45 protein-coding genes, 2 pseudogenes and 1 riboswitch (2 of these 48 only partly in view) are annotated in these 57,671 nt (G+C 69.1%); of the genes and pseudogenes, 33 read left to right on the forward strand and 14 right to left on the reverse strand.

Annotated features, from left to right (window positions below; translation table 11 throughout):
• The 3 genes from dprA to ACFYO0_RS33060 form a co-directional block, all read left to right on the forward strand.
• Positions 1–697, forward strand: partial view of a DNA-processing protein DprA gene (dprA, locus tag ACFYO0_RS33050; RefSeq protein WP_388683471.1) — the 3' portion only. 605 nt of this gene lie to the left of the window's left edge; 697 of the gene's 1,302 nt are visible here — the last part of the coding sequence; the start codon falls outside the window, past its left edge; it ends in the stop codon at positions 695–697.
• Between the two features lie 319 nt (positions 698–1,016).
• Entirely contained in the window at positions 1,017–1,853 is an 837-nt protein-coding gene (whiG, locus tag ACFYO0_RS33055; RefSeq protein WP_388683473.1) for an RNA polymerase sigma factor WhiG, read from the forward strand.
• 199 nt (positions 1,854–2,052) lie between these two features.
• A complete protein-coding gene (locus ACFYO0_RS33060; protein WP_388683600.1) occupies positions 2,053–2,610 on the forward strand; it encodes a TetR/AcrR family transcriptional regulator in 558 nt (185 codons plus the stop codon).
• A 147-nt stretch (positions 2,611–2,757) separates the two neighbouring features.
• Here ACFYO0_RS33060 and ACFYO0_RS33065 read toward each other — a convergent pair whose 3' ends face one another.
• On the reverse strand, positions 2,758–3,399 hold the full coding sequence (locus ACFYO0_RS33065; protein ID WP_388683475.1) for a M23 family metallopeptidase: 642 nt from the start codon (positions 3,397–3,399) through the stop codon (positions 2,758–2,760).
• Positions 3,400–3,678: 279 nt separating this feature from the next.
• Between ACFYO0_RS33065 and rpsB the strand changes: the two genes are divergently transcribed.
• From rpsB to ACFYO0_RS33115, 10 genes are all read left to right on the forward strand, one after another.
• The gene (rpsB, locus tag ACFYO0_RS33070) at positions 3,679–4,599 is read left to right on the forward strand and encodes a 30S ribosomal protein S2 (protein WP_388683477.1); all 921 of its coding nucleotides are present in this window, start codon (positions 3,679–3,681) and stop codon (positions 4,597–4,599) included.
• Positions 4,600–4,790: 191 nt separating this feature from the next.
• Positions 4,791–5,627, forward strand: coding sequence for a translation elongation factor Ts (gene tsf / locus ACFYO0_RS33075; protein ID WP_388683478.1), 837 nt, complete (start codon positions 4,791–4,793; stop codon positions 5,625–5,627).
• Between the two features lie 187 nt (positions 5,628–5,814).
• On the forward strand, positions 5,815–6,585 hold the full coding sequence (gene pyrH / locus ACFYO0_RS33080; protein ID WP_388683480.1) for a UMP kinase: 771 nt from the start codon (positions 5,815–5,817) through the stop codon (positions 6,583–6,585).
• Between the two features lie 155 nt (positions 6,586–6,740).
• Complete coding sequence (gene frr, locus ACFYO0_RS33085; protein WP_033321128.1) at positions 6,741–7,298, forward strand: ribosome recycling factor; 558 nt, start codon at positions 6,741–6,743, stop codon at positions 7,296–7,298.
• On the forward strand, positions 7,298–8,431 hold the full coding sequence (locus ACFYO0_RS33090) for a phosphatidate cytidylyltransferase (RefSeq protein ID WP_388683482.1): 1,134 nt from the start codon (positions 7,298–7,300) through the stop codon (positions 8,429–8,431). The genes frr and ACFYO0_RS33090 overlap by 1 nt, the downstream gene beginning before the upstream one ends.
• 99 nt (positions 8,432–8,530) lie before the next feature.
• On the forward strand, positions 8,531–9,676 hold the full coding sequence (gene rlmN / locus ACFYO0_RS33095; RefSeq protein WP_388683484.1) for a 23S rRNA (adenine(2503)-C(2))-methyltransferase RlmN: 1,146 nt from the start codon (positions 8,531–8,533) through the stop codon (positions 9,674–9,676).
• Positions 9,677–9,773: 97 nt separating this feature from the next.
• Positions 9,774–9,878: riboswitch (TPP riboswitch) on the forward strand.
• Positions 9,879–9,970: 92 nt separating this feature from the next.
• On the forward strand, positions 9,971–11,056 hold the full coding sequence (locus ACFYO0_RS33100; RefSeq protein WP_388683487.1) for a thiamine ABC transporter substrate binding subunit: 1,086 nt from the start codon (positions 9,971–9,973) through the stop codon (positions 11,054–11,056).
• Complete coding sequence (locus ACFYO0_RS33105) at positions 11,032–12,750, forward strand: ABC transporter permease (protein WP_388683489.1); 1,719 nt, start codon at positions 11,032–11,034, stop codon at positions 12,748–12,750. Before ACFYO0_RS33100 ends, ACFYO0_RS33105 begins: the two co-directional genes overlap by 25 nt.
• A gap of 56 nt (positions 12,751–12,806) precedes the next feature.
• The gene (locus ACFYO0_RS33110) at positions 12,807–13,838 is read left to right on the forward strand and encodes an ABC transporter ATP-binding protein (RefSeq protein ID WP_388683602.1); all 1,032 of its coding nucleotides are present in this window, start codon (positions 12,807–12,809) and stop codon (positions 13,836–13,838) included.
• A 10-nt stretch (positions 13,839–13,848) separates the two neighbouring features.
• A complete protein-coding gene (locus ACFYO0_RS33115; protein WP_388683491.1) occupies positions 13,849–14,652 on the forward strand; it encodes a maleylpyruvate isomerase family mycothiol-dependent enzyme in 804 nt (267 codons plus the stop codon).
• 32 nt (positions 14,653–14,684) lie between these two features.
• Here ACFYO0_RS33115 and ACFYO0_RS33120 read toward each other — a convergent pair whose 3' ends face one another.
• From ACFYO0_RS33120 to ACFYO0_RS33145, 6 genes are all read right to left on the reverse strand, one after another.
• The gene (locus ACFYO0_RS33120; protein ID WP_388683493.1) at positions 14,685–15,818 is read right to left on the reverse strand and encodes an LOG family protein; all 1,134 of its coding nucleotides are present in this window, start codon (positions 15,816–15,818) and stop codon (positions 14,685–14,687) included.
• A 49-nt stretch (positions 15,819–15,867) separates the two neighbouring features.
• Complete coding sequence (locus tag ACFYO0_RS33125; RefSeq protein WP_388683496.1) at positions 15,868–16,275, reverse strand: VOC family protein; 408 nt, start codon at positions 16,273–16,275, stop codon at positions 15,868–15,870.
• A gap of 103 nt (positions 16,276–16,378) precedes the next feature.
• Entirely contained in the window at positions 16,379–17,629 is a 1,251-nt protein-coding gene (locus ACFYO0_RS33130; RefSeq protein WP_388683499.1) for a hypothetical protein, read from the reverse strand.
• A complete protein-coding gene (locus ACFYO0_RS33135) occupies positions 17,611–18,354 on the reverse strand; it encodes an ABC transporter ATP-binding protein (protein ID WP_388683501.1) in 744 nt (247 codons plus the stop codon). Before ACFYO0_RS33135 ends, ACFYO0_RS33130 begins: the two co-directional genes overlap by 19 nt.
• Positions 18,355–18,737: 383 nt before the next feature.
• On the reverse strand, positions 18,738–20,117 hold the full coding sequence (locus tag ACFYO0_RS33140; protein WP_388683504.1) for an aspartate aminotransferase family protein: 1,380 nt from the start codon (positions 20,115–20,117) through the stop codon (positions 18,738–18,740).
• Positions 20,102–20,623 carry an Lrp/AsnC family transcriptional regulator gene (locus ACFYO0_RS33145; protein WP_386346524.1) on the reverse strand — a complete coding sequence of 174 codons (522 nt, stop codon included), beginning with the start codon at positions 20,621–20,623 and terminating at the stop codon, positions 20,102–20,104. Before ACFYO0_RS33145 ends, ACFYO0_RS33140 begins: the two co-directional genes overlap by 16 nt.
• 163 nt (positions 20,624–20,786) lie before the next feature.
• Between ACFYO0_RS33145 and ACFYO0_RS33150 the strand changes: the two genes are divergently transcribed.
• Entirely contained in the window at positions 20,787–22,223 is a 1,437-nt protein-coding gene (locus ACFYO0_RS33150) for a gamma-aminobutyraldehyde dehydrogenase (RefSeq protein ID WP_388683505.1), read from the forward strand.
• 61 nt (positions 22,224–22,284) lie between these two features.
• Here ACFYO0_RS33150 and ACFYO0_RS33155 read toward each other — a convergent pair whose 3' ends face one another.
• The gene (locus tag ACFYO0_RS33155) at positions 22,285–23,166 is read right to left on the reverse strand and encodes a serine hydrolase domain-containing protein (protein WP_388683506.1); all 882 of its coding nucleotides are present in this window, start codon (positions 23,164–23,166) and stop codon (positions 22,285–22,287) included.
• A 141-nt stretch (positions 23,167–23,307) separates the two neighbouring features.
• Between ACFYO0_RS33155 and ACFYO0_RS33160 the strand changes: the two genes are divergently transcribed.
• Positions 23,308–24,591: an alginate lyase family protein gene (locus ACFYO0_RS33160; protein ID WP_388683508.1), complete on the forward strand. Its 1,284-nt coding sequence runs from the start codon at positions 23,308–23,310 to the stop codon at positions 24,589–24,591.
• A gap of 23 nt (positions 24,592–24,614) precedes the next feature.
• Positions 24,615–26,261 (forward strand): RNA polymerase sigma factor, encoded by a 1,647-nt coding sequence (locus ACFYO0_RS33165; RefSeq protein WP_388683510.1) that lies wholly within the window; start codon positions 24,615–24,617, stop codon positions 26,259–26,261.
• Here the strand turns inward: ACFYO0_RS33165 and ACFYO0_RS33170 are convergent.
• Positions 26,258–26,956: a glycerophosphodiester phosphodiesterase gene (locus tag ACFYO0_RS33170; protein ID WP_388683513.1), complete on the reverse strand. Its 699-nt coding sequence runs from the start codon at positions 26,954–26,956 to the stop codon at positions 26,258–26,260. The two genes, ACFYO0_RS33165 and ACFYO0_RS33170, sit on opposite strands and share 4 nt — an antisense overlap.
• A 138-nt stretch (positions 26,957–27,094) precedes the next feature.
• On the opposite strand from ACFYO0_RS33170, the pseudogene ACFYO0_RS33175 reads away from it, so the two are divergent.
• Positions 27,095–28,037: pseudogene (locus ACFYO0_RS33175) on the forward strand (IS701 family transposase).
• A gap of 117 nt (positions 28,038–28,154) precedes the next feature.
• On the opposite strand, the pseudogene ACFYO0_RS33180 reads toward ACFYO0_RS33175, so the two are convergent.
• Positions 28,155–29,347 (reverse strand): annotated as a pseudogene (locus ACFYO0_RS33180) (adenosine deaminase).
• A 55-nt stretch (positions 29,348–29,402) separates the two neighbouring features.
• Between ACFYO0_RS33180 and ACFYO0_RS33185 the strand changes: the two are divergent.
• The 6 genes from ACFYO0_RS33185 (at position 29,403) to ACFYO0_RS33210 (ending at position 36,504) form a co-directional block, all read left to right on the forward strand.
• The gene (locus ACFYO0_RS33185) at positions 29,403–30,353 is read left to right on the forward strand and encodes a DUF4190 domain-containing protein (RefSeq protein ID WP_388683515.1); all 951 of its coding nucleotides are present in this window, start codon (positions 29,403–29,405) and stop codon (positions 30,351–30,353) included.
• A 655-nt stretch (positions 30,354–31,008) separates the two neighbouring features.
• A complete protein-coding gene (locus ACFYO0_RS33190; RefSeq protein ID WP_388683517.1) occupies positions 31,009–32,202 on the forward strand; it encodes a spermidine/putrescine ABC transporter substrate-binding protein in 1,194 nt (397 codons plus the stop codon).
• 5 nt (positions 32,203–32,207) lie between these two features.
• A complete protein-coding gene (locus tag ACFYO0_RS33195) occupies positions 32,208–33,371 on the forward strand; it encodes an ABC transporter ATP-binding protein (protein WP_388683519.1) in 1,164 nt (387 codons plus the stop codon).
• Positions 33,368–34,294: an ABC transporter permease gene (locus ACFYO0_RS33200; protein ID WP_388683522.1), complete on the forward strand. Its 927-nt coding sequence runs from the start codon at positions 33,368–33,370 to the stop codon at positions 34,292–34,294. Before ACFYO0_RS33195 ends, ACFYO0_RS33200 begins: the two co-directional genes overlap by 4 nt.
• Positions 34,295–35,095, forward strand: a complete 801-nt coding sequence (locus ACFYO0_RS33205; RefSeq protein WP_388683524.1) for an ABC transporter permease — start codon at positions 34,295–34,297, stop codon at positions 35,093–35,095.
• Positions 35,092–36,504, forward strand: coding sequence for an NAD(P)/FAD-dependent oxidoreductase (locus ACFYO0_RS33210; RefSeq protein WP_388683527.1), 1,413 nt, complete (start codon positions 35,092–35,094; stop codon positions 36,502–36,504). Before ACFYO0_RS33205 ends, ACFYO0_RS33210 begins: the two co-directional genes overlap by 4 nt.
• Before the next feature lie 11 nt (positions 36,505–36,515).
• Here ACFYO0_RS33210 and ACFYO0_RS33215 read toward each other — a convergent pair whose 3' ends face one another.
• Together ACFYO0_RS33215 and gabT are read right to left on the reverse strand one after the other, a co-directional pair.
• Positions 36,516–37,133, reverse strand: a complete 618-nt coding sequence (locus tag ACFYO0_RS33215; RefSeq protein WP_388683529.1) for a phosphatase PAP2 family protein — start codon at positions 37,131–37,133, stop codon at positions 36,516–36,518.
• Between the two features lie 353 nt (positions 37,134–37,486).
• A complete protein-coding gene (gabT, locus tag ACFYO0_RS33220) occupies positions 37,487–38,821 on the reverse strand; it encodes a 4-aminobutyrate--2-oxoglutarate transaminase (protein WP_388683532.1) in 1,335 nt (444 codons plus the stop codon).
• A 287-nt stretch (positions 38,822–39,108) separates the two neighbouring features.
• On the opposite strand from gabT, the gene ACFYO0_RS33225 reads away from it, so the two are divergent.
• The 3 genes from ACFYO0_RS33225 to ACFYO0_RS33235 all read left to right on the forward strand — a co-directional run bounded on the left by ACFYO0_RS33225 (position 39,109) and on the right by ACFYO0_RS33235 (position 44,935).
• Positions 39,109–41,220 (forward strand): ATP-binding protein, encoded by a 2,112-nt coding sequence (locus ACFYO0_RS33225; RefSeq protein ID WP_388683535.1) that lies wholly within the window; start codon positions 39,109–39,111, stop codon positions 41,218–41,220.
• Positions 41,221–41,388: 168 nt separating this feature from the next.
• Positions 41,389–43,074, forward strand: a complete 1,686-nt coding sequence (locus tag ACFYO0_RS33230; RefSeq protein WP_388683537.1) for a PucR family transcriptional regulator — start codon at positions 41,389–41,391, stop codon at positions 43,072–43,074.
• A 397-nt stretch (positions 43,075–43,471) separates the two neighbouring features.
• Entirely contained in the window at positions 43,472–44,935 is a 1,464-nt protein-coding gene (locus ACFYO0_RS33235; RefSeq protein WP_388683539.1) for an aldehyde dehydrogenase family protein, read from the forward strand.
• A gap of 112 nt (positions 44,936–45,047) precedes the next feature.
• Here ACFYO0_RS33235 and ACFYO0_RS33240 read toward each other — a convergent pair whose 3' ends face one another.
• Positions 45,048–47,894 carry a glycoside hydrolase family 3 C-terminal domain-containing protein gene (locus tag ACFYO0_RS33240; protein ID WP_388683542.1) on the reverse strand — a complete coding sequence of 949 codons (2,847 nt, stop codon included), beginning with the start codon at positions 47,892–47,894 and terminating at the stop codon, positions 45,048–45,050.
• Between the two features lie 376 nt (positions 47,895–48,270).
• Here ACFYO0_RS33240 and ACFYO0_RS33245 point away from each other — a divergent pair, with 376 nt between their 5' ends.
• The 7 genes from ACFYO0_RS33245 to ACFYO0_RS33275 all read left to right on the forward strand — a co-directional run bounded on the left by ACFYO0_RS33245 (position 48,271) and on the right by ACFYO0_RS33275 (position 57,481).
• On the forward strand, positions 48,271–49,959 hold the full coding sequence (locus tag ACFYO0_RS33245) for an extracellular solute-binding protein (protein WP_388683544.1): 1,689 nt from the start codon (positions 48,271–48,273) through the stop codon (positions 49,957–49,959).
• A gap of 26 nt (positions 49,960–49,985) precedes the next feature.
• On the forward strand, positions 49,986–51,038 hold the full coding sequence (locus tag ACFYO0_RS33250) for an ABC transporter permease (protein ID WP_388683545.1): 1,053 nt from the start codon (positions 49,986–49,988) through the stop codon (positions 51,036–51,038).
• Positions 51,035–51,988, forward strand: a complete 954-nt coding sequence (locus ACFYO0_RS33255; protein ID WP_388683546.1) for a carbohydrate ABC transporter permease — start codon at positions 51,035–51,037, stop codon at positions 51,986–51,988. The genes ACFYO0_RS33250 and ACFYO0_RS33255 overlap by 4 nt, the downstream gene beginning before the upstream one ends.
• A 259-nt stretch (positions 51,989–52,247) precedes the next feature.
• Positions 52,248–54,485, forward strand: coding sequence for a 1,4-beta-glucanase (locus tag ACFYO0_RS33260; protein ID WP_388683549.1), 2,238 nt, complete (start codon positions 52,248–52,250; stop codon positions 54,483–54,485).
• Positions 54,485–56,470, forward strand: coding sequence for a beta-galactosidase (locus ACFYO0_RS33265; RefSeq protein WP_388683551.1), 1,986 nt, complete (start codon positions 54,485–54,487; stop codon positions 56,468–56,470). Before ACFYO0_RS33260 ends, ACFYO0_RS33265 begins: the two co-directional genes overlap by 1 nt.
• Positions 56,471–56,597: 127 nt before the next feature.
• A complete protein-coding gene (locus ACFYO0_RS33270) occupies positions 56,598–57,311 on the forward strand; it encodes a hypothetical protein (RefSeq protein WP_388683553.1) in 714 nt (237 codons plus the stop codon).
• Between the two features lie 77 nt (positions 57,312–57,388).
• On the forward strand, positions 57,389–57,481 hold the full coding sequence (locus ACFYO0_RS33275; protein WP_388683603.1) for a hypothetical protein: 93 nt from the start codon (positions 57,389–57,391) through the stop codon (positions 57,479–57,481).
• Positions 57,482–57,547: 66 nt separating this feature from the next.
• Here the strand turns inward: ACFYO0_RS33275 and ACFYO0_RS33280 are convergent, their stop codons facing one another.
• On the reverse strand, positions 57,548–57,671 hold the 3' end of the coding sequence (locus tag ACFYO0_RS33280; RefSeq protein WP_388683556.1) for a TIM-barrel domain-containing protein. 1,928 nt of this gene lie beyond the right edge of the window; the window shows 124 of its 2,052 coding nt (coding positions 1,929–2,052); its start codon lies beyond the right edge, outside the window; the stop codon is at positions 57,548–57,550.

Here is a 57,671-nt window from a genome sequence, read left to right on the forward strand (position 1 = left end):
GTCAGGGGGCGCGTACGGAGTCGACGGCGCGGCGCATCGCGGTGCGCTCGGGGCCGGCGGAGCCACCGTCGCCGTGCTCGCCTGCGGGGTCGACCAGCCGTACCCGCGCGGGCACACACAGTTGATCACCAGGATCGCGGAACAGGGCCTGGTCGTCGGCGAGTTGCCACCCGGTGATCACCCGACACCGAGCAGATTCATCCTCCGCAACAGGGTCATCGCGGCGCTGACCCGTGGCACGGTGGTGGTCGAGGCGGCCTACCGCAGCGGGGCGCTGGTGACCGCGCGCGCCGCACAGCGGTTGGGGCGCTACACGATAGGAGTGCCGGGCCCCGCCACCAGCGGGCTCTCGGCCGGTGTCCACGAACTGCTGCGTGGGGACGCGGTGCTCGTCACCGACGCCGCCGAGATCGCCGAGCTGGTCGGCGACATGGGTGACCTGGCGCCGGACCGGCGCGGGCCGGTTCTGCCGCGGGACCTCCTGGACCCGGACGCCCGCCGAGTGCTTGCCGCGCTGCCCGCCCGAGGGATCGCGCCGGCCGAGGAGATCGCCAGATGTGCCGGGACGACGCAGGACGACGCGGTCGGCAGGCTGTACGAACTCCGGTCACTTGGCTACGTCGAACGACACGGCGACGGCTGGAAGTTGACACGCGAAGCGGTGATCCCCGTCCACTCGGATCGGGGGCGATGCTGACCGAGCGTGTTCCTCCGTCCGGGCGACACCCCGATGTCCATGGCAGTTCCCGCAGTTGGTGCCTCGCGGTGGTCACGTACGGCGACGGACGTGACCCTGAGGGGCGCCCAGCGGAACGTATCTGCGCACGGCGGATCCCCCGCTCTTCGCTCACTGCGACTCCCCAGTCACGCTACGCTCACGAGGATTGCGACTCAGACAAGGACCCAAGCAACTCAGACAAGCAACTCAGCCGAGCAATCCAGACAAGCACCTCGACTTCGGACCGACAGCTCACTCAGGCACCGCCTGTTCACGGCAGAACGGCACAAGACGACGAATGCCCCAGCACACCTCCGGGTCAGACAGGGCGGCTGTTCCCCCCGCTGCCCGCGGCGACGTGCGGCCGCCCGCGCCCTCGACGCTCGACGAGTTGTGGAGGTCGTACAAGGCGACGGGCGACGAGCGGCTGCGCGAGCAGCTGATCCTCCACTACTCGCCGCTGGTGAAATACGTCGCGGGCCGGGTGAGTGTGGGGCTGCCGCCCAATGTGGAGCAGGCGGACTTCGTCTCATCCGGGGTGTTCGGTCTGATCGACGCGATCGAGAAGTTCGACATCGAGCGGGAGATCAAGTTCGAGACGTACGCGATCACCCGGATCCGGGGCGCGATGATCGACGAACTGCGGGCGCTGGACTGGATTCCGCGGTCCGTGCGGCAGAAGGCGCGCAACGTCGAGCGGGCCTACGCGACGCTGGAGGCCCGGCTGCGGCGCAGTCCGTCGGAGGGCGAGGTGGCCCACGAGCTGGGCATCGGAGTGGACGAACTCCACGCCGTCTTCAGCCAGTTGTCGCTGGCGAACGTGGTGGCCCTCGAGGAACTGTTGCACGCAGGCGGCGAGAGCGGTGACCGGCTGAGCCTGATGGACACGCTCGAGGACACCGCGGCCGACGACCCCGTGGAGGTCGCCGAGGACCGCGAGCTGCGGCGATTTCTCGCACGGGCCATCAACACGCTGCCCGAGCGCGAGAAGACCGTGGTCACGCTGTACTACTACGAGGGCCTCACGCTCGCCGAGATCGGCAACGTACTTGGGGTGACGGAGAGTCGGGTCAGCCAGATCCACACGAAGTCGGTGCTCCAGTTGCGGGCGAAGCTTGCGAGCTTCGGACGCTGACCGCTGCTGACGGTGGCTGACAGCCGACGGCCTCCGCCGACCTGGCACGCGCCTCCTGCTCCTCTCCGCTCCCTTCGGTCGGGGCGTCCTCGGACCGTCCGGCCGAGGAGTCCTGATCAGACCCCGTCATGCGGAGTGACTCCCCTCGCGGGTGGTCCATCCGTAAAGTGGAGGCGTGCCAAGGATTCGAGCGGCCTCCGTGGCCGAGCACCGGTCGATGCAGCGAGCCGCCCTGTTGGACGCGGCACGATCATTGCTGTCGCAGGGTGGGACTGAGGCGCTGACGTTTCCCGCGCTCGCCGAGCGCACGGGACTCGCGCGGTCCTCCGTCTATGAGTACTTCCGGTCACGGGCGGCCGTGGTGGAGGAACTCTGCGCGGTCGACTTCCCGGTATGGGCGGCCGAGGTCGAGGCGGCGATGTCGCAGGCCGAGACGCCCGAGGGCAAGGTCGAGGCGTATGTCCGCCAGCAGCTCGCCCTGGTCGGCGACCGGCGGCACCGGGCCGTCGTCGCCATCTCCGCGAGCGAACTCGACGCGGGCGCGCGCGAAAAGATCCGCGCTGCGCACGGCGGCCTCGTCGCCATGATCGTGGAAGCGCTCGGGGACATGGGCCACGACCAGCCCCGCATGGCCGCCATGCTCCTCCAGGGCATCGTGGACGCTGCCGTACGGCGCATCGAACTGGGCGCGGCCGAGCATCCGGACGCCATCACCGATGCCGCTGTGGCGATGGCGTTGCGGGGGGTGCGGGGCTGAGGCCCTTCTCGGTTGATCGGAGGGTGAGTTCGCTCTTCCGGGCTTCCTTCCGCCTCCGCCTCCTGGGCTTCTCCCACCCTCCCCCTCCGCCTCTGCGGCAATACGGTCAACTGGACGCGACGTCCGGCCACGCCGGCACTGCTCCCCCTACGTCGGTGGTCCCTCCGGTACGCCGATGACCGGGAGCAGGCGTGAAGGGCCGCGGCGGAGTAGACCCGGAGGCAGCAGGGAGAGCGGGTCCAGGTAGGTGTCGGCTCGGAGTAGGCCCCAGTGCAGGCAGGATGCCTGGCAGTGGGAGCCCGTGGATTCCACGACACCGACGATGTCGCCCGGCGCCACCTCGTCTCCCTTCTTCGCTGTCGCACGCACCGGTTCGTAGGTGGTGCGCAAGGGGGGATCGCCGGTGCTGCCGAGTTCGATCGAGACGACTCCGCGGCCCGCGACCCTGCCCGCGAAGGTGACCCGGCCTGGGGCGATGGCGCGGACGGGCGTGCCCGGTGGCGCCGCGAGGTCCACGCCGCGGTGGCCCCGGCCGTACTCCGTCGTCGGCGGGTCCCAGCCGCGGGTCACCGGCGGGCGTACTCCCACCGGCCAGGCGCGGCCGACAGCCGGGACCGACGAGCCATCGGCTCCCGGCGGTGGCGGACCGTCCGCGTCTCCGGGGGCCGATGCCCCGGCCGCGGGTAAGGCGAGGCCGAGGGCGATCACCGTCAGGCCCAACAGCAAGGCCGGCCACGTACGAAGACACCGCTGACATCGTCGAACTCGTCGACATCGATCTGCTTGCATGCGAGAACGCTCCCGCGATCCGCGGGGAAAGGTGGATCTTGGCCAGGATCTGTGGAGTACCGGGCGGTTGTGGACAGCGGCGTCACCCGGTGCCTCGCGTGTCCCGTACACTTCTGGTGGCGATCCGGGTCACCGGGTCGACTTCGCACGCCCCGACATCGGGCCACCAAAAGCCGGTGTCAGCGCCCCTCGGTCCCTAGTGGCAGGCGCATCGCGGGCGTCAGGCGCGAGTGCCGTCCGGCACGCGCGGCACAACCGAGAACACCAAGGAGTACGGCCATGGCCGTCGTCACGATGCGGGAGCTGCTGGAAAGCGGCGTCCACTTCGGTCACCAGACCCGCCGTTGGAACCCGAAGATGAAGCGATTCATCTTCACGGAGCGCAACGGCATCTACATCATCGACCTGCTCCAGTCGCTGTCGTACATCGACCGCGCCTACGAGTTCGTCAAGGAGACCGTCGCCCACGGCGGCACGGTCATGTTCGTCGGCACGAAGAAGCAGGCGCAGGAGGCCATCGCTGAGCAGGCCACCCGCGTCGGCATGCCTTACGTCAACCAGCGCTGGCTTGGCGGCATGCTCACCAACTTCTCGACCGTCTACAAGCGCCTGCAGCGCCTGAAGGAGCTCGAGCAGATCGACTTCGAGGACGTGGCCGCCTCCGGCCTCACCAAGAAGGAGCTGCTGGTCCTCTCCCGCGAGAAGGCCAAGCTGGAGAAGACCCTCGGCGGTATCCGCGAGATGCAGAAGGTGCCCAGCGCCGTCTGGATCGTGGACACCAAGAAGGAGCACATCGCGGTCGGCGAGGCCCGGAAGCTCAACATCCCGGTCGTCGCCATCCTCGACACCAACTGCGACCCCGATGAGGTCGACTACAAGATCCCGGGCAACGACGACGCGATCCGCTCCGTCACCCTGCTCACCCGTGTGATCGCCGACGCCGTCGCCGAGGGCCTCATCGCCCGCTCCGGTGCCGCTGCCGAGGCCAAGGGTGAGAAGGCCGCCGGCGAGCCTCTCGCCGAGTGGGAGCGCGACCTGCTCGAGGGTGGCGAGAAGAAGGCCGAGGAGGCCACCGCCACCACCGAGGCGGCGGCCCCCGCTGAGGCTGCTGCTGAGGCCCCCGCCGAAGCCCCCGCTGAGGCTGCCGCTGAGGCCCCCGCCGCCGAGGCCGAGAAGCCGGCCGAGGCCGAGCAGGCCTGACCCCGGCGTCGCAGGCCTTGACCTCCGCGTCGCGGGCCTGACTCCAGCGTCACGGCTCAAAGTGACGGCGGGCGGCGCCAGCGCGCCGCCCGCCGTTCACCCGTAGACCGTAGATCTTCGGTGGACGCCCGCCCGATCAGCGGCGGACGCCGACTTCGAGACTTCGAACTCCGAGAAGAGATTCACTGATCATGGCGAACTACACCGCCGCCGACGTCAAGAAGCTCCGCGAGCTCACCGGCGCCGGCATGATGGACTGCAAGAAGGCGCTCGACGAGGCCGACGGCAACGTCGACAAGGCCGTTGAGGCCCTGCGCATCAAGGGCCAGAAGGGCGTCGCCAAGCGCGAGGGCCGCTCCGCCGAGAACGGCGCCGTCGTCTCCCTGATCGCCGACGACAACACCTCCGGTGTCCTCGTCGAGCTGAAGTGCGAGACGGACTTCGTCGCCAAGGGCGAGAAGTTCCAGGCCGCCGCGAACGCGCTCGCCGCGCACGTCGCCGCCACCTCCCCGGCCGACCTCGAGGCGCTGCTCGCCTCCGAGATCGAGCCCGGCAAGACGGTTCAGGCGTACGTCGACGAGGCCAACGCCAACCTGGGCGAGAAGATCGTCCTGGACCGCTTCGCCCAGTTCTCCGGCGAGTACGTCACCGCGTACATGCACCGCACCATGCCCGACCTGCCCCCGCAGATCGGTGTCCTCGTCGAGCTGGACAAGCCGGACGCCGAGACCGCCAAGGGCATTGCCCAGCACATCGCCGCCTTCGCGCCCAAGTACCTCTCCCGTGAGGACGTTCCGGCCGAGGTCATCGAGAGCGAGCGCCGGGTCGCCGAGGAGACCACGCGTGCCGAGGGCAAGCCCGAGGCCGCCCTGCCGAAGATCGTCGAGGGTCGCGTCAACGCCTTCTTCAAGGACGCCACGCTCCTCGGCCAGCCGTACGCGCTCGACCAGAAGAAGTCCGTCCAGAAGGTCCTGGACGAGGCCGGTGTCACCCTGAAGCGCTTCGTGCGCATCAAGGTCGGCATCTGAGTCCGTGCCGCGATCCACGCGAGAGCCCGCTAGGGTCGACAACAGTCGTCCTCGCACGTGGGCACGCGCGCGTGCGTGACGGACGACAGCAGATCTGACGAGGAGGCCATTGCCGCGCATGGGATGAGACACCCCACCGGCAATGGCCTTCTTCGCATGTGCGACACGTAAAAGAGGCGAGATCTCCATGACCACCACCAAGGCCGACAAGGACGACAAGAGCGATCACGGCAAAGGCGCGGGGCGCTTTCTGCTGAAGCTTTCCGGTGAGGCGTTCGCCGGTGGCGGGGGACTGGGCGTCGACCCCGACGTGGTGCACAAAATCGCCCGAGAGGTGGCAGCCGTTGTCCGCGGCGGTGCCCAGATCGCCGTCGTCATCGGCGGCGGCAACTTCTTCCGCGGTGCCGAGTTGCAGCAGCGCGGCATGGACCGGGCCCGCTCCGACTACATGGGCATGCTCGGTACGGTCATGAACTGCCTCGCCCTTCAGGACTTCCTGGAGAAGGAAGGCATCGACTCGCGTGTGCAGACCGCCATCACCATGGGGCAGGTCGCGGAGCCGTACATCCCGCTGCGTGCCGTACGCCACCTGGAGAAGGGCCGCGTGGTCATCTTCGGCGCCGGTATGGGCATGCCGTACTTCTCCACCGACACCACCGCCGCCCAGCGCGCCCTGGAGATCGACGCCGAAGCCCTGCTGATGGGCAAGAACGGTGTGGACGGGGTCTACGACTCCGACCCGAAGACCAACTCCGGGGCCGTCAAGTTCGACTCGCTCAGCTACGGCGAGGTCATCACCCGCGACCTGAAGGTCGCCGACATGACAGCCATCACGCTCTGCCGGGACAACAAGCTGCCCATCCTGGTCTTCGAGCTTCTGGCGGAGGGCAATATCGCGCGCGCCGTCAAGGGTGAGAAGATCGGCACTCTCGTGGGTGATCAGGGCAGCCGGGCCTGACAGGGGCAGTCCCTGCCAGGAGGACGGACCCTGACCGGGGGATGGACAATGTCCTGTCGGTCGGGAACCGTGCAGTAATAAGACGCGACGCAGCCGGCTGCCGACCCCGACCAGGAACAGCTGCCGGGCCTACTCAAGACACGCAGGAGCAAGTGGTGATCGAAGAGACCCTCCTCGAGGCCGAGGAGAAGATGGAGAAGGCCGTCGTGGTCGCCAAGGAGGACTTCGCCGCGATCCGCACCGGTCGTGCGCACCCGGCGATGTTCAACAAGATCGTGGCCGACTACTACGGCGCACTGACGCCGATCAACCAGCTGGCCTCGTTCTCGGTGCCGGAACCGCGGATGGCCGTGGTGACCCCATTCGACAAGAGCGCGCTGCGCAACATTGAGCAGGCGATCCGCGACTCCGACCTGGGCGTCAATCCGAGCAACGACGGCAATATCATTCGGGTGGTGTTCCCCGAGCTGACCGAGGAGCGCCGCAGGGACTACATCAAGGTCGCCAAGACCAAGGGTGAGGACGCCAAGGTCTCGATCCGATCCGTCCGCCGCAAGGCCAAGGACGCCATCGACAAGATGATCAAGGATGGCGAGGTCGGCGAGGACGAGGGCCGCCGTGCGGAGAAGGAGCTCGACGACACCACCGCGAAGTACGTCGCTCAGGTGGACGAGCTGCTCAAGCACAAGGAATCAGAGCTGCTCGAGGTCTGATGAACGACTCTTCCTGGGGGGCACCGCCACAAGCCGGGTACTGGGGGCCGCCCGACCAGGGGCCTGCCCAGGGCGCTGCCCCGGCGGGTCCCGCGTACGACGCGCACAACGCCCAGCAGACTCGCCCCATGCCCATCGTGCCCGACGTACCCGCGCATGGCGGAGACCAGGATGACGACCGGGGGGCCGCTTTGGCGGGTGGCCCCCTGTTCCGCGACGAGACGCCGCCGCACCGGGCTCCGTCGCACCACCAGCCCCAGCCCCAGCCGCAGGAGCCCATGTCCAGCGCCCCACAGCCGGCGTCCGCACCGCAGAAGAAGAACGCGGGTCGCGACCTGGGTGCTGCCATAGGTGTCGGCGTCGCGCTCGGTGCGGTGATCGTCGTGTCGCTGTTCGTCGTCAAGGCCGTCTTCGTCGGCGTCATAGCGGTCGCCGTCGTGGTCGGCCTGTGGGAGCTGACCTCGCGGCTCCAGGAGCGCAAGAGCATCAAGGCGCCTCTTGTGCCGCTCGCGCTCGGCGGCGCGGCGATGGTCGTCGCCGGATACGTGCGGGGGGCCGAGGGCGCCTGGGTGGCGATGGCGCTCACCGCTCTCGCCGTCCTCGTCTGGCGCATGACGGAACCACCCGAGGGCTACCTCAAGGACGTCACAGCGGGCGTCTTCGCGGCCTTCTACATCCCGTTCCTGGCCACGTTCGTGGCCATGATGCTCACCGCCGACGACGGCGCGCGGCGGGTCCTCACATTCCTGGCGCTGGCCGTGGTGAGTGACACGGGCGCCTACGCCATCGGCTGGCGCTTCGGCAAGCACAAGCTCGCTCCGCGCATCAGCCCCGGCAAGACCCGCGAGGGCCTGCTCGGTGCGGTCACCTTCGCCATGGCTGCGGGCGCCCTGTTCATGGAGTTCCTGATCGAGGACGGCACCTGGTGGCAGGGCCTGCTGATGGGCTTCGCGGTCGCGGTCACCGCCACTCTCGGCGACCTCGGAGAGTCCATGATCAAGCGTGACCTGGGCATCAAGGACATGGGGACGCTGCTTCCGGGGCACGGCGGCATCATGGACCGCTTGGATTCCCTGCTGCCGACAGCGCCGGTGGTGTGGCTGCTGATGGTGATCTTCGTCGGCTCCGGGTGACCTTTGTGCATCGCCGCTGACCTGCACGTTCATACGTGAGGGGCTCGTTGTCCACAGGTGGCGAGCCCCTCTTCGTATGTCTGCGACACTTGTATGGCCATGCCTAAGCCCGGAGAACTCGTTTTCGTCGCCCCCCGCGGAGCCAAGAAGCCGCCGCGGCACCTTGCCGATCTCTCGCCCGCCGAGCGCAAGGAAGCCGTTGCCGCGATCGGTGAGAAGCCGTTTCGTGCCAAGCAGCTCTCGCAGCACTACTTCGCGCGGTACGCGCACAACCCGGAGCAGTGGACCGACATCCCCGCCGGTTCGCGCGCCAAGCTTCAGGAGGCGCTGCTTCCCGAGCTGATGACGGTCGTGCGACATCTGTCGACCGACCAGGACACCACCCGCAAGACCCTGTGGCGGCTGTTCGACGGGACGCTCGTGGAGTCCGTGCTGATGCGCTACCCGGACCGGGTCACCATGTGCATCAGCTCGCAGGCGGGCTGCGGCATGAACTGCCCCTTCTGCGCCACCGGACAGGCCGGGCTCGACCGGAATCTGTCGACTGCCGAGATCGTGCACCAGATCGTCGACGGCATGCGGGCCCTCAGGGACGGCGAATTCGGGGGGTCTGGGGGGTCGTCCCCCGAGAATGGAAACAGTCCCGGTGGTCCGGCGCGGCTCAGCAACATCGTCTTCATGGGCATGGGCGAGCCCCTCGCCAACTACAAGCGCGTCGTCGGGGCGATACGGGCGCTCACCGACCCCGAGCCGGACGGCCTCGGGCTGTCGCAGCGCGGCATCACCGTATCGACCGTCGGACTGGTCCCCGCAATCCACAGGTTCGCCGACGAGGGCTTCAAGTGCCGGCTCGCCATCTCGCTGCATGCGCCGGACGACGAACTGCGCGACACCCTCGTACCCGTCAACACGCGCTGGAAGGTGCGGGAAGTCCTCGACGCCGGATGGGAGTACGCGGCCAGGTCCGGGCGCCGGCTGTCCATCGAGTACGCGCTGATCCGGGACATCAACGACCAGGCGTGGCGCGGCGACCGGCTCGGCCGGCTGCTCAAGGGCAAGCCCGTGCACGTCAACCTGATCCCGCTGAACCCGACGCCCGGCTCCAAGTGGACCGCCTCCCGGCCCGAGGACGAGAAGGCCTTCATCGAGGCGATCGCCGCGCACGGGGTGCCGGTCACCGTCCGGGACACCCGTGGCCAGGAGATCGACGGGGCGTGCGGACAGCTCGCGGCCACCCAGCGCTGACGGGAGTCAGGGCACGGGCTGATCACAGCGTCCGCCGAGCGGTGGGCACGGGCGGATCAGGCGGTACCCTGACCTCCGTACACACCTTCATACCTGCAAAATCCGACAGGGGAGCGCCACAGCGCTGAGAGTGCGGCACGGCCGCAGACCCTCTGAACCTCGCCCAGGTCATTCTGGGTAGGAAGTTCGGTCTTCACTCGAGCCAGCTGTTGCGCCCTGCCCGGGAGCCTCGGGAGTTCTCCGAGAGTGCCGGGCAGGGCCGCGTCTCTTCTGGTCATCCCCAGGAGGGATCCAGTGAGCACCACCAAGAAGTTCGTGGCCGTGGCCGTCGGGCTCGGTCTGGTCACGCTGTCCGCATGCACGTCGTCCGGCTCCGGGGACGGGGAAGGGGCCTCGGAGTCCAAGACCGTCACCCTCGTCAGCCATGACTCGTGGGCGGCGTCCGAGAGCGTGATCAGCGACTTCGAGAAGCAGTCCGGCTACCAGGTGAAGGTCCTCAAGGACGGGGACGCAGGCCAGGCCCTCAACAAGGCGATCCTCACCAAGGACAACCCGCAGGGCGATGTCCTCTTCGGCGTCGACAACACCCTGCTGTCCCGGGCGTTCGACAACGACCTGTTCCAGGCGTACGAGGCCAAAAACTCCGATCTGCTGCCCCCGGAGTACCGGATCGACCAGCAGAAGAAGCGGGTCACGCCCATCGACTTCGGCGACATCTGCGTCAACTACGACAAGGCCTACTTCGAAGAGAACGACCTGACCCCGCCGGAGTCCTTCGACGACCTCGTCAAGCCCGAGTACAAGGACCTCCTCGTCACCGAGAACGCCTCCACCTCCTCGCCCGGCCTCGGCTTCCTGCTGGGCACCGCCGCAAAATACGGCGGCGACGGCTGGCAGGACTACTGGACGAAGCTCAAGGCCAACGGCGTGAAGGTCGTCGACGGCTGGGAGCAGGCCTACAACGAGGAGTTCTCCGGGTCCGCCGGCGGCAAGAAGGCGAAGGGGGACCGGCCGCTCGTCGTCTCCTACGCCTCCTCTCCGCCCGCCGAGGTCGTCTTCGCCGACCCCAAGCCGGACACCGCACCGACCGGCGTCGCCTACGGCACCTGCTTCCGGCAGATCGAGTACGCGGGACTGCTCAGCAACGCCGAGAACGCAAAGGGCGGCAAGGCCCTCATCGACTTCCTCATCTCTAAGAAGTTCCAGGCCGACATGCCGCTCAACATGTTCGTGTACCCGATGCGCGAGGACGCGCAGATCCCCGAGGAGTTCACGAAGTACGGCGCGCCGGCGGAGGACTCCGAGGTCATGGCGCCCAAGGAGATCGCCAAGAACCGTGACCAGTGGGTCAAGTCATGGACGTCGCTCGTACTGAAGTAAGGGCCGGACGCCCCATGACACCGGCTCCCGGGAAGAACGCGGCGCGGCTCGCCCTGCTGATCGTGCCCGTCGTGTTCTTCGCGCTCTTCTTCGCCTACCCCGTCGCCGCGATCGTCGCGCGCGGCCTCGAGGCCGACGGGGGCTGGCACTTCGGCCGGATCACCGATGTCGTCACCCAGCCCGACATCCGGCATGTGCTGTGGTTCACCACCTGGCAGGCGTTCGTCTCCACGGCGCTCACGCTGCTCATCGCGCTCCCCGGCGCGTATGTCTTCGCGCGCTTCGACTTTCCGGGCAAGCAGATCCTGCGCGCGGTCGTCACCGTCCCGTTCGTCCTGCCGACCGTCGTCGTCGGGTCGGCGTTCCTCGCCCTGATCGGCCGGGGCGGTCTGCTCGACGAACTGTGGGGCGTCCGCCTCGACACCACCGTCTGGGCCATCCTGCTCGCGCACGTCTTCTTCAACTACGCCGTCGTCGTACGCACCGTCGGCGGCCTCTGGTCGCAACTCGACCCACGTCAGGAGGAGGCAGCGCGGGTGCTCGGCGCCTCACGGTTCGCGGCCTGGCGCAAGGTCACGCTCCCCGCGCTGAGCCCCGCCGTGGCCGCCGCGGCGCTGATGGTCTTCCTCTTCACCTTCACCTCCTTCGGTGTGGTGCAGATCCTGGGCGGTCCCACCTTCGCCACTCTGGAAGTCGAGATCTACCGGCAGACCTCGGAGATCTTCGACCTCTCCACCGCCGCCGTGCTCACCATGATCCAGTTCGTGGCGGTGGGGGCGATCCTCGCGGTCCACGCATGGACGGTACGCCGCCGGGAGACGGCCCTGCGCCTGGTCGACGCCTCCGTGACCGCGCGACGGCCGCGTGGCGCCGGGCAGTGGACGCTGCTCGCCGCGGTCCTCGGCACCGCCGCCGTACTGCTCGTATCGCCACTGGCCGTGCTGGTCCAACGCTCGTTGGACGCGCCCGGATTCGCGTACTACAAAGCGTTGACCGATGACGAGAGCGGCGTCTTCCTCGTCCCGCCCATCGAGGCCGTCGGCAATTCACTGCAGTACGCCTGCGCCGCCACCGCCCTCGCCCTGCTGATCGGCGGTCTCGCGGCCGCCGCGCTCACCCTCCCCCATTCTCGGCTTCGCTCGAACGGGGGGACCCCCATGGACGCAGGCCGTCTCGTGCGGGGCTTCGACGCGCTGCTCATGCTCCCGCTCGGCGTTTCCGCGGTGACCGTCGGCTTCGGTTTCCTGATCGCGCTCGACGAGCCGCCGCTGGACCTGAGAAGCAGTTGGATCCTGGTGCCCCTCGCCCAGGCGCTGGTCGGCGTCCCTTTCGTCGTACGCACCATGCTGCCCGTCCTGAGAGCCGTGGACGTACGGCTGCGTGAGGCAGCGGCCGTGCTCGGAGCCTCGCCATGGCGGGTTTGGCGCGAGGTCGATCTGCCGATGGTGCGGCGGGCCCTGCTGATCGCGGCCGGGTTCGCCTTCGCCGTCTCGCTCGGCGAGTTCGGCGCGACCGTCTTCATCGCCCGGCCCGACAACCCGACCCTGCCGGTCGCCGTGGCCCGGCTCCTCGGACGCGCCGGCGAGCTCAACTACGGCCAGGCGATGGCCCTTTCGACGATCTTGATGGTGGTGTGCGCGGTGGCGCTGCTCCTGCTCGAACGCATCCGCACCGACCGGACGGGGGAGTTCTGACGATGCCTAAGCGCGATGCGATGCACGAGCGGGACTCGAAGCTCCAGCGGGACGCGATGCTCACGCTCGATGAAGCGACCGTACGGTTCGGGAGGCGTACCGTCCTCGACGCCGTCGGCCTCGACGTCGCCGAGCACGAGATCGTGTGTGTGCTCGGGCCCAGCGGCAGCGGCAAGTCGACGCTGCTGCGAGTCGTCGCGGGTCTGCAACACCTCGACTCCGGGCGGGTGTTCCTGGACGGCCGGGACCTGGGCGGGGTCCCCGCGCACAAGCGGGGCGTCGGCCTGATGTTCCAGGACCACCAGCTCTTCCCACAGCGCGATGTGGGCGGCAACGTGGCCTTCGGCCTGCGGATGCACGGTGCGGCGAAGGCCCAACAGGGCGCACGTGTGCAGGAGTTGTTGGAGCTCGTCGGCCTGCCGGGAGCCGCTTCCAGGGCCATCGCCTCCCTCTCCGGGGGCGAGCAGCAGCGCGTAGCCCTCGCCCGCGCGCTCGCCCCGCGCCCCCGGCTGCTCATGCTCGACGAACCGCTCGGCCAGCTCGACCGCTCCCTGCGCGAGCGGCTCGTGGTCGAACTCCGGGAACTCTTCGGCGAGTTGGGCACCACCGTGCTCGCGGTCACCCACGACCAAGGTGAGGCGTTCGCGCTCGCCGACCGGGTCGTGGTGATGCGCGACGGGCGGATCGCCCAGTCCGGTACGCCACTTGAGGTGTGGCAGCGGCCGGCGGACGAGTTCGTGGCCCGCTTCCTCGGCTTCGAGAACGTGATCGGCGCGAGTGTCAGCGGGGAGGCCGCGGACACGCCGTGGGGCAAGGTTCCGGTGCCCGACGGTGCCCCGCAGGGCGAGGTCATGCTGCTGATCAGGCCCGCGGGCGTACGGCTCGTGGCGCCGGCGGAGGGGCTGCGCTGTACGGTCGCGGCGCGCACGTTCCGCGGCACCCATGTCTCCGTACATCTGCAGCCGGAGGGCGCGCCGCGCCTGGAGGCGGCGTGCGCACTGCGGGACGCACCGGAGCCCGGCGACGAGGTCGGGGTGGCCTTCGACTCGGCAGAAATCGTCGTGCTGGACCAGGAGCAGGCGACCTAGGGTGCCGGGTATGACGCCACTCGGAATCGACCTCGGGCATGACCGCTACTGCGATGAGATCGTCGCGCAGACCGAGCTGTTGAGGAAGCACTTGAACGGCGCCGATCTCGGCGTGACCGTCCCGACCTGTCCGGACTGGACACTGCGGGAACTTGCCGTGCACGTGGGCGGCGCACACCGCTGGGCCGAGCACATCGTGCGTACCAGGGCGACCGAGGAGGTCCCGGAATCGCCGGTGTCCGGCTTGGCGGAGCCCGAGGACGACGATCTCGCGGCCCTCGACGCCTGGCTGGCCGAGGGTGCCGAGAAGACCGCCGCGACCCTGCGCGCCGCCGGGCCCGACACCGCGGTTTGGACCTGGTCCTGGGAGCGGACAGCCGGTTTCTGGGCGCGGCGTATGACGCTGGAGACGGTGATCCACCGGGCGGACGCGGCGATCGCGGCCGGTGCGCGCTACGAGGTCGCGCCCGAGCTGGCCGCCGACGCGATCGACGAGTGGCTGCAGATCGTCCAGTACGCGCAGCGGGCGATGCCGGAGGACGCGGCGAGTGAGCTGCGCGGGCCGGGCCGCAGCATCCACCTCCACGCGACCGACACCCCGGCCGAGTTGAACGCCGAGTGGTTCATCGTGCTCACGGAGGACGGTGTGACCTGGCGCCGCGGCCACGAGAAGGCGACGGTCGCGCTGCGCGGGCCGCTCACCGAGGTGCTGCTCGCCTTCTACCGCCGACTCCCGCTGAGCGGAGGGCAGTTGGAGGTCCTGGGCGAACCGGGGCTGCTGGGGTTCTGGCTGGAGCGGGCCACATTCGAATGACAGATGCGGCCCGCCCAGGCCCGCCCTCGGCTTCAGCCGACGGTTGTCCGAGCCAGCCGGACCAGTGCCTCCGGTGCCTCCTCGACATGGTCCACGAGGGCGATCCGTGGCTCCATCGAGCGGTTCCTGGCCAGCGACTGGAGCAGCGGCCAGACCGGCAGCCGCTCCGTCCAGTGGACGCGGTCGACCAGGACCATGGGGGTGGGCTCGCCGCGCGACTCGTAGTAGTTCGGCGTCGCGTTGTCGAAGACCTCCTGTACGGTCCCGGCGGCGCCCGGCAGGAAGACGACGCCCGCGTTCGAGCGGGCCAGCAGGCCGTCCTCGCGAGTGGCGTTGGCGAAGTACTTGGCGATGTGGGAGGCGAAGGCGTTCGGCGGCTCATGGCCGTAGAACCAGGTGGGGATCCCGACCGAGTGGTTGCCCTTCGGCCAGCGCTCGCGCACCTCGAAGGCGCACCGCGCCCAGTCGGTGATCGAGGGCGTGAAAGACGGCGCCTTGCCGAGGAGTTGGCAGGTATCCTCCAGCATCGCGTCGTCGTACGGCGCTGCGTACGCGCCCAGGTTCGCCGCCTCCATGGCTCCCGGGCCGCCGCCCGTCGCCACCGTGAAACCGGCCCGTGCCAGCGCACGCCCGAGCCGCGCGGCGCGCTCGTACGCCTGAGTTCCCCGGGCCATCGCGTGGCCGCCCATCACGCCCACCACCCGTGTCCCGCGCAGGAGTTCGTCCAGGGCGTCCGAGACGGAGTCGTCGTGGACGGAGCGCAGCATCGACGCGTAGACGTCGCCATCGGCCTTGGTGTGCTGGAACCAGGCGTAGGCGAGGGCGTCCGGCGTCTGCTCGTAGCCCTTGTCGAGTGAGGCGAACAGCTCGCCGGGCGTGTAGACATGACCGCGGTACGGGTCGAAGGGCAAGTCTGGGACCGGCGGGAAGACGAGTGCGCCGGCGGCGCGGACCTTCGCCGCCGCCTCCTCCCGCATCGGGCAGCCGAGGAAGACGGCGCCCGCGGTGTCGGTGGTGAGCAACTCCCGTGTACGGTCCGTCAGATCAACTGCCTGGACGCGGAATCCGGCGAGCGTGCCGCGAGCGGAGACGATCGCGTCGAACTCTTCGAGGGTCTCGATCTCGTTGTCTTGGTGGTGGGCCGCATGGGCGGGCATAGTCTGCACCCCGCCCATGCTAGGAGTGGCCGTGTAAGCAACGCGTTGCGCCTGGACCTCAGCCCTCGACGGCCGCCGGGTCCATCCACATGATCTCCCAGGTGTGGCCGTCCGGGTCGTCGAAGGCGCGGCCGTACATCTGGCCGTAGTCCTGGGGCTCGCGGGTCTCCGTACCGCCCGCGGCGACGGCCTTGTCGACCAGCTCGTCGACCTTCTCGCGGCTCTCGGCGCTCAGACACAGCAGCACCTCGCTGGTCTTCGTCGAGTCCGCGATCTCCTTGTCCGTGAAGTCCGCGTAGCGCTGCTTCGTCATGATCATCGCGACGATCGTGTCGCTGATGACGATGCTCGCGCAGTTCTCGTCGGAGAACTGCTTGTTGATCTCGTAGCCGAGCTCGGTGAAGAACTTCTTCGAGGCGTCGAGGTCGTTCACGGCGAGGTTCACGAAGATCATCTGCTGGTACATGTGCGGTCTCTCCCCTTTTGTGCGGTGAAGTGTTGTTCGCAGGGTTGGACCAGATCCTCGTGGAAAACTCATCGGCCGGCGCGAACTTTTTTGGTACGGGGGATCAGTCGGTCAGCGGCACTGCCGCCAGCCCCGCGATCGCCCAGGTCAGCGGACCGAGGACGGCGAGCAGCGCGCCCGCGCGGAGTGCGGCGGCGCCGCGCAGCAGTGTGGCGGGCGCGCCGAGCCCGAGCAGTGCCGTCGTGGTGTCGGTACGGTCCTGCCTGGCCTCGACCGCGGCCGTCAGCAGCGTCCCGACGGCGCAGCCCGCCACGAGCAGCACGCCCAGCACGGTGAGCGGCCCGATCTCGGGGCGCGCGTCGGTATACAGCGCGGCCATGGCGTACGCCCCCGAAGCCACCGCGCACACCACGCCGAGCGGTCGGCCGATGCGCCCCGCCTCCTCCATGAGGATGCGCCCGGCCAGCAGTCGCAACGTGCCCGGCCGCACCGCCTGGAGCAGCCGGCCGCTCAGGTGGGTCAGCGCGGGGCCCGCCATCGCCAGGCCCAGCGTGGTGAGTGCCCAGCCCATGAGCACTCCGGCGGAGCCGCCCGCGAGCGAGCCGGGCAGGTCTGGACCGGACGCGGGGCCGCCGCGACTCGCGTACGTCTCGACTGCGAGCCCGGCGGCGAGCACCGCCACGCCCCAGGGCAGGCCGGTGGGAGTGGGGGTGGGAGCGGGGTACGGGTGCACCGGCGGGCCGGGGTCGTCGGAGTGAGCGTTGCTGAGCGCGGAGCCGTTGGCTTCGGTGATGCCTGTCTGAGTGCCGGTCCCGTAGGTCGTACGGGCGCCGGACTGTCTGCCTCCGCGTGGGCGCAGGGACAGCGCACTCGCCAGCGACGCGGCGATCGGCACCAGCGCCAGCAGCGTGATCGTGGCCGCGAGGGGCAACGGCTGGTTCCCGGCGAGCAGTTCGGCGGCCCCGCCGTCGAAGGGCAGACCGCTCAGATCGCCGCGCAGATGGAGCACGCAGAGCAGCGCGACCAGCGAACCGAGCGCGCAGGACACCGCGGTGGAGATCGCCGCCAGCAGCATCAGCCGGCCCGGTCCCAGGCCGATGGCGAAGAGTCCGGGGCGGGGACGGGTGGCCGGGTCGGTACGTGCCACCGCCACCGCGAACTGCACGGTGGCGGCGAGCGGCGCCAGACACCACGCGAGCCGGATGACCGCGCCGGACGAATCGTGCGAGTGCCCCATCGCGAACCCCAGGGCGCACAGGAGCAGGAAGCCCGTGCCCGCCGACGCCACCGCGACCAGGAATCGGCGCAGTTGCACGGCGGGCCGGGCGCCCCGGGCTAGGCGGAGAGCGAGCACGCGGCCCGGCCTTCCGACTCGGTCTCGGTGGCCTCGGGCAGATGGACGGTGTTCACGCGCCGCCCGTCGAGCAGGGACACCCTGCGGTCGGCGAGGGCCGCGGTGTCCGCGTCGTGCGTGGCCAGCACCACCGTGATGCCGTGCGAACGGGCCGCCGACGTGAGCGTACGCAGGACATTGGCGCGGTCGACGTGGTGCAGTGGCGCGGTCGGCTCGTCGGCGAAGAGCACGGTGGGCGCCGGGACCAGCGCGCGAGCGATGGCGACGCGCTGGCGCTCGGCCTGGAGCAGGGCGTACGGGCGCCGACGGGCACAACTGCCGATGTCGAGGCGTTCCAGCCACTCCAGGGCAGTGGTCTTGGCCTGGCGGCGCCCAACGCCGCGCAGCATCAGCGGCAGCGCGGCGTTCTCCCAGGCGTTCAGCTCGGGTACCAGGACGGGCGCCGGGTCGATCCAGCCGAAGCGGTCGCGGCGCAGGCGTTCGCGGGTGTGCGGGCCCATGGTGTGCACGGGCGTGCTGTTGAACCAGACCTCCCCCTGCTGCGGCAGGAGTTGCCCGGACAGGCACCTCAGCAGCGTGGTCTTGCCACTCCCGCGCGGGCCGCCGACGGCGAGGATCTCGCCCACGCGAACCCCGAGCGAGACGCCGCTGAGCGCGGGGGAGCCGTTGTGCTTGACATGCAGAGCGCGTGCCCAGAGCACGTCGTTGTCCGGCGGGGCCATCATCGCGTACACCTCGGTTCGATCAGAAATGCCGTGCTGAGTCCCCCGTACGAGGGAACGAAGGCAGGGGCATTCGGTCACGGCCCCGGTCACGCGTAGGGTGCGTCGTGGGCAGTGCGTCGCGAGAACCAAGCACGCGCTACCTCCTAGGCATTTATGCCGTCCGGGCTGGTTTCAACCCGGCTGGTGTTGATCGCGTAAGACTCGATCGTTCGCCGAGCGACCGAGCGGCGTGAACCAGGAATCCCCCTCGGCCACGAGGGGGAGGATTCAATGGGCACGCTAGGGAGTCAGTGGCGTGAGTACAGACAGCACGCGGCCCCGGGCCACCCGTTCTCACTCGAACGGGCTCCACCGGGGCCGGTGTTGATCACCTAGAAGGAAGATCAGAGCTGGGTCCACGCCTCCGTCAGCACCTGGCGGACGATCGACTCGATCTCGTCGAACGTGGACTGGTCCGAGATCAGCGGCGGCGCGAGCTGCACCACCGGGTCACCGCGGTCGTCGGCGCGGCAGTACAGGCCGTACTCGAAGAGCTTCTTGGAGACGAAGCCGTAGAGCACGCGCTCCGACTCCTCGTCCGTGAAGCTCTCCTTGGTGGCCTTGTCCTTCACCAGCTCGATGCCGTAGAAGAAGCCGTTGCCGCGGACGTCGCCGACGATCGGCAGGTCGTGCAGCTTCTGCAGGGTCGTCAGGAATGCGTTCTCGTTGTCGAGCACGTGCTGGTTGAGCTTCTCGCGTTCGAACAGGTCGAGGTTGGCGAGGCCCACCGCGGCAGACACGGGGTGGCCGCCGAAGGTGTAGCCGTGCAGGAAGGTGTTGTCGCCCTTGTAGAACGGCTCGGCGACGCGGTCCGAGACGATGCAGGCGCCTATGGGGGAGTAGCCCGAGGTCATGCCCTTGGCGCAGGTGATCATGTCCGGGACGTATCCGAACTTGTCGCAGGCGAACATCGTGCCGAGCCGGCCGAAGGCGCAGATGACCTCGTCGGAGACGAGCAGCACGTCGTACTGGTCGCAGATCTCGCGTACCCGCTGGAAGTAGCCGGGCGGCGGCGGGAAACAGCCGCCCGCGTTCTGCACCGGCTCCAGGAAGACGGCCGCGACCGTCTCCGGGCCTTCGAAGAGGATCTGCTGCTCGATCTGGTCGGCGGCCCAGCGGCCGAAGGCCTCCGGGTCGTCGCCGTGGATCGGGGCGCGGTAGATGTTGGTGTTCGGGACCTTGTGGGCGCCGGGGACCAGTGGCTCGAAGGGAGCCTTCAGGGCGGGCAGGCCGGTGATGGACAGGGCGCCCTGCGGGGTGCCGTGGTAGGCTACCGCGCGCGAGATGACCTTGTACTTGGTCGGCTTGCCCTGGAGCTTGAAGTACTGCTTGGCGAGCTTCCAGGCGGTCTCGACCGCCTCGCCGCCACCCGTGGTGAAGAAGACCTTGTTCAGATCGCCGGGGGCGTGGCCGGCGAGGCGCTCGGCCAGCTCGATCGCCTTGGGGTGGGCGTACGACCAGACCGGGAAGAAGGCCAGCTCCTGCGCCTGCTTGGAGGCGGTCTCGGCCAGCTCCACCCGGCCGTGTCCGGCCTGGACCACGAACAGCCCCGCGAGACCGTCGAGGTAGCGCTTGCCCTGGTCGTCGTAGATGTAGGTGCCCTCGCCCCGGACGATGGTGGGGACGGGCGCGTTCTCGTACGAGGACATGCGGGTGAAGTGCATCCACAGGTGGTCGTACGCGACTTTGCTGAGGTCCTTGCTCACGGCTATCGGGTTCCCCACATGTAGGTCTGCTTCTTGAGCTTCAGGTAGACGAAGCTCTCGGTGGAGCGCACGCCGGGCAGGGCCCGGATGCGTTTGTTGATGACGTCCAGAAGGTGGTCGTCGTCCTCGCAGACGATCTCGGCGAGCAGGTCGAAGGAGCCGGCTGTCATCACCACGTACTCGACTTCCGGCATGTCGCTCAGTGCGTCGGCCACGGTCTCGGTGTCGCCCTCGACATTGATGCCGACCATCGCCTGCCTGCGGAAACCCACGGTGAGTGGGTCCGTGACGGCGACGATCTGCATCACGCCCTGGTCGAGCAGCTTCTGGACGCGCTGGCGGACGGCCGCCTCCGAGAGGCCGACGGCCTTGCCGATCGCCGCGTACGGCCTCCGGCCGTCTTCCTGGAGTTGCTCGATGATGGCGAGCGAGACATCGTCCAGCGGGGGAGTGGTGTTCCCCGACCGGGTTTCTCGGGAGCCCTTTGGCTCTGCGCTGCGACTGACCACGTGCTCACTGTGCATGAGACCTCGGCAGTTCCGCAAGGGATGTTCGATGAAATCCGTTGTTTGCAGGGCTGGTAGTTGCGGATTTCGCAGCTCTGGGCCGATCGGGGGTGTTGAAAACGTGGAGCGTCGGACTAGGGTGGGTGTCTCAAGGACTGGACACCTGACAGGAGGGCCGGCAGTGAGCACTGAGCTGCGTCGTCTGCGCAACTACATCGACGGAGAGTTCCGCGATGCCGCCGATGGACGGACGACCGAGGTGGTCAACCCCGCGACGGGCGAGGCGTACGCCACCGCGCCGCTGTCCGGGCAGGCGGACGTCGACGCCGCGATGGCCGCCGCGGCCGCGGCCTTCCCGGCCTGGCGCGACCTGGTACCGGCCGAGCGTCAGAAGGCCCTTCTCAAGATCGCGGACGCCTTCGAGGAGCGGGCCGAGGAACTCATCGCCGCGGAGGTCCAGAACACCGGCAAGCCGATCGGGCTGACCCGGTCCGAAGAGATCCCGCCCATGGTCGACCAGATCCGCTTCTTCGCGGGTGCCGCCCGGATGCTCGAGGGCCGCGCGGCCGGGGAGTACATGGACGGCATGACCTCCATCATCCGCCGCGAGCCCGTCGGCGTCTGCGCGCAGGTCGCGCCCTGGAACTACCCGATGATGATGGCCGTATGGAAGTTCGCCCCGGCGCTCGCCGCGGGCAACACGGTGGTGCTGAAGCCGTCCGACACCACCCCGGCCTCGACCCTCCTGATCGCCGACATCATCGGCTCGGTCGTCCCGAAGGGCGTCTTCAACGTCATCTGCGGCGACCGTGACACCGGCCGTCTGATGGTCGAGCACCCGACCCCGGCGATGGCTTCGATCACCGGTTCCGTACGGGCCGGCATGCAGGTCGCCGAGTCCGCCTCCAAGGACGTCAAGCGGGTTCATCTGGAGCTGGGCGGCAAGGCGCCGGTCGTCGTCTTCGAGGACACCGACATCGCCAAGGCCGTCGAGGACATCTCGGTCGCGGGCTTCTTCAACGCGGGCCAGGACTGCACGGCCGCGACCCGCGTCCTTGTCCAGGAGTCCATCCACGACGAGTTCGTGGCCGCGCTCGCCAAGGCCGCCGCCGACACGAAGACGGGGCAGCCGGACGACGAGGACGTGCTGTACGGGCCGCTGAACAACCCGAACCAGCTCAAGCAGGTCAGCGGCTTCATCGAGCGGCTGCCCGCCCACGCGCGCGTGGAGACCGGCGGCAAGCGCGTCGGCGACAAGGGCTTCTTCTACGCCCCGACCGTCGTCTCCGGCCTCAAGCAGGACGACGAGATCATCCAGAAGGAGGTCTTCGGGCCGGTCATCACCGTCCAGTCCTTCACGGACGAGGCCCAGGCCGTCGAGTGGGCCAACGACGTCGAGTACGCCCTCGCCTCCTCCGTCTGGACGAAGGACCACGCGCGCGCGATGCGCATGTCCAAGTCCCTGGACTTCGGCTGCGTATGGATCAACACACACATCCCGCTGGTCGCGGAGATGCCGCACGGCGGCTTCAAGAAGTCGGGTTACGGCAAGGACCTGTCGTCGTACGGCTTCGACGACTACACGCGGATCAAGCACGTGATGACATCGCTGGGCTGACCCACGACGGACCGGGGGGGTGCGGGCCTGCTCTGGACAGAGCAGGCCCGCACTTTCGTGCTCAGGACCCGAAGGCGGCGCGGAGGATCCGCTCCTCCACCGGGTTCATGGCCACGGCCTTCGCGTCGGTCGCGTTGATCGAGTGGACGAGGGTGCGGGAGAGATCGGGGGTCGTGGTGATCACCGTGCGGTGGCCGGGACGGGAGCCGGACTTGAGCCAGAGGGTGAGGCCGTCCTTGCTGTAGTACTGCAGACCCGCGCTCATGGTCGCCTCGCTCTCCTCGACCTTCGGCAGGGTGAGCATCTCCTTCTTCAGCAAGGGCTGTGGGACGACCTTTCCCCGGAACAGGCCGAGGAGCAGACGTTCCAGGTCCGCCGCTGTGGAGATCATGTCACCTGCCGCCCAGCGGTCCGACATGTTCCACTCCGTGGCGTCCACGAGGCGGCCGTCGGTGAGTTTCTGGTAGCCGCGGTTGTGGGGGCCGTGGATGCGGGGGTCGGCTCCGCAGGGGAAGGATGTGTTCTGCATGCCGAGCGGCTTGAAGATTCGTATGGCTGCCTGGTGTTCGTACGAGTCGTTCGTGACCTTCTCGATGAGCATGCCGAGCACGGTGTAGTCGATGTTGCCGTACACCTGCCGCCGGCCCGGATCGAACGCGGACCCCTTGGCGACGGACGAGGCCACGACCTCCTCGGGCGTCAACGTCCTGTAGCGGTTCTCGAAGCCCTCACCGTCTACGTCGCCCAGTGAAATGCCCGGTCGCAGGCCACTGGTGAAGGTCAGCAACTGCCGTACGGTGATGGGGTCGAAGTCGTCCGAGAGCAGGCCGGGAAGGTACGTCTGGACGTGCCCGTCCAGGTCCACCTCCCCCTCGGCCGCGAGCTGGAGCACGACGGCCGCCGTGACCACCTTGGTCGTGGTCAAGAGTGTTGTCAGGGGCATCCCTTAAGGTCCTCGGTCGTATCCGTGAAAAAGTTGTTATCGCGAAGAGGTTTCGCCGTCTCCTGTGCACACGCGGCACACAAGCCCCACCTGACACCAACAAGCCGCGGCCCCAGACTCGTTGTCGTACAGGAGCTCTTCATGGCAGAGCACAACAGGCACCGCATAAGCCGTCGCAACATGGTCAAGATCGCCGGAGGCGTGGCCGCCGGCGGCGTGGTGGGCGGCATGGCGGTCTCGCTGAGTGGCCGCGACTCGGCCGGTGCCGCGCAGACCGGTACGCCCGCCTCCTCGCCCAGCACCTCCAGTACCGCCGCCCCCAAGGCGGCCTTCGCGCATCCCGGGATGCTGCACAACGCCGGCGACCTCAACCGGGCCAGGACGCGCGTGGCCGCGAAGGCGGAGCCCTGGCTGGCGGGCTGGCAGCGGCTGACGGCCAACCGGCACTCCGCGAGCACCTGGAAGCCCAACGCACGGGACACCATCATCCGCGGCGGCGCGGGCCAGAACTACGGCATCCTCTTCAACGACATCCACGCCGCCTACCAGAACGCCCTGCGCTGGAAGATCGCCGGCACCAAGGAGAACGCCGAGACGGCCGTCGCGATCCTCAACGCCTGGTCGGGCACGCTCACCACGCTCACCGGGAACTCCGACCGATTCCTGGCGTCCGGCATCTACGGCTACGAGTTCGCGAACGCCGCCGAACTCGTGCGCGACTACCCCGGCTTCGACCTGTCCCGCTTCAAGAAGATGCTGCTCAACGTCTTCTACCCGCTGAGCGACGACTTCCTGAAGCGCCACAACGGCGCCTTCATCACTAACTACTGGGCGAACTGGGACCTCTGCAACATCGCCGCCATCATGGCGATCGGCATCCTGTGCGACGACACCGCCAAGTTCGACCAAGCCGTGGAGTACTTCAAGAACGGCGAGGGCAACGGCTCCGTCAAGCACGCCGTCCCCTTCGTGTACGAGAACCAGGGCCTGGCCCAGTGGCAGGAGTCCGGCCGCGACCAGGGCCACACCGTGATGGGCATCGGCCTGATGGGCTCGATCTGCGAGATGGCGTGGAACCAGGGCGTCGACTTCTACGGCTACGACAACAACCGCCTGATGAAGGCCGCCGAGTACGTCGCGAAGTACAACCTGGGCGGAAATGTCCCCTTCACCAAGTACACCTGGGGCACCGGAACGCGGGGCGCCCGCCGCGAGCAGGCCGTGATCTCCAACATAGGCCGGGGCCAGATTCGTCCGGTTTGGGAGCTCTTGCACAACCACTACGCCCGGCGCCGCAGAATCTCAGTCCCCCACGTCACGGCGATGGCTGAGAAAGTACGTGCCGAAGGAGGCGGAGGAGACTACGGAGCCAACAGTGGCGGCTTCGACCAACTGGGCTTCGGGACGCTCCTTTACAGCAAGTGACACGTGTGCGGGAAGGGACGTACGTGGACGGTCGGCAGTGGCGTACGACCATCGCGGCAGCGCAGGCCGGTGACCGGCGTGCCCTGGACGAGCTGGTCAAGGGCTGGCTGCCGCTGGTCTACAACATCGTCGGCCGTGCACTCAACGGTCACGCGGACGTCGACGACGTCGTGCAGGAGACCATGCTCCGGGCCGTGGACAACCTGGGCTCGCTGCGCGATCCGGACAGTTTCCGCTCCTGGCTGGTCGCCATTGCGATGCGGCAGATACGGGACCGGGCGCGGCGCCGTACGTCCGAGTCGCTGGCCGAGAACGCCGCGCACGACGCCGCCGACTTCGCCGAACTGACCGTACTGCGGCTTCAGTTGGAGGGGCAGCGACGCGAGGTCGCGGAGGCGGTGCGCTGGCTCGACGACGAAGACCGGCAGCTCCTCTCGCTGTGGTGGCTGGAGGTCGCCGGCGAGCTCACCCGGCGCGAGCTGGCGTCGGCCCTCGGCATCAGCCGGCAGCACACCGCCGTGCGCGTCCAGCGGATGAAGGCCCGCCTGGAGACCGCGCGGGGCATCGTGCGGGCGCTCGACTCGTCCTGCCCTGATCTGCGCGAGGTCACCGCCCGCTGGGACGGGCAGCCCGACTCGGTGTGGCGCAAGCGGCTGGCCCGGCACATACGGGACTGCCGCCACTGTTCCGGGCGGCGCGAGAAGGTCGTACCGGCCGAACGCCTGCTCGTCGGGCTCGCGCTCGTCCCCGTCCCGGTCGGCTTCACGCTGTCGCTGGTGTTCGGCGGCAAGACGGCGGTCGCCGCGACGACGGCCGCCACGACCGTCGGCTGGTCCGCCAAGATCGTCGGCGTTTTCACCAAGCCGGCGGTGGCCATGACGGCCGGGGCGACGATGGTCGCGGGCGGCGCCTACGTCGTCACACAGCCGCCGGACGAGCCGCGCCCCCCCATCGCGGCCCCCACGGCGCGGAGCACGGTCCGCCCGAGTCCGTCGCCCACGCCGACGCCCACCCCCTCACCGACGAGTAGGCCCAGCCCGTACGGCACGGTCGTCGACGCCGTCGACCAGGCACCCGACCCGAACGCACGTCCCGCCGAGCTGCCGCGCCGGACCGAGTCCGGCATCACCAGCACCGGCGGCCCGCGGGCCGTGATGCAGCACCGCGGCGAGAGCGTGACGCTCAGCGGCCAGGGCTACGTACTGGTGCGCTGGCAGATCGCCCCGCACGACCGGCCCGGCGGCCTGGTCATGCCGACCTGGACGGGCCTGCGGGGCAAGCTCTTCCATGTCGCGTCCGGCGGCGGTCGCCGGATGGACGATGTCATCGGAGCCCGGCCCGGCTATGTCACCGGCATGGGCGGCCCGGACGTCGGCTACACCGTCCTGCCGGAAGGCACCCAGCAGATGTGGCAGAACGAGTACTTCTACGTCGACGGCACCGTCACCCTCAACGTCAACGAGCGCGGCGCCTCCTATGGCCTGACCGTCTTCCCGACGGACTGGGAAGCGGTGAACAAGGACATCACGACCGGCCCCGAACAGGGCGCCGTCCGCTACGGCCTCACCCGCGACAACGGCAAGGACACCGCTCCGGTGCCCCAGTACGTCACCCGCTCGAGGCCCACCGACCCGGCGACGGTGCCACAGCGCTCCCGGGTGACGACCTAGGGGGCTTCTGACGGCACCTGGCGCAGTGAGCACAGCGTGTCGATGCGGTTCGTCGTGATCGAGTCGGCTCCCGCGTCGAGGAGGCGGCGCATGGAGCGGCGGGTGTCGGGGGTCCAGGCCGACAGGAGGTAGCCGTCGCGGTGGACGCGGGCGGCGATGTCGCGGTCCACCAGGCTGAAGCGGTAGTTGAGCCAGCGGGGGCGTATTGCTTCGAGGAGGATGGGGCGCGGCGGCGCCAGGGTGGTCCAGGTGAGGGCGATCTCCGCGGCGGGGTCGGCCGCGCGCACGGCGAGCATGGTCTCGGGGCCGGCGCTGTAGTACACGCGCTCGTCGGCGCCGAGATCGCGGATGACGTCGACGATCCGGCGTACGGCCCGGGGGTTCGCGGTGCCCGGCAGGTCGACCATGAAGCGGCCGTGGCCGGTCGCCTTCAGGGCCTCCTCCAGGGTGGGAATGCCACCGGAGGTGAGCCCATGCACCTCGTCCGCGGAGAGCGAGAGCAGCGGCCGGTCGTGTTCCCACAGCCGCTTCAGCGTCGCGTCGTGCAGCAGCACCGGCACATCGTCGCGGGTCAGCCGGACATCGAACTCGACGGCGTCCGCGCCCCGTTGGAGTGCGGAACGCAGCGAGTCGATCGTGTTCTCGCGGACGCGGTAGGGGTCGCCGCGATGGGCCACGGCAGTCACGGTGCGCATGGGCCCATTGTGCTGGCAGGGCCTGTCCGGCGGATCAGGTCGGAGGAAAGTAACGGTGTCTGATCAGCGGGCGTGAGCGGGGCCTGGCACGCACATCTGCGGCGTTGTCGTCAATCGCCGACGCTGCATCTTCCTCGTATGAGGCTGGGGGAGGTGGAACGGCTCCGGGGTGAGTTATCGGAGTTTGTTGCCGATGTTTTCGGGTCGGTGCCGCGGCGGGATCAGCGGCGGTGGGGCGCTTGTTATCTGCGAGGTCTGATGCCGGACGGCCGTCGGAAGTCGATCCAGCCGATGGCCGAGAGGCTGCCGGATGGGAACATGCAGGCCCTGCAGCAGTTCGTGAACCAGTCGCCGTGGGATCCGCTGCCGGTGTGGCGGCGGATCGCCGAGGGGTTGTGCAAGGCGATCAGCCCTGAGGTGTGGGTGATCGACGACGTGTCGTTTCCCAAGTGCGGCACCGCGTCGGTGAGGGTGGCCCGGCAGTACTGCGGGGCGTTGGGCAAGCGGGCGAACTGCCAGGTCGCGGTCAGTGTGCATGCGGCCACTGACATCGCGTCCTGCCCGCTGGAGTGGGAGTTGTTTCTGCCCGAGGAGCGGGTGCAGGACCAGCAGCGGCGTCGTCGGGCCCAGGTGCCCGACGAATGACACCCGCTTGGAGTCCGTCACCTGGCGGCAGGGCAGCAAGGGCACGATGACCTCGCGGTTCACCGTGCTCGAGGTGCGGCCCTCGGGCAAGGAAGCCACCCGAACCGCGCAGGAAGCGGCCGGCGGACGCAGCCGCTGGAACGGGGTACTGCCGTTGCGGACCCTGCTGCTCGAGCAGCCCGAAGACGCGGCCGAGCCCACCGGCTACTGGATGACCAACCTGCCCGCCACCACCCCGATCGCCGACCTGGTGCGGTCGGCGAAGATGCGCTGGCGCATCGAACACGACTACCGCGAGCTCAAACACGGCCTGGGCCTGGACCACTTCGAGGGTCGCACCTGGCGCGGCCGGAACCACCACGTCACCCTCGTCACCGCCGCCCAGGCCTTCCTCACCCTGCGGCGGCTCGACCCAAAAGCCCCGTCGCCGGCCTGACCCTCTACCAAGTCCTGGACACCTTCCAGGATCTGCTGAGGTGCTGGACCGGCACCTGCACCGCCTGCGGCCGCCCCCTCACCACACGCAGAAGAAGAGCCAGAACCTGACGAAGCACTACTGGTTCGCGAGCCATGCCGCGGTGTAGGTGTCGATCTCCCCGGCCAGCCCCGCCTTGCCGACCGGGTCGAGGAACGACGCCGCGACGGCGCTCTTGGCGAGCGCGGCGAGCCCCTGTTCATCGAGGTCCAGGAGACGGGCGGCCACCGCGTACTCGTTGTTGAGGTCCGTGCCGAACATCGGCGGATCGTCGGAGTTGATCGTCACGAGCACCCCGGCCCGTACGAACTCCTTGATCGGGTGCTCGTCGAGCGCCCGGACCGCGCGCGTGGCGATGTTGGACGTCGGGCAGACCTCCAGGGCGATGCGGTGCTCGGCGAGGTGCGCGAGGAGCTTCGGGTCCTCGGCGGAACTCGTGCCGTGTCCGATGCGCTCGGCGCGCAGCTCGGTCAGTGCGTCCCAGACGGTCCCCGGCCCGGTCGTCTCACCCGCATGTGGCACGGAACGCAACCCGGCCGCGATCGCGCGGTCGAAATACGGCTTGAACTGCGGCCGGGCCACACCGACTTCCGGCCCACCGAGCCCGAACGAGACAAGGCCTTCCGGCCGGAGCTTGTCCGTGGTGGCGAGCCGCGTGGTTTCCTCGGCGGCCTCGAGGCCCGCCTCTCCCGGAATGTCGAAGCACCAGCGCAGTACGGTCCCGAAGTCGGCCTCGGCTGCCTTGCGGGCGTCCTCGATCGCGTCCATGAACGCGCCCTCGTCGATGCCGCGACGGGTCGAGGAGAACGGCGTGACGGTCAGCTCGGCGTACCGGATCTGCTGCCGCCCCATGTCGCGGGCGATCTCGTACGTGAGCAGGTGCACGTCCTCCGGGGTGCGGATGAGGTCCACGACGGACAGGTACACGTCGATGAAGTGGGCGAAGTCCGTGAACGTGAAGTAGTCGACGAGCGCCTCGGGGTCGGTCGGCACCTTGGAGTCGGGGTGACGGGCGGCCAGTTCGGAGACGATACGGGGGGAGGCGGAGCCGACGTGGTGCACGTGGAGTTCTGCCTTGGGCAGCCCGGCGATGAAGTTGTGCAGGTCGCGCGGAACGGGCCCGGCGGGCACGGCGGGCGGGACGCTCGGGTCGCGGTGGTCGGTCACGGGTTCCTCCCCGGGAACGGCGCCCTGCCAGTGTCCGGCGGGCGCGGGTGATCGGCTGATCGGTGATGCGGGATGGTGCGGGGATCATCGTAGGCCGGGGCCATGGGCCCGTGGTCCGGCCGTAGCATGACGGAACGTACGACAGAGGGGACTCCGCGCATGTCCGACGCCGCGCAGCCGCCGGGTACGCCGGGGAACGGCGACCCGAACCCATGGGCTCCGCTCGAACAGCGGACTCAGGCGGCCGGAGCCGCGAGCCCTGGTCCGCGGGACGCGGCTCCCCAGCCGGGGGTTCCTCTGGACAAGGCGGGCGCTGAGCCGAATCCGTGGGGTGCGCCTGACGAGGCCGCGTCGCTACCGGGCGCGGGTTCACGTCCGGGAGCGGGGGCGTCCGTGCCGCCCGACGGTGCCGAGGGCTCCGGGCAGCGGGGCGGGTCCGGCTCGCCTTCTGTGCATGACCAGCCGACAGTCACCTCGATACCGGGCACGGGTACGCCGCCTTCGCCGGGCGCCCAGCCCTGGGCCAATCCTGTGGCTCCGCCGGGTGCGTCTGCCTACGGCAATTCGTACGCGGGCCCGGGCGCTGCGCCCCCGAATCCGTCGAACCCGTCCGGCAACCCCTTCGCTGCCCCGGGCGGCCCCGGCGAACCCGTTCCTCCGCCTCCCATCTCCCCGGAGGGGCCGGGCCAGGCGCCCTATGGATATGGCTACGGCTACCAGGGCCAGCCCTACTACCCGGCCACCCCCGGCGGCGGCCCCGGTTACGGCTGGCCCGGGATGCCGATGGCGCCGAGCAACGGGATGGGCACGGCGGGGCTGGTGCTGGGGATTGTCTCGGCGGTCGGTTTCTGCCTCTGGCCGCTGGCCATCATCCTGGGCATTCTCGCGGTGATCTTCGGTGCGATCGGGCGCGGTAAGGCGAGGCGTGGTGAGGCCACCAACGCCGGACAGGCGCTGGCCGGGATCATCTGCGGTGTCGCGGGCATGGCGCTGGGCGTGACCATGCTCGTGCTGTTCATCATCGCTCCCGGGCTGCTGTCCGACAGCGAGTCCGACTACTCGAACCCGGGCGACGACGGATTCAACACGTCCTTCGTCGTCTCACGCTAGGGCTCCCGCCTGGGGGAGGGTTTCTTTTCCCCAGCCCCGCCCCTTCCCGAAACTGGGGGCTGCGCCCCCAGGCCCCCGCCAGGGGGTGGGGGGTGACAGGCCGGTTCTCGACTGCGGGCCCGTCGTGGCTGGTCGTGCCCACGCGGCGGAGCCGCAAATTGATACAGCCCCGCGCTGAAAGGCAAAAGACTGCGACTCCCCGCCCCCCCCCGAACGGACCGGCACCCTGAAAGCCCGTACCCCCAACTACCCGCACTCTCCCACCGGCGGGAGGGGACGTGGGCCGGTGCGTCGTACGCCCGTCGCGTAGGTTCTGTCTCAGGCCACCCGCGCCCGGTATCAGCAAAGGGCCGTATGCCCACCCAGCGACGGGCTGACGCACCGGCCCACGGCCCCGACCCCCAACGAACCCAGGGGCGCGAGGAACTGCGCGACCAGCCACCCACAAACCCGCACCCGAAAACGAACCCACCCGCCCAACCGCCGGAGGCAACCCGCTCCCACGAACCTGATCAACAGATTCCGTCGCTTAATCAAATGGCAACAACGGAATCACTTGTTGGACAGGTCCTCCTCTGTCAGGATCAGCCTTCAAATCGAGCTGGAGCCACGCCACCCCACCCCGGAGGGGATCGCGACGGCGGAGGAGATCGACATGGACCACCAACGAAACGGCCGGACCTCCCTCAGCCGCCGCTCGCTACTACGCGTCACCACCGGCGGCACCCTCGCCCTCGGCGGTGCCGCGACGCTGAGCGCCTGCGGCATCCCGGCGGCGAAGAACACCGCAGGTGTCGACTCCGACGACCACTCGGCCAAGGAGAAGCGGATCAGCTTCTCCAACTGGACCGAGTACATGGATGTCGACGACAGCGAGAAGCGTCACCCCACCCTCGACGCGTTCGCCGAGCGCACCGGCATCAAGGTCAAGTACACCGAGGACATCAACGACAACGTCGAGTTCTTCGGCAAGATCAAGCCACAGCTGGCGGCAGGCCAGGACACCGGCCGCGACCTCATCTGCGTCACCGACTGGCTGGCCGCCCGGCTCATCCGCTTCGGGTGGGTCCAGAAACTGGACCCGTCCAACCTGCCGCACGCCTACGCCAATCTCTCCCAGCAGTTCCGCAACCCCGACTGGGACCCGGGACGCGCGTACTCCTATCCCTGGACCGGCATCTCCACGGTCATCGCGTACAACAAGAAGGCACTTGACGGCGTCGAGGTGAAGTCCGTCTCCGACATGCTCGACAACCCCAGGCTCAAGGGACGCGTCGGTTTCCTGTCGGAGATGCGCGACAGCATCGGCATGACGTTGCTGGACCTGGGCAAGGACCCGGCGAAGTTCACCGACGACGACTACGACGCGGCGATCGCCCGCCTCCAGAAGGCCGTCGACAAGGGCCAGATCCGCCGCTTCACCGGCAACGACTACACGGCCGACCTCACCAAGGGCGACTTCGCGGCCTGTATCGCCTGGGCCGGTGATGTCGTCCAGCTCAAGGCGGACAGCCCGGACGTGGACTTCGTCATCCCGGACAGCGGCTACATGACATCGACCGACAACCTGCTGGTCCCCAACAAGGCCCGCCACAAGACCAATGCCGAACGGCTCATCGACTACTACTACGAGCCCGGCCCGGCCGCCCAGCTCGCCGCGTACATCAACTACGTGTGTCCGGTGGACGGTGTGAAAGCCGAACTCGCGAAGATCGACGAGGACGCGGCGAGCAACCCACTGATCATTCCCGACGCGGCCATGGCCGCCAAGTCGCGCTCCTTCCGCTCACTGAGCACAAAGGAAGAGACGGCCTACGAAGAGAAGTTCGCAAAGCTCACAGGGGCGTGACCACCATGACGAACGACACCAGCGGCGATGTCCGCCTCTCCGGAATCAGCAAGACGTACGGCTCCTTCACCGCCGTGCACCCGCTCGACCTGACCGTCCCCCAGGGATCGTTCTTCGCCCTCCTCGGGGCGTCGGGCTGCGGCAAGACCACCACCCTGCGGATGATCGCCGGCCTGGAGGAACCCACGTCGGGCACCGTCGCACTCGGCGACCAGGACGTGACGAACCTGCCGCCGTACAAGCGGCCGGTGAACACCGTCTTCCAGTCGTACGCCCTCTTCCCGCACCTCGACATCTTCGAGAACGTCGCCTTCGGTCTGCGCCGGCGCGGCGTCAAGTCGGTGAAGAAGCAGGTCGAGGAGATGCTGGAGCTCGTCCAACTCGGCGAGCAGGCCCGGAAGAAGCCGCACCAGCTCTCCGGCGGCCAGCAGCAGCGCGTCGCCGTCGCCCGCGCGCTGATCAACCACCCCAAGGTGCTGCTCCTCGACGAACCCCTCGGCGCCCTCGACCTCAAGCTGCGTCGCCAGATGCAGCTCGAACTCAAACGCATCCAGACCGAGGTGGGCATCACCTTCATCCACGTCACGCACGACCAGGAGGAGGCCATGACGATGGCCGACACGGTCGCCGTGATGGACGCGGGCCGGGTCGAGCAGCTCGGCTCGCCCGCCGACCTCTACGAGAACCCCAAGACGACCTTCGTCGCCAACTTCCTCGGCACCTCCAACCTCATCGAGGCCGAGGTCGACACCAAGAGCGGCGACGAGGTCGTGCTCAGGGCGGGCGACGGCAAGCTGTCCCTGCCGGCGGCGCGCTGTTCGGCGCCCACCACGACAGGCGGCAAGGTCCTCGTCGGCATCCGCCCCGAGAAGATCTCCCTCACGCACGCCGACGACGCGGGCTCGATCCCCGATGGCCGCAACCGCATCACCGGGACAATCGCCGACGCCAGTTTCATCGGCGTCTCCACGCAGTACGTCATCGACAGCCCCGTCTGCCCCGAGTTCGAGGTCTACGCCCAGAACATCGACCGCGACGCCCGGCTCGTCCCCGGCGCCGACGTCGTCCTGCACTGGAGCCCGTCGCACACCTTCGGCCTGGACGCGACGCAATCCATCGACGCGGGTGTCGCGGGCGTGGAGACCGTCTCGGGAGAGGCCTCGGCATGACGACCCTCACCGAGGCGCCACCGCCTCTCGCCCCAGCCCCTCAGAAGAAGCCCCCGCGCAGAAGAGGCCGCCTCACCCCGTACTGGCTGCTCCTGCCCGGCATCCTCTGGCTGCTGCTCTTCTTCGCACTGCCGATGGTCTACCAGGCCTCCACGTCCGTGCAGACGGGCTCCCTGGAGGAGGGCTACAAGGTCACCTGGCACTTCGCGACCTACTGGGACGCGGTGTCCGAGTACTGGCCGCAGTTCCTGCGCTCGGTGCTCTACGCCGGCACCGCCACCGTCCTGTGTCTGCTGCTCGGCTACCCGCTCGCGTATCTGATCGCGTTCCGCGCGGGCCGCTGGCGGAATCTGATCCTGATCCTGGTCATCGCGCCGTTCTTCACCAGCTTCCTGATCCGTACGCTCGCCTGGAAGACGATCCTCGCGGACGGCGGCCCGGTCGTCGGCGCCCTGAACTCGCTGCACCTGCTCGATGTGACGAGCTGGCTCGGCATCACGGCCGGTGACCGCGTACTGGCCACGCCGCTCGCGGTGGTCTGCGGACTCACGTACAACTTCCTGCCGTTCATGATCCTGCCGCTCTACACCTCGCTCGAGCGCATCGACGGACGCCTCCACGAGGCGGCGAACGACCTGTACGCCAAGCCGTTCACGACCTTCCGCAAGGTGACCTTCCCACTGTCCATGCCGGGTGTCGTCTCCGGCACGCTCCTCACGTTCATCCCCGCCAGCGGTGATTACGTCAATGCCGATCTGCTCGGCTCCACGGACACCCGCATGGTCGGAAACGTGATCCAGGGCCAGTTCCTGCGGGTTCTCGACTATCCGACGGCCGCGGCTCTTTCGTTCATTCTCATGGCCGCGATCCTCGTCATCGTCACTCTCTACATTCGCAAGTCGGGGACGGAGGATCTGGTCTAAATGTCCCTCGTACGCTGGCTCAAGCGCCATCTCGTCGTCATTGCGGGCCTGTTGACGCTCGGATACCTGCTCCTGCCGAACGCCGTCGTCACGGTCTTCTCCTTCAACAACCCGAAGGGCCGCTTCAATTACGAGTGGCAGCAGTTCTCCACGGAGGCGTGGACGGATCCGTGCGGGGTGGTTGATCTGTGCGGTTCGCTCGCGCTCAGCCTGCAGATCGCGGCCTGGGCGACGCTCGGCGCCACAGTGCTCGGCACGCTGATCGCTTTCGCGCTGGTCCGCTACCGCTTCCGTGCGCGGGGCGCCGTGAACTCGCTGATCTTCCTTCCCATGGCGATGCCCGAGGTAGTGATGGCTGCCTCCCTGCTGACCCTTTTCCTCAACATGGGGGCTCAGCTGGGTTTCTGGACAGTCCTGATCGCCCACATCATGTTCTGCCTCAGCTTCGTCGTGACAGCCGTCAAGGCGCGCGTCATGTCGATGGACCCGAAGCTGGAGGAAGCCGCGCGCGACCTGTACGCCGGGCCGTTCCAGACCTTCGTCCGGGTCACCCTGCCCATCGCGGCCCCGGGAATCGTCGCGGGCGCGCTGCTCGCCTTCGCGCTCTCCTTCGACGATTTCATCATCACCAATTTCAACGCGGGCGCGACGGTCACCTTCCCCATGTTCGTGTGGGGCTCGGCGCAACGCGGCACACCGGTCCAGATCAATGTCATCGGTACGGGCATGTTCATCGTCGCCGTTCTGATCGTGCTGGCCGGAATGGTCATCAGCGGTCGCCGGAACAGGCAAAAGGCATGACCCCTCATGAACGCTGGACAAAATCCCTCTCTGAGGCCCAGCCCGTCTCCTACTGGCTGGACGACCCCCGAAAGCCCCACCCTGAGCCCGCCCTCACCACCGCCGAGACCTGCGATCTGCTCGTCGTCGGCGGCGGCTACAGCGGACTGTGGACCGCGCTGCTCGCCAAGGAACGCGACCCGCAGCGGGACGTCGTGCTCGTCGAAGCCCGCGAGACGGGCTGGGCCGCCTCCGGACGCAACGGCGGCTTCTGCGCCGCCTCACTCACGCACGGCCTGGCCAACGGCCTCAGCCGCTGGCCGGATGAGATCGACACCCTCCAGGAACTGGGGGCGCGCAACCTCGACGCGATCGAGGCCACCGTCGCCCGCTACTCCCTCGACTGCGACTTCGAGCGCAGCGGCGAGATCGATGTCGCCACCGAGCCATACCAGGCCGCCGAACTCCGTGACTGGTACGGGGAGTTGGAAGGCCACGGACTCGCGGACGGCATCGAGTACCTGGACGTCGACGCCGTACGGAAACAAGTCGACTCACCGACATTCCTCGCCGGCCTCCACGACCGCCACGGCGTAGCGCTCCTGAACCCCGCCAGACTCGCCTGGGGCCTCAAACGCGCCTGCGTCGAGCTGGGCGTCCGCGTGTACGAGCACACGCCCGCGCTCGGCCTGAAGGCACACGGCGCAGGTATGGCCGTACGCACTCCGTACGGCGGCGTCCGCGCCCGCCACGTCGCCCTCGGCACGAACATCTTCCCGAACCTGGTCCGACGCGTCCGCTCGTACACCGTCCCGGTCTACGACTACGCCCTGATGACCGAGCCGCTCACCGACGCACAACTCGCCTCCCTCGGCTGGAAGAACCGCCAGGGCCTCGGAGACAGCGCCAACCAGTTCCACTACTTCCGGCTGTCGGCCGACAACCGTGTCCTGTGGGGCGGCTACGACGCGGTCTATCCGTACGGCGGCCGGGTCCGCGCCGAATACGACGACCGCCCGGAGACGTACTCCAGGCTGGCCAGGCACTTCTTCGCCTGTTTCCCTCAGTTGGAGGGCGTCCGCTTCACTCACGCGTGGGGCGGCGCGATCGACACCTGCTCCCGCTTCTCGGCCTTCTTCGGTACGGCACATCAGGGGCGGGTCGCGTACGCGGCGGGCTACACGGGACTCGGCGTCGGGGCGACCCGCTTCGGCGCGGACGTGATGCTCGACCTGCTGGCCAGGGAGCGCACGGAACGTACGTCCCTGGCCATGGTCCGCAAGAAGCCGCTCCCCTTCCCGCCGGAGCCCTTCGCCTGGACCGGCATCGCCCTCACCAAGTGGTCGCTGGCACGGGCGGACGCGCGCGGCGGCCGGCGCAATCTGTGGCTGAAGACGCTGGACAGACTGGGCCTCGGCTTCGACAGCTGAGGCATGGGCTTCTAGCGGCGCCGAAAGCTGCGGGAGTTCAGGAACCTCCTGAGCGCGATCAGGAGCATCGCGCTCAGAACCAGACTCGCCACCACGTCCAGCGGCCAGTGGTAGCCGCGCCGGACCAGGCCCCAGCCGACGGCGACGACCAACACCAGGCATCCGATGGTGAGTTCACGGCGTATGTACGAGCCGCGCAGCCAGGGCAGCAGAAGCAGGACGGCCGCTCCGTAGGCGACGGCGGCCGTCGCCGTGTGGCCCGAGGGGTAGTAGCCGTCGCCCGCCACGCCGGCCGGACCTGTGCGCCCCACGGCCTCTTTCAGCGGGACGACCAGCGCGGGTACGGCGGCCATGGTGACCAGGGCCGCGAGCGCCGGCAGCCACCAGCGGGGCGTACCGGCGCGACGCGCGCGCCAGGCGACGTACGCAAGGGACACGACCAGGACGGGGACGGCGACCGTGAAATTGCCGAGATCCGCGAGGAGTTCGGCGAAGCCGTCCGGCGACGGACCGTCCGCGATCGCCCGCCCGAGGCGCTCGTCGGCGCGGCGCAGCGGGCCGTCGCCGGCGACCTGCCAGGTGAGGAACGCGAAGACCAGGGCAAGAGCCGTCAGAGCCGCTGGGGACAAGGTCGGCCGCCCCGGAACAGGGGGGGTAGTTCCGAGACGGCCGTAAAGACCGGGTCGTCGCACGCCCCGGGGGGTTTGGGGCGAGCGACTGTCCGATCGGTGAGGAGACCCTCCGGAGCCGGAGGCTCCAGTAGTGTGCGCGAGGGCACGACCAGGGCGAAGCTGGGGAGGCCCCGACCCTGTATCGCCCACAGTCCCCTGTGGGCGGGGTGTATCTCTCATCTGGGTAAAACCTACGACAGGGGATCGGCGTCCGACAGGCCGATTCGCCTCCCGCCATGCACCTCGCACACGTTCTTCACATTGCCTGCTCCGTGCCACCCCGCAGCGGAACCGGATGAGAGAACTCCTGTTCAGATGCCGGCGAATGCCTGCTCCAGGATGTCGAGGCCCTCGTTCAGCAGATCCTCGCCGATGACCATGGGTGGCAGGAAGCGCAACACGTTGCCATATGTGCCACAGGTCAGGACCAGCAGACCTTCCTGGTGGCAGGCCTTGGCAAGCGCGGCGGTGGCCTCCGGGTTCGGCTCCTTGGTCCCTGGGTCCTTGACGAGCTCGATGGCCAGCATGGCGCCGCGTCCGCGGACGTCGCCGATGATGTCGTACTTCTCCTGCATGGCACCCAGACGCGCCTTCATGACCGTCTCGATGTGCCGTGCCCTGGCGCTCAGGTCGAGCTCCTTCATCGTCTCGATCGACCCGAGGGCGCCCGCGCAGGCGACGGGGTTGCCGCCATAGGTGCCGCCCAGGCCGCCCACGTGCGCGGCGTCCATGATCTCGGCGCGGCCCGTGACGGCGGCCAGCGGCAGACCGCCCGCGATGCCCTTCGCCGTGGTGATCAGGTCCGGGACGATGCCCTCGTCCTCACATGCGAACCACTGACCGGTGCGGCAGAACCCTGACTGGATCTCGTCCGCGACGAAGACGATTCCGTTGTCCCGGGCGAACTCGCTGAGCGCCGGCAGGAAGCCCTTCGCCGGCTCGATGAAGCCGCCCTCGCCGAGGAGCGGCTCGATGACGATCGCGGCCACGTTCTGAGCGCCCACCTGCTTGCTGATCTGGTCGATGGCCTGAGCGGCGGCCTCGGGGCCGCAGTTCTCGGGGCCGGTCGGCCAGCGGTAGCCGTACGCCATCGGCATGCGGTGGATCTCCGGAGCGAAGGGGCCGAAGCCATGCTTGTACGGCATGTTCTTCGAAGTCAGCGCCATCGTCAGATTCGTACGGCCGTGGTAGCCGTGGTCGAAGACGACGACGGCCTGGCGCTTGGTGTAGGCGCGGGCGATCTTGACGGCGTTCTCGACGGCCTCGGCGCCCGAGTTGAAGAGGGCCGACTTCTTCGCGTGGTCGCCGGGGGTCAGCTCGGCCAGTGCCTCGGCGACGGCCACGTAGCCCTCGTACGGCGTGACCATGAAACAGGTGTGGGTGAAGTCGGCGAGCTGCGCGGATGCCCGGCGTACGACGGCTTCGGCGCTCGCACCGACGCCGGTCACGGCGATTCCGGAGCCGAAGTCGATCAGCCGGTTCCCGTCGACGTCCTCGATGATCCCGCCGTCGGCGCGCGCGGCGAACACGGGCAGCACGGACCCCACACCCGCCGCGACCGCGGCCGTACGGCGGGCCTGCAACTCCTGCGACTTCGGGCCGGGGATGGCGGTGATGACGCGGCGCTCCTGCGGAAGTGCGCTCATGGGGGGCTCCCTGGGGTCTTGCGGCGGGGTCTGGCGAAGGCTGTGCGGCGGGGTCTTTTCGGACAGTCCGCTTCTTTCTCCTTCTTTCCTCGCAGGCTAGGGCCGGGGGTGGGGAGTGGGCATGCTCCATGTGGGCGCTGTTGGCCTGTGGGGTTGTCCGTGGTGGACATGGCGGTGGCCGAGGAGTCAAGCCCTGGCCCGGCCCGGTAAGCGGTGAACTCCCCCTGCGGGGGCATTAGATTGGCTCGCTGATGGTGGATCGAACGGCTGGTCAGGGGACAAGGGCGATGGACAGCGACGGCACGCAGGACGCACGGGGCACACACGCCGAACGTGTGCCGCGCCCGGCGGGGCCGCCTCAGGTACCGCCACGGCCCGCGCAGGCGCCGGGCGCGCCGCCGATGCCGGACGGCTCCGCCTTTCTGGCCTGGCTGCGGGCGCCCCGGCCCGAGGCGGCGCCGGGGGTGTGGCGGTTCGGGCACCGGCCGCGGCCGGACGAGGAGCCGGAGGCCGTCTCGAACCGGCAGTTGCTCAGCGGCGCGCTGATCGCCTTTCTCGTGGGTTGGCTGATCTGGTCGCTGCTGTGGAACGGCTACCTGGGCGGCTGGTGGCTGGTGCCTCTCTACGCGATGATTCCCGACTCCTGGGCAGGGCCTGGCTCGTACAGTCGCGTGGTTCTCAGCTATACCTGGTACACCGTCGTGGCCATGATGATCATGGTCAGCGTCGGGCGCCTCGGCCGCTGGGGCGAGGTATGGCGCCGGTTCGTGACCTCGCGCCTGCGACGGCAGCGGGAGCGACCCGTCGCGCCGCCACCGCAGCGGGACCCCGCCGAGTGGCCCGGGCTCCGCGACGCCGGAGCCACCGACGCCGCCGAACGGCTCGCCGCCGAGGCCCGCTCCGGGCTGATGCGCGACGTCGACCACGCGCGCATCACCCGCGCCTGGCAGGGCGTACGCAGCGGGCGGCACAGTCTCGCCACCTTCACCGGCGCCGTGCTCAAGGACGGCGCCGCCGCCTGTCTGCATCCTTCCGGCGAGCGTGATCTTCCTGGGCGACTCGCCCAGCACGACCTCGTCACCGGACAGGTCCGGCTCGGTACGACCGCCGACGACGCGCGCAATCCGTACGCCTACCGCGGCACCGGACTCGGCCTCGGTCCGGAACTCCTCGGCACCTCCCTGCTCGCCGTCGGCCCCGCCGGATCCGGCAAGACCGACGGTGTCGTCCGACCGCTCGCCGAGTCGCTGTGCCTGCACGCGCTCGCCGGGCGGGCCGCCGTCGTCGTGGTCGGGGCCGCGGGTGCGGGGCTCGGGCCCGTGGATGCGTACGACGTCGTCGTACGGGTCGGAAACCCCGAGTCCGTCTACGACCTCGACCTGTACGGCGGCACCGCCGACCCCGACGAGGCGGCGGCCGTCCTCGCCGAGGCGCTGGTCGGCGACCTCACCGATCCGCACCCCGGCGGAGACAGCCGCCGGTCCACCACCGTGCTCGCCCAGCTGCTCGGGCCGTATCGCGCGGTCCACGGGCGCTTCCCCTCCGTGCCCGAACTGCGGCAGCTTCTCGATGGCGCGCCCGGTCCGCTCGGTGCGCTGCGCAAGGCGCTCACAGAGGCAGGACAGGAATCCCTGCTGCGCGAACTCGACGCACGAGAGCGGCAGTTGGGGCATCCGGGCGATGTCGGCGGAGCGCTGGCCGATCGAGTGGCGCTGCTGGACCGGCCCGCCTTCGCCGGGTTCTTCGATACGTCCGGTCAGTCCCGGCCGTTCTCCCTGCGAGCCCTGGACCACCCGGTGCGGGTACGCATCGACCTGCCCGAACGCGGGCACGCCGACGCCTCGCGGATCCTGGCCCGGCTGGTGCTCGCGCAGTTCACGGCGAGTGTGGCGGTGCGCGAGGACCGGTCGTTGTTCGCGTGTCTGGTGCTGGACGACGCGACGGGGGTCATCACGCCCGAGGCGGTACGAGGAGTGCAGCGGCTGCGGTCCGCCAACGCCGGGGTGGTCATGACCCTGCGTACGCTCGACGATGCGCCGCGGCCGCTCAGGTCGCCGTTGCTCGGGGCGATCGGCTGCCGGGTGGCGTTGTCCGGGCTCACGCCCTGGGACGGGCAGGACTTCGCCGAGGTGTGGGGCAAGGAGTGGACCGAGGCGACGGACGTCACCGACCGGCAGATCATCGCCGAGACCCCGCTCGGCAAGACCGCCCACGCGCTGCGCCGAGTGATCACGGGACGTGCGCCCACCGCCCGGGCAGTCACCGTCCGCCAGGTCGAACGTGAGCGGTGGTCCGCGTCCGAGCTCGCACATGCCGTTCCGCCTGGGCATGCGGTGCTGTCGCTCACGAGTGTGCGCGGGGAGCATGCGCCGCCCTTGCTGGTGGATCTTCGCGGCTGAGTCCGACAGGTGGCAGGACATCTGGACATAAGGTGACGCGGTCACCGTACAGTGAGGCAGAATCGACACAGGTCGTTCATACGTGGCGGCCAAAAGATCACACCCTCCGCTACTCACTGCACTTCCGCCGCTCCGGTGAAGGCCTGGCCAGGAAGACCTGAAGGTCCCATGCCCCCGACGCTCGCCTCGCTCGTCCAGCACTCGGCGCTCAAACTCACCGTGCGCGCGGGCGAGGAACGCCTGGACCGGCCCGTCCGCTGGGCCCACGCCAGCGAACTCGCCGACCCCGTCCCGTACATGGAGGGCGGAGAGCTGCTCCTGATCACCGCGCTCCAGCTGGACGCGGAGGACCCCGAAGCCATGCGGCGCTATGTGAAGCGGCTCGCGGGGGCGGGAGTCGCGGGGCTCGGGTTCGCTGTCGGGCTCCATTACGATGAGGTTCCGAAGGCGCTGGTCGACGCCGCGGAGAGCGAGGGTCTGCCCCTCCTCGAAGTCCCCAGGCGTACTCCCTTCCTCGCCATCAGCAAAGCCGTCTCCGCCGCGATCGCCGCCGATCAGTACCGCGCTGTGACCGCCGGCTTCGCCGCCCAACGCGAGCTGACCAAGCGGGCATTGAGCGAAGGACCCGAGGGCCTGCTGGCGGCGCTCGCCTCACAGATCGACGGCTGGGCCGCCCTGTACGACGCGACCGGTGCCGTCGTCGCGACGGCACCCGACTGGGCGGAGCGGCGGGCGGCTCTGCTCACCTCCGACGTGGAAAGGCTTTGGGAGCGGTCCGTGCCCGCCAGTTCCGTCGTCGGAGGGTCCTCCGACGACGGCGAGGACGAGGACCGCGTCGAGCTGCACTCGTTGGGGACGGGGCGGCGGCCTCTGGGGGCGCTGGCCGTGGGTACCGCCGCGGCACTGGGTACGGCCGAGCGGTACGCCGTGCATTCCGCGATCGCTCTGCTGACGCTCACGACGGAGCGGTCGCGGTCGTTGTATGCCGCGGAGCAGCGGATCGGGGCGGCCGTACTGCGCATGCTGCTGGCAGGGCAGCCGGACCATGCCCGGGCCGCCGCCGGAGATCTGTACGGGGAACTGCTCGATGCTCCGTATCGCGTGATCCTGGCGGAATCCGGGGCTGTGCCGGGTGCGCGGGGCCGAGGCGTGGGCGGGGGCCTGCTCTCGACGTCGGCTTCACCTTCGCCCTCGGCTCCGGGAGCTGATGCGATGGCAGCCGAAGCCGGGGGCGACCCGGTGGAGGGGTTCGCGGAGGTTGTCGAGGCCGCGGCTGCTCGGTCGGGGGAGGCCGTGCTGGTCGTGCCCGATGGGGAGCGGCTGGTGGTGCTGGCCGCGGACGGGGGTGCGGTGGTCGCGTCCTGCGCCCAGTACGCGGAGGCACTGCTGGCCGATCGGGGTGCGGTGGAGCAGGGCGTGGACGAGGACGAGCTGGTGGTCGGACTGTCGGCTCCTGCCGGACCCATTGCCGCCGCGGCTGCCTATAAGCAGGCCGAACAGGCCCTGTCCGTTGCCCGGCGGCGGGGGCGGGTGCTGGTCGAGCACGAGGAGTTGGCCGCCGGGTCTGTGGTGCCGTTGCTCGCGGATGACGCCGTGCGGGCGTTCGCGGACGGCTTGTTGCGTGCGCTGCACGAGCATGATGCGACGGGGCGGGGGGACTTGGTGGCTTCCTTGCGGGCCTGGTTGTCGCGGCATGGGCAGTGGGATGCGGCGGCGGCGGATCTTGGGGTGCATCGGCATACGTTGCGGTACCGGATGCGGCGGGTGGAGGAGATCCTGGGGCGTTCACTGGACGATCCGGATACGCGGATGGAGCTTTGGCTGGCCCTGAAGACGTCGGCGTCCGGCGGATAGTCGGGGTGCGGGTGGGCGGGGTGCGGGTGGGAGGCTTTCTTCCCCAGGCCCGCCCCTTCCCGTAACCGGGGGCTGCCGCCCCCAGGCCCCCGCCAGGGGGTGACACGTAGTGTCGCGGCTGCGGGTTCGTCGTGGCTTGTCGCGCGGTCGCCCGCGCCCCTCAAAGCAAAGCCTGCGCCTCCCGGCGCGGCCCCGACCCACGCACGGACACCAGGGGCGCGGGGCTGTGACATATGCGGCTCCGCCGCGGGGCGCGACCGGCCACCCACCAACCCGCACTCGCCAAACTGGAGCACCAAGCACGGCGAGTGGTACAGGCTGGACAAGCCACCACCCTGGCCGGCAGGCCTACCGTGGGCCACGTACAACACCACGCCAATCCGAAGGGCCGGACCCCATGAAAGACACGCACGCCTTCTGGCTCGCCGGCCGCCAGGCCACAGGTGACACCACGTTCGAGGTCACGTCCCCCTGGGACGGCCACGTCGTCGGCACCGTGAGCGTGCCGAGCGACGCACAGGTCGAGGAAGCCGTCGCCGCCGCGCACGGCGCCCGCGACGAGTGCGCCGCCACCCCGGCCCACACCCGCGCCGCCACCCTCGACCACGTCTCCCGCCGTCTCCGAGAGCGAACCGAGGAGATCGCCCGTCTCATCTCCGCCGAGAACGGAAAGCCGCTCAAGTGGGCCCGCGGAGAAGTCGGCCGAGCCGTCTCCGTGTTCCGGTGGGCGGCCGAGGAGGCGCGCCGCTTCAACGGCGGAGAGGCCCAGCGCCTCGACAGCGATCCCGGCGGACAGGGACGGCTCGCCATCACACGCCGCTTCCCCAAGGGCGCCGTCCTCGGCATCGCACCCTTCAACTTCCCCCTCAACCTCTGCGCCCACAAGATCGCCCCGGCCATTGCCGCCGGCGTTCCGATCATCCTGAAGCCCGCCCCCGCGACCCCGCTCTCAGGCCTGATGATCGGCGAACTGCTCGCCGAAGCCGAAAGCGAAGCCGGCAGCGAACTCCCCGCCGGAGCGTGGAGCATCCTCCCCGTCGCCAACGACCGCATGCCCGCCCTCGTACAGGACGAGCGCCTGCCCGTCATCTCGTTCACCGGCTCCGAGAAGGTCGGCTACTCGATCATGGACTCGGTGCCGCGCAAGCACTGCACCCTGGAACTGGGCGGAAACGGCGCGGCCGTGGTCCTGGCCGACTACGCACGCGACGAGGACCTGGACTGGGCGGCAACCCGTATCGCCACCTTCTCCAACTACCAGGGCGGCCAGTCCTGCATCTCCGTCCAGCGGGTGATCGCCGACGCCTCTGTCTACGACCGGTTGGTGCCGCGTATCGTCGCCGCCGTCGAGGCCCAGGTGACCGGAGACCCCGCCGACGACGCGACCGACGTCGGCCCGCTGGTCAGCGAGGATGCTGCCAAGCGCGTGGAGGCGTGGGTCGACGAAGCGGTCGAGGCGGGAGCCAGGCTGCTGACCGGAGGCAAACGCGACGGGGCCTCTTACGCGCCGACCGTTCTCGCCGAGGTGCCGGCCGACGTCACCCTGTACTGCGAGGAGGTCTTCGGGCCCGTCCTCACCCTCCAGAAGGTGGAGGGGGAGGCCGCCGCCTTCGCCGCCGTCAACGACTCCAAGTACGGCCTCCAGGCAGGGGTGTTCACGCATGACCTGCAGACCGCCTTCCGCGCTCACCGGGTGCTGGAGGTCGGCGGCGTGGTCATCGGCGACGTCCCCTCGTATCGCGCCGACCAGATGCCGTACGGCGGAGTGAAGCAGTCCGGAGTCGGGCGTGAGGGCGTGAAGTTCGCGATGGACGACTACACGTACGAGCGGGTCATGGTGCTGACCGGGCTCAACCTCTAGCTTGTGACAATCGTTTTCATGTAGGCTCGGGTCGTATCCCGGGATGAAGAGGGCCCGGCACCGCTGCCTTCCGGTGCCGGGCCCCTTCTGTGTGTCGGCCTGGTCCGGACCCTCAACCGGAGAAGCCGACGCGCGCGAGCCGCACCCGGCCGCGCAGTCTGATGTGCAGGTCGTGGATCCCGATGACATGCGCCGTCGGGCCGGTCACGGTGGTGTAGTCGTACGGGCCTGTCGTCGCCGGGATGTCGATCCGCGCGAGCACCGCGCCATCCGCGAGTGCGAGCTCGACCGTACCCTCGCCCGCCACCTCGACGGAGGCCGCGCTCGTACCGCCGGCGAAGTCGCAGACCCGGAAGACCAGTTCGGCCTCACCATCGCCCGCCGGCGTCACCGCGTCGCCCGACACCTTCGTACGGTCGAGGATCTCGGCGTCCCGCTGCTCGTCGAAGTCGGCGGCGTTCAGGCCGAGTTCGAGGGCCGGACGGGGAGGAGTGGGAGTGCCGTCGAGGTCGATCGTGCAGCACAGGCGGATGTCCTCGCTGGATGCGCCCACGAGTACCTCGTACGGTCCCGGCTCCAGCCGCCACCTGCCGTGTGCAACGTCCCAGAACTCGAAGATGTGCAGCGGAAGTTCGAAGGAGAGCTCGGCGGAGGCGCCGGGGGCCAGGTGGACTCGGCGGTGTGCCGCCAGTTCCCGGCGCGGGCGCGGGACCGAGGGGTGCACCGCGCGCGTGTAAAGCTGGACGACCTCGTCGGCGGCCACCCCGCTCGCGTTGGTGACCGTGACTGATGCCTTCAACTCGCCATTGCCGGGCTCGACTTGAAGGCCGTCGTAGGTGAAGGACGCGTACGACAGGCCGTGACCGAACGGGAAGAGCGGGGTGCCCTCGAAGTAGAGGTACGTCTGGCGGCTGCCGATCACGTCGTAGTCGAGGAGGCCGGGGAGGTCCGTGTCGGAGGCGTACCAGGTCTGTGGGAGGCGGCCGGCCGGGGAGACGTCGCCCGCCAGGACGCGGGCCAGGGCGGTGCCGGCCGCCTGACCGCCGTGGGCCGTCCACAGCAGGGCCGGGATGTCCCCGGGATTCACCGCGTACGGGTAGGCGGAGACGAGCGCCAGGGCCGTGTTCGGGTTTGCGGCACGGGCTGCCCGCAGCAGGCGCTCCTGGTGCTGGGGGAGGCGGAGGGTCGTGCGGTCCTGCGTCTCGCGGCCGTTGATGTGCGGGTCGTTGCCCGCGACCACGACCACCACGTCCGCGGTCGCGGCGGCCCTGGTCACCGCGTCCTCGCCGCGCTCCGTGACGATCAGCTCGAAGATCTCGGCGTCCCGCGGGTCCTTGGCGGCAACCTTTGCGCCATCGGCGGTGACAGAGACGTACCGACCCGTTCCTACGTGCTTCAGGAGGTGCCCGTTCACGTGGGAATCACTGGGTTCCAGGCGGAATGTCTCCTGGACGACCCAGCCGCCGGGCTGGTCCGCCGACGCGCGTACGTAGCCGTCGTCGGCGACGGAGAGGTAGCGGCCGTCGGGTGCGCGGAGGGTGAGGATGCCCTCGCCCCAGTCGATCAGCGCGAGGTCCGTACCGGTGACGTCGGTGGTCAGCGGGGACAGGTCGGTTCGGCCCGAGAGGAGGGCCGGGTCCAGCGCGCCCTCGGCGCCGCGGGCTTCGTCGGTCACGTCGTCGGCCGGGGGCACGCTCAGATACGTACCGGCCGAGGTCTTCAGTTGGACCCGGTCCACGCCCTCGGCGAAGTCGACGTGCTCGGCGCCGAAGCGCTCGTACAGGCCCTCCAGGGGCGTGGAGCGGTGGATGAGCGTGCCGCTGTACCAGTCGAGCTTGCACTCGTCCGCGAGGAGGCCGACCACGGCGATGCGGGTGCCTTCGGCGAGGGGCAGCAGGTCGTCGTTCTTGAGGAGGACGATCGCCTGTTCCGCGGCCTCCTGGGCGAGTGCGCGGTGGGCGGGAGTGTCGAAGTGCTTGGTGTCCGCGTACGGGTCCAGATGCGCGTCGAACTCGCCGAGCCGGAAGCGGACCGCGAGCTGGCGGCGGACCGCCGCATCGATGTCCGCCTCCGTCAGCAGGCCCTGGTCCAGGGCACCCTGGACGCGTTCGATGATCTTCGAGCTGTCCGTGCCGTGGTCCGTGAAACTGTCCACGCCGGCGCGCAGGGAGGCGGCCGTCGCCTCCTCGTGGGTGTCGAAGTAGTGCTCGGAGTCGACCAGGTTGGAGGGTGCGCCGGCGTCCGAGCAGACCAGGAGTTCCTGGTCCGTCCAGGTGCGCAGGTGCTCGCGCAGATACGGCGACACGTGGTTGGGGCGGCCGTTGACCAGGTTGTACGCGGGCATCACGCCGGCCACCGCGCCCGCCTCGACACTGGCGCGGAAGGCGCGCAGGTCGTACTCGTGCAGGACGCGGGGGCGGACGGACGACGACGTGATGTCCCGCTTCGTCTCGTTGTTGTGTGCGAGCCAGTGCTTGAGGACGGGGGCGGTGCGCCAGTACGCCGGGTGGTCGCCGCGCAGGCCGCGGGTGTACGCCGTCGCGATCGCCGAGGTCAGTTCCGGGTCCTCGGAGTAGCCCTCCTCGTTGCGGCCCCAGAGGGGGTGGCGCAGGAGGTTGACCGTGGGCGCCCAGACGTTGAGGCCGACGCGGTCGTCGCGGGCGCGCATCGCGCGGGTTTCGGTGGAGACGGCCTCGCCGACGCGGCGTACGAGCTCCTCGTTCCAGGTCGCGCCGAGGCCCACCGCCTGCGGGAACACGGTCGCCGGGCCCATCCAGGCCACGCCGTGCAGCGCCTCCTGGCCGGTGCGGAACGCGGCGACGCCGAGCCGCTCCACCGCGGGCGCGAACTGGTGCAGCAGCGCGATGCGTTCGGCGACGGTGAGTCGCGACAGGAGGTCGTCGACGCGCTTCGCGAACGGCAGCTGCGAGTCGCGGAAAGGCGGCGTTTGTGCGGTCACGCTGGGACCCCTTTGTGGAGGAGCGATGAAGAGCTTTCGAAGCGCTTCGATGCTCATTCGACAGAGGGGTGGGTGTCAAGACACTCAGCGGCAACAAGTGCGACCCTTCGCCGACATCGCAAGAGCGAGAAAAGACGGTTTCAGTCCCGTACGCCTACGAGGAAAGTCGGAAGCGACTCTTGTGCACCCTCGGGCGTTCACTTAATCTCGCAGCAACATCGAAGCGCTTCGACTGGATCGAAGGGGCCCATCCGGTGTCCACCTGGTGCGCACAGGCTCCGAGGTCCGCTTCAGCTCAGCCAGCTTTCACTCAAGACACCGCAGCCGACGGCCATACCGCCGGGTGTCCTGGTGTGCGCCATGAAGGGTTGACGCAATGACGCCGAACTCCGCCTCCGCCTCCTCCGGACCCAGTCGGAGAAGCTTCCTCGCCTCCACGGCGGTCGCCACCGCAGCCGTGGCAGGTGGAATGCCGCTGCTCTCCGCCTGCGGCGGCTCGCAGGAGGCCCGCAAGGACGGCACCACGTCCGGGAAGGACGCCGCGAAGATCCTTCCGGCGTACGTGGCGTCGACTGTGGTGGCGCCCGACATCCCGGCGAAGAACGGCTCGGCGGCCGGTTTCACCAAGGCGATCCCCGCGGCCGAGCTGAAGACGTCGGTGGCCAAGAAGATGGGCAGCGGCGGCAAGCTCACGATCTTGTCGCCGTTCTACGGCACCCCGCCGAAGACGGACAACCCCTACTACAAGGCCATGAACGAGGCCATCGGCGTCGAGGTCACCTGGCAGAACCAGGACGGCGTCACCTACGACCAGAAGCTCGGCGCGGTCCTCGCCGGCAGCAACATCCCCGACGTGGTCACCGTGCCGGGCTGGAACCTGATGGGCCGGATTCCCAGCGCCATCAACGCCAAGTTCGCGGACCTCGGCCCGTACCTGTCCGGCGACAAGGTCAAGGACTACCCGAACCTCGCGGCCGTTCCCACCGAGGCCTGGCAGCGCGGCATCTTCGGCGGTCAGCTGCGGGCGATCCCGTTCCCCGCCCCGAACGTCACCGACATCGCGCCCCTGTACCGCGTGGATCTGTTCAAGGAGAAGGGCTACAGCATCCCCGCCAGCCCCGACGAGTTCCTGTCCTGGGCCAAGGAAGCGACCGACGCCAGGTCGAAGCTGTGGGCCTGCGACGACATGAAGTGGTCGGCGTTCCACATCTTCGGATGCCTGTCGGGCAGCGACAAAGCGCTGTGGTGGAACATGGACGGCGGCAAGCTGATCAACCGCATCGAGACCGAGGAGTACCTCGAGGCCCTGGAGTGGACGCGCAAGCTCTACGCGGCCAAGGTGGTCCACCCGGACGCGGTCCAGGGCAAGGAAGGCGGCACGGCGGGCAACCGCTTCACCGCTGGGCAGGTGCTGGTCTACAACAACAACATCTCCGACTGGTGGGGCAAGACCGCCGAACAGGCCACCCAGAACTCGGACTTCGAGATGGGCGCGTTCGACTTCTTCGGCCCGGACGGCGGCGACCCGACGCTGTGGGCGGGCCAGCCCGCCAACATCTTCACCTTCATCAGCAAGAAGGCGACCGAGGCGCAGATCAAGGACTTCCTGGCCCTCTGCAACTTCTGCGCGGCGCCCTACGGCACCAAGGAGTTCATGCTCACCGCCTACGGCGTCGAGGGCATCGACTACGAGATGAAGGACGGCCTGCCGGTCAAGACGACCCAAGGCGTCAACGAGGTCAACGGCGCCTACGACTACACCGGCAACCCCGCCCCGTACGTCGCCTACCCCGACTTCCCCGAGGTCACCAAGGGCATCGTCGAGTGGCAGCAGCGCATGGGCGCCTTCACCAAGAAGTCCTCCTTCTTCGGCCTGACCGTCACCGAGCCCAACCGCTGGGCCAACCTCGCCGACGACTTCGAGCAGCTCGAGGACGACGTGGTGCGCGGCCGCAAGAAGATCAGCGATGTCCAGCAGGCGGTCGCCGACTGGAAGAGCAAGGGCGGCGACGACCTGCGCGACTGGTACAAGAAGCTGCTCGACGACAACGGGTCGGCGAGCTGATTCGGGGCTGAGGCAAGGAGGAAGCCGTGTCGCACAGCACGGTGCCCCGGTCCAGAGCCGAGGCAAAGACGCCCGCGGAGGATCCGGCGACGTCCGACGGCGCCGCCGGACGCCTGTCCCGGTCGCGGTCACGGAAGGACAAGCGTGCCGGGAATCTGAGCCTCCGGCTCAGATTCAAGCGCGACCGCACGCTGGTCCTGATGACGCTGCCGGCGGTGCTGCTGGTCCTGGTCTTCAACTACGTACCGATCCTCGGCAACGTGGTCGCCTTCCAGGACTACGACCCGTACCTCAGCGAGAACGGCTTCGTCGCCATCTTCCAGAGCCCCTGGATCGGCTTCGAGCAGTTCGAGCGGATCTTCGCGGACTCGGCCTTCTGGCACGCGGTGCAGAACACGTTCGTGCTGTTCTTCCTGCAACTGGTGCTGTTCTTCCCGATCCCGATCCTTCTCGCGCTCCTCATCAACAGCGTGGTCAGGCCCCGGGTACGGGCTCTCGCCCAGGCGATCATGTACCTGCCGCACTTCTTCTCCTGGGTCCTCGTCGTCACCGTCTTCATGCAGATCTTCGGCGGCGCGGGCATCATCGCGCAGACCCTCCGTCAGCACGGCTACGAGGGCTTCGACCTGATGACCAACCCGGAGACCTTCAAATACCTGGTCACGCTCGAGATGGTCTGGAAGGACGCGGGCTGGGGCATCATCGTCTTCCTCGCGGCGCTGTCGTCCGTCTCCAACGACCTGTACGAGGCCGCCGCCATGGACGGCGCCGGACGCTGGCGGCGCATGTGGCACATCACGCTGCCCGCCCTGCGCCCGGTGATCGCCCTGCTTCTCGTGCTGCGCGTCGGCGACGCTCTCACTGTCGGCTTCGAGCAACTGCTGCTCCAACGGCAGGCGGTGGGCGTCGCCGCCTCCGATGTGCTCGACACCTACGTGTGGTGGAACGGCATTCGCAACCAGGACTTCAGTTATGCCGCCGCCGCAGGTCTCATCAAGGGCTTTGTCGGCCTGGCACTGGTGCTGACCGCCAACAAGGTCGCCCATCTCATGGGTGAGCAGGGGGTGTACAAGAAGTGAGCGCTGTCCTCGACAAGCCGGCCGACGAGAAGCCGGCGGCGAAGAAGCCCAGCCCCTGGGCGGCCCCTCCCCGCCCGGTCTGGGAGGAGGAGCCGGCCAAGGCCGGCCTTGCGGGCAAGGGTCTCGTCCTGAGCCTCGCCTGCCTGGCGATCCTCTTCCCGCTGTGGATCGTCATCGTCACCAGCCTCCAGTCGAAGAAGACCATCGACGAGGCCGGCGGCCTGGTGGTGATCCCCAAGGGCATCACCTTCGTCGCCTACCAGGAACTCCTCAGCGGCGGCCAGGTCCAGCGCGCCACACTGGTCAGCATCGGAGTGACCCTGGTCGGCACGCTGTTCAGCATGGCCGTGTCGGTGCTATGCGCGTACGGCCTCTCGCGCAGCGGCTCGCTCGGTCACCGCTGGATCCTGATGACGCTGCTGGCGACCATGTTCTTCGGCGCGGGCCTGATCCCGACGTACCTGCTGGTGCAGGGGCTCGGACTGACCGACACCTACCTGGCGCTGATCCTCCCCAGCGCGGTGAGCGTCTTCAACATCCTTGTCCTGCGAGCGTTCTTCATGGGCATCTCCCAGGAACTGATCGACAGTGCCCGGATCGACGGGGCCGGCGACTGGCGCATCCTGTGGAAGATCGTGATGCCGCTGTCGCGCGCGGTCCTCGCGGTGATCGCTCTCTTCTACGCGGTGGGCTACTGGAGCGCCTGGTTCAACGCGTCGATCTATCTGACCGACCAGGACATGATGCCGTTGCAGAACGTCATGATTCAGTTGGTCCAGAAACAGGAACGGCCGGTTGGGCTCTCCGCACAGGTCAACACGGGTGAGCTGTCCGCTCTCGCTCTTCAGATGGCCGTTATGGTGCTGGCCCTCATCCCGGTGGCTGTGCTCTCGCCGTTCGTCCAGCGGCACTTCAAGAAGGGCATGCTGACCGGCGCGGTCAAGGGCTGACTCCGGTCAGCCCGCTTTGTTGGGTCAGTTGAAAACTGCGTCCGGGTTGTTCGTGGCTGGTCGCTCCCTCACTCTCGGCCTCGCTCGAGCGGGGGACCCCCATGAGCGGGGGACCCCCATCGCGGCGGAGCCGCATATGTCACAGCCCGCGCCCTGAAAGGGGCGCCCACCCCCGCTCGTACGGGGGGCGCCGTCCGCCGCTGGTTACGAGCCACCGTCCCCCCCCAATCCACCCCCCTCTCGCAGAACGAGGTATGTCATGCGCACGCCCCGCCCGAGTAGACGCGCCGTTCTCGCCGGGACCGCCGCTGCCGCCGCGCTTTCCACCGTCGGTCCGCCGGCGCATGCAGCCCCGGCCCCATCGCCGGCCGGCGCCGACGCCGATGCGACCCCCTACCGCTGGCGCAATGTCGTCATCGGCGGCACCGGATTCATCACCGGCGTGCTGTTCCACCCCTCCGTACGCGGCCTCGCCTACGCCCGTACGGACATCGGTGGCGCCTACCGCTGGGACGAGCGGGCCGCCCGCTGGACGCCGCTCACCGATCACCTCGGCTGGGACGACTGGAACCTCCTCGGTGTGGAGGCGATGGCCGTCGACCCCGCGCAGCCGAAGCGGCTGTACCTGGCGCTCGGCACATACGCCCAGGCCTGGGCCGGCAACGGTGCGGTCCTGCGCTCCGAGGACCGCGGTGCCACCTGGGCCCGTACCGATCTGGACGTGAAGCTCGGCGCCAACGAGGACGGCCGGGGCACGGGAGAGCGTCTCCTCGTCGACCCGCGTGACAGCGACACCCTTTGGCTGGGCACCCGGCACGACGGGCTGCTCAAGTCGACCGATCGCGGGGCCACTTGGGCAGCCGCGAACGGCTTCCCGGCGAAGGCGAACGCCTCCGGGCAGGGCGTCACGTTCCTCGTCGCGGCCGGGCGCTGCGTCTACGCCGGCTGGGGCGACGGCGACGGTACGTCCGGCACGGCGAACCTTTACCGCACCGCCGACGGCACGACGTGGGAGGCCGTGCCCGGGCAGCCGTCCGGCGCCTCCGCCAAGGTCCCGATCCGGGCCGCGTACGACCGGCACACCCGCGAGCTGTACGTGACGTACGCCGACGCGCCAGGCCCCAACGGCCAGAGCGACGGCAGCGTGCACAAGCTGCGCACCGCGACCGGCAAGTGGACCGCGGTGACCCCGGTGAAGCCCGGCGGCACCGCAGCCGACGGCTCCACCGACAACTTCGGCTACGGCGGAGTCGCCGTCGACGCCCGCCGCGCAGGCACCGTCGTCGTGTCCACCAACAACCGCTGGACGGCCATCGACACACTGTTCCGCTCCACCGACGGCGGCCGTACCTGGACGTCCCTCAAGGACGCTGCCGTGTTCGACGTATCCGAGACTCCCTTTCTCAACTGGGGTGGTGACAAGCCGAAGTTCGGCTGGTGGATCCAGGCGCTCGCCCTGGATCCGTACGACTCGAAGCACATCTTGTACGGGACCGGCGCGACCCTCTACGGCACCCGTGACCTCAAGCGCTGGGCGCCGCAGATCCGCGGCCTGGAGGAGACGTCCGTGCGCCAGCTGATCTCGCCCCCGGTCGGTGAGGCGCATCTGCTGAGCGGGCTCGGTGACATCGGCGTGATGTACCACGAGCGGCTCACGGCGTCTCCGTCGCGCGGCATGGCGGCGAACCCCGTGTTCGGGTCGGCGACGGGACTCGCGCAGGCCGCGGTCAAGCCGTCGTACGTCGTCCGGGCGGGCTGGGGCGACAACGGCAACGGCGCGTACTCGAACGACGGCGGCCGGACCTGGGCGCCCTTCGAGGCCCAGCCGGACATCGCCAAGAGCGCACCGGGGCCGATCGCCACCAGCGCCGACGGCAGTGCGCTGCTGTGGTCCTTCGTGCACTGGGACGGCACGAAGTACGCAGCCCACCGCTCCACCGACAACGGCGCGACCTGGTCCGAGGTCTCCTCCTTCCCGAAGGGCGCCGCGCCGGTCGCCGACCCGGCCGACCCGACGCTCTTCTACGCATACGACACCGACACAGGAACGCTGTACGCCAGCACTGACAGTGGCAGATCCTTCACGGTCCGTGGCACTGGACTGCCCTCCGGCGACAGCCAGTTCAAGGTGGTGGCGGCCCCTGGACGCTCCGGTGACCTGTGGATCTCCGCGAAGGAGAACGGTCTCTTCCGGTCCACCGACGGCGGCGCCGTCTTCTCGAAGGTCACCAGCTGCCGGTCCTCCCACTGCCTCGGCTTCGGCAAGGCCGCCGCCGGCGCCGACTACCCCGCGATCTACCAGGTCGGCGCGACCGGGACGGGGGCCGTCACCGGCGTCCTCCGCTCCGACGACCTGGCCGGCACCTGGGTCCGTATCAACGACGACGCCCACCAGTGGGGCTGGACCGGCGAGACGATCACCGGCGACCCGCGCGTCCACGGCCGCGTCTACCTCGCCACCAACGGGCGCGGCATCCAGTACGGGGACCCGGCCTGATGCCCGCGCACCAGGGGCCGAGCCTCGCCGACACCACTCGTGGCCGCATCCTCTTCGGCGGCGACTACAACCCCGAGCAGTGGCCCGAGGAGACCTGGCACGAGGACGTACGCCTCATGAAGGCGGCCGGTGTCAACTCCGTCACCCTCGGCGTCTTCTCCTGGGCGAAGCTCGAACCCAGGCCCGGGGCAAGGGAGTTCAGCTGGCTCGACCGGCTCCTGGACCTCATGCACGACGACGGCATCGGCGTCGTCCTCGCCACGCCCACCTCTTCGCCCCCGCCCTGGATGGGCCGTCTGCACCCCGACACCCTGCCCCGCGACGAGGACGGCCGCACCGAATGGTGGGGCGGCCGCCAGCACTTCTCGCACTCGAGCGCCACCTACCGCCGCTACGCCGCCGCCATCACCGAGGACCTGGCCGCCCGTTACGGCAGCCACCCCGCCCTCACGATGTGGCACATCAACAACGAGTACTGCACCTACGACTGGGGCGACGAGGCCGCCGCCACCTTCCGCCGCTGGCTCAAGGACAAGTACGGCACGCTCGACGCGCTCAACACCGCCTGGGGAACGGCCTTCTGGAGCCAGGGCTACGGCGACTGGGACGAGGTCCTCCCGCCCCGCCACGCCCACTACCTCAAGAACCCCACACAGGTACTGGACTTCAAGCGCTACACCTCCGACATGCTCCTGGAGTGCTACGTCGCCGAGCGCGACATCGTCCGTCGTCACACCCCGCACATCCCGGTGACGACCAACTTCATGCCGATGTGGGTGGGACAGGACGCCTGGAGGTGGGCCGAGGAGGAGGATCTCGTCTCCGTCGACATCTACCCGGACCCGCGCGACCCCTTCGGCGCCCAGAACGGCGCCCTCATCCAGGACCTGACGCGCTCCCAGGCCCGCGGCGGCCCGTGGATGCTCATGGAGCAGGCGGCCGGTCCCGTCAACTGGCGGGGCGTCAACCACCCCAAGCCACGCGGCCTCAACCGCCTCTGGTCCCTCCAGGCGGTCGCCCGCGGCGCCGACGCGGTCTGCTACTTCCAGTGGCGGCAGTCCCGGCAGGGTGCGGAGAAGTTCCACTCGGGCATGGTCAGCCACGCGGGGGAGGAGGGGCGTACGTATCAGGAGGTCAAGCGGCTCGGGGCCGAACTCGCCGCGCTCGGCCCCGAAGTGACTGACGGCCGCACAGCTTCCGATGTCGCGATCCTGCACGAGTGGAACGCCTGGTGGGCGGGCGCGCAGGACGGCCGCCTGTCCTCCGAGGTCGACTATCCGCAGGTCGTACGCGCCTGGCACCGCGCCCTGTGGGAGGCCCACCTCACCACCGACTTCGCGCACCCCGAGCACGACCTGTCCCCGTACAAGCTGGTCGTCGTCCCGCAGTTGTACCTGCTCACGGACGCGGCGATCGACAATCTCCTCTCATATGTACGAGCCGGGGGCACCCTCGTCTGCGGATTCCTGACCGGTGTCGCGGACGAGGACGACCGGGTGCGGTCCGGCGGCATGGACGCGCGGCTGCGCGAGCTCTTCGGGATCCGCACGCTGCACGAGTGGTGGCCCCTCGATGCGGGCGAGTGCGCCGAATGTGACGGTTTCCGCGGGACGTTGTGGTCCGAGGAACTCGAGGCGGCGAGCGACGTCGATCTTGTCGTCCCGTACAAGGGTGGTGAGTTGGACGGGTTGCCCGCGCTGCTGCGCAAAGGGCGCGCCTGGTACCTCTCCACGCTGCCCGAACCGCCCGCGCTGCGTGACCTGTTGGCGGATGTGGCGGCCGACACGGGGGTCCGGCCGCCCCTTGACGGCCTCCCCGCGCAGGTCGAGGCCGTCCGCCGGGGCGAGCTGCTCTTCATGTTCAACCATGGGCGCCAGGCGGTCACCGTGGAGCTGCCGGGCGCGCACCGGGACGTCCTCACCGGGGAACAGGTCACCGGGTGCGTGGAGTTGGCGCGCTACGGAGTAGCGGTGCTCGCGCCGTGAACAACCGATCCCAGGACTTCCTCCCGAGCGCGCGACCGTTCTCCCCGCTCGCCGGAGAAGACCGCGTCCTCCTCCTGGAGCCGCGGTAGATCCACAACATTTCCCCCCACCCATGGAAGGGACAGCCATGGCAACACGCACACGCAAGAGGGTCGCCAAGGCCCTCATCGCCCCCGCACTCGCACTCGGCGCCACCATCGGCCTCGCCTCCGCGCCGGCCTCGGCCGCAGTCTGGAACTCCTGCGACCAGTGGGGCAACACAGGCCTGAACGGCTACACGCTCTACAACAACATCTGGGGCTCGGGCGCCGGCGCGCAGTGCATCTGGGCCAACTCCGGCACCAACTGGGGCGTCTGGGCCAACCACCCCAACACCGGTGGCATCAAGTCCTACCCCAACTCCAAGAAGGTGATCAACAAGTCGATCACCTCGCTCGGTTCGCTCAGCAGCAGCTACAACGTCACGGTCCCGTCCTCGGGCGCGTACAACTCCTCGTACGACATCTGGGACACCGACTACGACTACGAGATCATGCTCTGGGTGAACTACAACGGAGCCGTCGGCCCGATCGGCACCTCGCAGGGCAGCGTCACCCTCGGCGGTCACAGCTGGAACGTCTACAAGGGCAACAACGGCGCCAACGAGGTGTTCTCGTTCCTGCGCACCTCGGACTCGAACTCCGGCAGCGTCGACATGCTCCCGATCCTCAAGTGGATCAAGGACACCAAGGGCTGGATGGGCAACGAGACCATCGGTGACGTCCAGTTCGGCTTCGAGATCACCTCGTCGTCCGGCGGCCTGGACTTCCGCACCAACAACCTGACGGTCAGCAGCAGTTGACCCAGCGGCCGACTCGGTCGGCCGACTGACCGGCTGAGCGGGCCGGCTCCGCATCCCGGCGGAGCCGGCCCGTGCAGATGTGTGACCCCGTGTACCGGCTCGGCGTGGCCTGGCAGAACACCGGATACAACCAGCCGCCGCAGGTGAGTTATCACCTGGACACCAAGTAGCGGCACACGCGCGTGGGTGCGGCCGGACCTCTCAACGGAGACCGGCCGCCCCACGTCGTCGTGCGACTACTCCGCAACCGGCAGCCGCGCCCCGTCCCGCAGGAACAGCGGAATGCGGTCCAGCGGGGCGTCGACGGTCACGGCCGCGCCACCCTCGTACGTCTCGCCGGTCCACGCGTCGGTCCAGCGC

This window comes from Streptomyces sp. NPDC006365, assembly GCF_042870755.1.
Lineage (GTDB): Bacteria > Actinomycetota > Actinomycetes > Streptomycetales > Streptomycetaceae > Streptomyces > Streptomyces xiangluensis.

Coding starts and splice junctions, on each gene's coding strand:
- ACFYO0_RS33265 (WP_388683551.1), top strand. CDS start 54,485: ATGCCCGCGCACCAGGGGCCGAGCCTCGCCGACACCACTCGTGGCCGC.
- ACFYO0_RS33230 (WP_388683537.1), top strand. CDS start 41,389: ATGCCCCCGACGCTCGCCTCGCTCGTCCAGCACTCGGCGCTCAAACTC.
- ACFYO0_RS33105 (WP_388683489.1), top strand. CDS start 11,032: ATGGACGTCGCTCGTACTGAAGTAAGGGCCGGACGCCCCATGACACCG.
- ACFYO0_RS33205 (WP_388683524.1), top strand. CDS start 34,295: ATGTCCCTCGTACGCTGGCTCAAGCGCCATCTCGTCGTCATTGCGGGC.
- ACFYO0_RS33210 (WP_388683527.1), top strand. CDS start 35,092: ATGACCCCTCATGAACGCTGGACAAAATCCCTCTCTGAGGCCCAGCCC.
- ACFYO0_RS33235 (WP_388683539.1), top strand. CDS start 43,472: ATGAAAGACACGCACGCCTTCTGGCTCGCCGGCCGCCAGGCCACAGGT.
- ACFYO0_RS33090 (WP_388683482.1), top strand. CDS start 7,298: ATGAACGACTCTTCCTGGGGGGCACCGCCACAAGCCGGGTACTGGGGG.
- ACFYO0_RS33195 (WP_388683519.1), top strand. CDS start 32,208: ATGACGAACGACACCAGCGGCGATGTCCGCCTCTCCGGAATCAGCAAG.
- pyrH (WP_388683480.1), top strand. CDS start 5,815: ATGACCACCACCAAGGCCGACAAGGACGACAAGAGCGATCACGGCAAA.
- ACFYO0_RS33125 (WP_388683496.1), bottom strand. CDS start 16,275: ATGTACCAGCAGATGATCTTCGTGAACCTCGCCGTGAACGACCTCGAC.
- ACFYO0_RS33245 (WP_388683544.1), top strand. CDS start 48,271: ATGACGCCGAACTCCGCCTCCGCCTCCTCCGGACCCAGTCGGAGAAGC.
- ACFYO0_RS33225 (WP_388683535.1), top strand. CDS start 39,109: ATGGACAGCGACGGCACGCAGGACGCACGGGGCACACACGCCGAACGT.
- gabT (WP_388683532.1), bottom strand. CDS start 38,821: ATGAGCGCACTTCCGCAGGAGCGCCGCGTCATCACCGCCATCCCCGGC.
- ACFYO0_RS33185 (WP_388683515.1), top strand. CDS start 29,403: ATGTCCGACGCCGCGCAGCCGCCGGGTACGCCGGGGAACGGCGACCCG.
- rpsB (WP_388683477.1), top strand. CDS start 3,679: ATGGCCGTCGTCACGATGCGGGAGCTGCTGGAAAGCGGCGTCCACTTC.
- ACFYO0_RS33270 (WP_388683553.1), top strand. CDS start 56,598: ATGGCAACACGCACACGCAAGAGGGTCGCCAAGGCCCTCATCGCCCCC.
- ACFYO0_RS33200 (WP_388683522.1), top strand. CDS start 33,368: ATGACGACCCTCACCGAGGCGCCACCGCCTCTCGCCCCAGCCCCTCAG.
- ACFYO0_RS33115 (WP_388683491.1), top strand. CDS start 13,849: ATGACGCCACTCGGAATCGACCTCGGGCATGACCGCTACTGCGATGAG.
- rlmN (WP_388683484.1), top strand. CDS start 8,531: ATGCCTAAGCCCGGAGAACTCGTTTTCGTCGCCCCCCGCGGAGCCAAG.
- ACFYO0_RS33170 (WP_388683513.1), bottom strand. CDS start 26,956: ATGCGCACCGTGACTGCCGTGGCCCATCGCGGCGACCCCTACCGCGTC.
- ACFYO0_RS33190 (WP_388683517.1), top strand. CDS start 31,009: ATGGACCACCAACGAAACGGCCGGACCTCCCTCAGCCGCCGCTCGCTA.
- ACFYO0_RS33275 (WP_388683603.1), top strand. CDS start 57,389: ATGTGTGACCCCGTGTACCGGCTCGGCGTGGCCTGGCAGAACACCGGA.
- ACFYO0_RS33135 (WP_388683501.1), bottom strand. CDS start 18,354: ATGATGGCCCCGCCGGACAACGACGTGCTCTGGGCACGCGCTCTGCAT.
- ACFYO0_RS33110 (WP_388683602.1), top strand. CDS start 12,807: ATGCTCACGCTCGATGAAGCGACCGTACGGTTCGGGAGGCGTACCGTC.
- whiG (WP_388683473.1), top strand. CDS start 1,017: ATGCCCCAGCACACCTCCGGGTCAGACAGGGCGGCTGTTCCCCCCGCT.
- ACFYO0_RS33065 (WP_388683475.1), bottom strand. CDS start 3,399: ATGCAAGCAGATCGATGTCGACGAGTTCGACGATGTCAGCGGTGTCTT.
- tsf (WP_388683478.1), top strand. CDS start 4,791: ATGGCGAACTACACCGCCGCCGACGTCAAGAAGCTCCGCGAGCTCACC.
- ACFYO0_RS33160 (WP_388683508.1), top strand. CDS start 23,308: ATGGCAGAGCACAACAGGCACCGCATAAGCCGTCGCAACATGGTCAAG.
- ACFYO0_RS33155 (WP_388683506.1), bottom strand. CDS start 23,166: ATGCCCCTGACAACACTCTTGACCACGACCAAGGTGGTCACGGCGGCC.
- ACFYO0_RS33260 (WP_388683549.1), top strand. CDS start 52,248: ATGCGCACGCCCCGCCCGAGTAGACGCGCCGTTCTCGCCGGGACCGCC.
- ACFYO0_RS33145 (WP_386346524.1), bottom strand. CDS start 20,623: ATGCACAGTGAGCACGTGGTCAGTCGCAGCGCAGAGCCAAAGGGCTCC.